Annotated in this window: 47 protein-coding genes and 2 tRNA genes (2 of these 49 running past the window's edge); 25 read left to right on the forward strand and 24 right to left on the reverse strand. The window is 36.2% G+C overall.

The window, feature by feature from the left end; all coding sequences use genetic code 11:
• From HMPREF9456_RS13220 to HMPREF9456_RS13280, 13 genes are all read right to left on the reverse strand, one after another.
• Window positions 1-91: the 5' end (the start) of a tyrosine-type recombinase/integrase gene (locus tag HMPREF9456_RS13220; protein WP_006844042.1), read on the reverse strand. Its footprint begins 1,118 nt before the window's first position; the window shows 91 of its 1,209 coding nt (coding positions 1-91); the start codon lies at window positions 89-91; the stop codon falls past the left edge of the window.
• A gap of 850 nt (window positions 92-941) precedes the next feature.
• Window positions 942-1,760: a glycine betaine ABC transporter substrate-binding protein gene (locus HMPREF9456_RS13225; RefSeq protein WP_006844043.1), complete on the reverse strand. Its 819-nt coding sequence runs from the start codon at window positions 1,758-1,760 to the stop codon at window positions 942-944.
• Window positions 1,757-2,638: an ABC transporter permease gene (locus tag HMPREF9456_RS13230; RefSeq protein ID WP_006844044.1), complete on the reverse strand. Its 882-nt coding sequence runs from the start codon at window positions 2,636-2,638 to the stop codon at window positions 1,757-1,759. The genes HMPREF9456_RS13225 and HMPREF9456_RS13230 overlap by 4 nt, the downstream gene beginning before the upstream one ends.
• 2 nt (window positions 2,639-2,640) lie before the next feature.
• Window positions 2,641-3,858, reverse strand: a complete 1,218-nt coding sequence (locus tag HMPREF9456_RS13235) for a quaternary amine ABC transporter ATP-binding protein (RefSeq protein ID WP_006844045.1) — start codon at window positions 3,856-3,858, stop codon at window positions 2,641-2,643.
• 5 nt (window positions 3,859-3,863) lie between these two features.
• On the reverse strand, window positions 3,864-5,033 hold the full coding sequence (locus HMPREF9456_RS13240) for a hypothetical protein (RefSeq protein WP_006844046.1): 1,170 nt from the start codon (window positions 5,031-5,033) through the stop codon (window positions 3,864-3,866).
• 557 nt (window positions 5,034-5,590) lie between these two features.
• Window positions 5,591-5,770 (reverse strand): hypothetical protein, encoded by a 180-nt coding sequence (locus tag HMPREF9456_RS13245; protein WP_006844047.1) that lies wholly within the window; start codon window positions 5,768-5,770, stop codon window positions 5,591-5,593.
• A 41-nt stretch (window positions 5,771-5,811) separates the two neighbouring features.
• A complete protein-coding gene (locus HMPREF9456_RS13250) occupies window positions 5,812-6,567 on the reverse strand; it encodes a hypothetical protein (RefSeq protein ID WP_006844048.1) in 756 nt (251 codons plus the stop codon).
• 164 nt (window positions 6,568-6,731) lie between these two features.
• Window positions 6,732-9,950 (reverse strand): carbamoyl-phosphate synthase (glutamine-hydrolyzing) large subunit, encoded by a 3,219-nt coding sequence (carB, locus tag HMPREF9456_RS13255; protein ID WP_169331683.1) that lies wholly within the window; start codon window positions 9,948-9,950, stop codon window positions 6,732-6,734.
• Window positions 9,951-9,980: 30 nt separating this feature from the next.
• The gene (gene carA, locus HMPREF9456_RS17570; RefSeq protein ID WP_006844050.1) at window positions 9,981-11,051 is read right to left on the reverse strand and encodes a glutamine-hydrolyzing carbamoyl-phosphate synthase small subunit; all 1,071 of its coding nucleotides are present in this window, start codon (window positions 11,049-11,051) and stop codon (window positions 9,981-9,983) included.
• 295 nt (window positions 11,052-11,346) lie between these two features.
• Window positions 11,347-12,327, reverse strand: coding sequence for a hypothetical protein (locus HMPREF9456_RS13265; RefSeq protein ID WP_006844051.1), 981 nt, complete (start codon window positions 12,325-12,327; stop codon window positions 11,347-11,349).
• 33 nt (window positions 12,328-12,360) lie between these two features.
• Window positions 12,361-13,554 carry a pyridoxal phosphate-dependent aminotransferase gene (locus HMPREF9456_RS13270; RefSeq protein WP_006844052.1) on the reverse strand — a complete coding sequence of 398 codons (1,194 nt, stop codon included), beginning with the start codon at window positions 13,552-13,554 and terminating at the stop codon, window positions 12,361-12,363.
• 53 nt (window positions 13,555-13,607) lie between these two features.
• The gene (locus tag HMPREF9456_RS13275; RefSeq protein WP_006844053.1) at window positions 13,608-14,825 is read right to left on the reverse strand and encodes a bifunctional 3,4-dihydroxy-2-butanone-4-phosphate synthase/GTP cyclohydrolase II; all 1,218 of its coding nucleotides are present in this window, start codon (window positions 14,823-14,825) and stop codon (window positions 13,608-13,610) included.
• A 27-nt stretch (window positions 14,826-14,852) separates the two neighbouring features.
• Window positions 14,853-16,847, reverse strand: coding sequence for an LptF/LptG family permease (locus HMPREF9456_RS13280; protein ID WP_006844054.1), 1,995 nt, complete (start codon window positions 16,845-16,847; stop codon window positions 14,853-14,855).
• A 271-nt stretch (window positions 16,848-17,118) separates the two neighbouring features.
• Here HMPREF9456_RS13280 and HMPREF9456_RS13285 point away from each other — a divergent pair.
• Window positions 17,119-17,192 (forward strand) — tRNA-Met (locus tag HMPREF9456_RS13285).
• Window positions 17,193-17,282: 90 nt separating this feature from the next.
• Here the strand turns inward: HMPREF9456_RS13285 and HMPREF9456_RS13290 are convergent.
• The 5 genes from HMPREF9456_RS13290 to HMPREF9456_RS13310 all read right to left on the reverse strand — a co-directional run bounded on the left by HMPREF9456_RS13290 (window position 17,283) and on the right by HMPREF9456_RS13310 (window position 20,109).
• Window positions 17,283-17,711, reverse strand: coding sequence for a DUF3788 family protein (locus HMPREF9456_RS13290; protein ID WP_006844055.1), 429 nt, complete (start codon window positions 17,709-17,711; stop codon window positions 17,283-17,285).
• A 12-nt stretch (window positions 17,712-17,723) separates the two neighbouring features.
• Entirely contained in the window at window positions 17,724-18,200 is a 477-nt protein-coding gene (locus HMPREF9456_RS13295; RefSeq protein ID WP_006844056.1) for a YdeI/OmpD-associated family protein, read from the reverse strand.
• A gap of 83 nt (window positions 18,201-18,283) precedes the next feature.
• Complete coding sequence (locus HMPREF9456_RS13300) at window positions 18,284-18,757, reverse strand: AraC family transcriptional regulator (protein ID WP_006844057.1); 474 nt, start codon at window positions 18,755-18,757, stop codon at window positions 18,284-18,286.
• Complete coding sequence (locus HMPREF9456_RS13305) at window positions 18,754-19,695, reverse strand: helix-turn-helix transcriptional regulator (protein WP_006844058.1); 942 nt, start codon at window positions 19,693-19,695, stop codon at window positions 18,754-18,756. Before HMPREF9456_RS13305 ends, HMPREF9456_RS13300 begins: the two co-directional genes overlap by 4 nt.
• A gap of 9 nt (window positions 19,696-19,704) precedes the next feature.
• Window positions 19,705-20,109: a VOC family protein gene (locus tag HMPREF9456_RS13310; RefSeq protein ID WP_006844059.1), complete on the reverse strand. Its 405-nt coding sequence runs from the start codon at window positions 20,107-20,109 to the stop codon at window positions 19,705-19,707.
• A 322-nt stretch (window positions 20,110-20,431) separates the two neighbouring features.
• On the opposite strand from HMPREF9456_RS13310, the gene HMPREF9456_RS13315 reads away from it, so the two are divergent.
• From HMPREF9456_RS13315 to HMPREF9456_RS17680, 8 genes are all read left to right on the forward strand, one after another.
• The gene (locus tag HMPREF9456_RS13315) at window positions 20,432-20,887 is read left to right on the forward strand and encodes a hypothetical protein (protein ID WP_006844060.1); all 456 of its coding nucleotides are present in this window, start codon (window positions 20,432-20,434) and stop codon (window positions 20,885-20,887) included.
• Between the two features lie 587 nt (window positions 20,888-21,474).
• Window positions 21,475-22,872: an RtcB family protein gene (locus tag HMPREF9456_RS13320; protein ID WP_006844061.1), complete on the forward strand. Its 1,398-nt coding sequence runs from the start codon at window positions 21,475-21,477 to the stop codon at window positions 22,870-22,872.
• Between the two features lie 7 nt (window positions 22,873-22,879).
• Window positions 22,880-23,500, forward strand: a complete 621-nt coding sequence (gene prfH, locus HMPREF9456_RS13325) for a peptide chain release factor H (protein WP_006844062.1) — start codon at window positions 22,880-22,882, stop codon at window positions 23,498-23,500.
• Window positions 23,501-23,512: 12 nt separating this feature from the next.
• Window positions 23,513-24,202: an RNA ligase family protein gene (locus HMPREF9456_RS13330; RefSeq protein WP_006844063.1), complete on the forward strand. Its 690-nt coding sequence runs from the start codon at window positions 23,513-23,515 to the stop codon at window positions 24,200-24,202.
• Window positions 24,203-24,370: 168 nt separating this feature from the next.
• Window positions 24,371-24,913, forward strand: coding sequence for a GNAT family N-acetyltransferase (locus tag HMPREF9456_RS13335; protein ID WP_006844064.1), 543 nt, complete (start codon window positions 24,371-24,373; stop codon window positions 24,911-24,913).
• A 28-nt stretch (window positions 24,914-24,941) separates the two neighbouring features.
• The gene (locus HMPREF9456_RS13340; RefSeq protein WP_006844065.1) at window positions 24,942-25,655 is read left to right on the forward strand and encodes a DNA alkylation repair protein; all 714 of its coding nucleotides are present in this window, start codon (window positions 24,942-24,944) and stop codon (window positions 25,653-25,655) included.
• 19 nt (window positions 25,656-25,674) lie between these two features.
• On the forward strand, window positions 25,675-26,535 hold the full coding sequence (locus HMPREF9456_RS13345; RefSeq protein WP_006844066.1) for a GNAT family N-acetyltransferase: 861 nt from the start codon (window positions 25,675-25,677) through the stop codon (window positions 26,533-26,535).
• A gap of 87 nt (window positions 26,536-26,622) precedes the next feature.
• Window positions 26,623-26,814: a DUF6597 domain-containing transcriptional factor gene (locus HMPREF9456_RS17680; protein WP_006844067.1), complete on the forward strand. Its 192-nt coding sequence runs from the start codon at window positions 26,623-26,625 to the stop codon at window positions 26,812-26,814.
• Here HMPREF9456_RS17680 and HMPREF9456_RS13350 read toward each other — a convergent pair.
• Window positions 26,773-27,666, reverse strand: coding sequence for a tyrosine-protein phosphatase (locus HMPREF9456_RS13350; RefSeq protein ID WP_006844068.1), 894 nt, complete (start codon window positions 27,664-27,666; stop codon window positions 26,773-26,775). The two genes, HMPREF9456_RS17680 and HMPREF9456_RS13350, sit on opposite strands and share 42 nt — an antisense overlap.
• Before the next feature lie 297 nt (window positions 27,667-27,963).
• Between HMPREF9456_RS13350 and HMPREF9456_RS13355 the strand changes: the two genes are divergently transcribed.
• The 4 genes from HMPREF9456_RS13355 (at window position 27,964) to HMPREF9456_RS13370 (ending at window position 32,675) form a co-directional block, all read left to right on the forward strand.
• Window positions 27,964-28,761 carry a Spy/CpxP family protein refolding chaperone gene (locus HMPREF9456_RS13355; RefSeq protein WP_006844069.1) on the forward strand — a complete coding sequence of 266 codons (798 nt, stop codon included), beginning with the start codon at window positions 27,964-27,966 and terminating at the stop codon, window positions 28,759-28,761.
• Window positions 28,762-29,107: 346 nt separating this feature from the next.
• Window positions 29,108-32,071 carry a PEP/pyruvate-binding domain-containing protein gene (locus tag HMPREF9456_RS13360; protein ID WP_006844070.1) on the forward strand — a complete coding sequence of 988 codons (2,964 nt, stop codon included), beginning with the start codon at window positions 29,108-29,110 and terminating at the stop codon, window positions 32,069-32,071.
• Between the two features lie 11 nt (window positions 32,072-32,082).
• Complete coding sequence (locus HMPREF9456_RS13365; RefSeq protein ID WP_006844071.1) at window positions 32,083-32,493, forward strand: septal ring lytic transglycosylase RlpA family protein; 411 nt, start codon at window positions 32,083-32,085, stop codon at window positions 32,491-32,493.
• Window positions 32,494-32,604: 111 nt separating this feature from the next.
• Window positions 32,605-32,675: transfer RNA gene (locus HMPREF9456_RS13370), tRNA-Cys, on the forward strand.
• A gap of 143 nt (window positions 32,676-32,818) precedes the next feature.
• Here the strand turns inward: HMPREF9456_RS13370 and HMPREF9456_RS13375 are convergent.
• The 5 genes from HMPREF9456_RS13375 to HMPREF9456_RS13395 all read right to left on the reverse strand — a co-directional run bounded on the left by HMPREF9456_RS13375 (window position 32,819) and on the right by HMPREF9456_RS13395 (window position 38,492).
• Window positions 32,819-33,742, reverse strand: coding sequence for a toll/interleukin-1 receptor domain-containing protein (locus HMPREF9456_RS13375; protein WP_245531027.1), 924 nt, complete (start codon window positions 33,740-33,742; stop codon window positions 32,819-32,821).
• Window positions 33,743-34,252: 510 nt separating this feature from the next.
• Window positions 34,253-34,600, reverse strand: a complete 348-nt coding sequence (locus HMPREF9456_RS13380; protein ID WP_006844075.1) for a LytR/AlgR family response regulator transcription factor — start codon at window positions 34,598-34,600, stop codon at window positions 34,253-34,255.
• Between the two features lie 578 nt (window positions 34,601-35,178).
• A complete protein-coding gene (locus HMPREF9456_RS13385; protein WP_006844076.1) occupies window positions 35,179-36,252 on the reverse strand; it encodes a hypothetical protein in 1,074 nt (357 codons plus the stop codon).
• Between the two features lie 64 nt (window positions 36,253-36,316).
• Entirely contained in the window at window positions 36,317-37,609 is a 1,293-nt protein-coding gene (locus HMPREF9456_RS13390) for a M6 family metalloprotease domain-containing protein (protein WP_006844077.1), read from the reverse strand.
• Between the two features lie 88 nt (window positions 37,610-37,697).
• Complete coding sequence (locus tag HMPREF9456_RS13395; RefSeq protein ID WP_006844078.1) at window positions 37,698-38,492, reverse strand: hypothetical protein; 795 nt, start codon at window positions 38,490-38,492, stop codon at window positions 37,698-37,700.
• A gap of 742 nt (window positions 38,493-39,234) precedes the next feature.
• On the opposite strand from HMPREF9456_RS13395, the gene HMPREF9456_RS13400 reads away from it, so the two are divergent.
• The 12 genes from HMPREF9456_RS13400 to HMPREF9456_RS13450 form a co-directional block, all read left to right on the forward strand.
• Window positions 39,235-40,392 carry a T9SS type A sorting domain-containing protein gene (locus HMPREF9456_RS13400; RefSeq protein WP_006844079.1) on the forward strand — a complete coding sequence of 386 codons (1,158 nt, stop codon included), beginning with the start codon at window positions 39,235-39,237 and terminating at the stop codon, window positions 40,390-40,392.
• A 21-nt stretch (window positions 40,393-40,413) separates the two neighbouring features.
• A complete protein-coding gene (locus tag HMPREF9456_RS13405; protein ID WP_006844080.1) occupies window positions 40,414-43,743 on the forward strand; it encodes a hypothetical protein in 3,330 nt (1,109 codons plus the stop codon).
• 104 nt (window positions 43,744-43,847) lie between these two features.
• Complete coding sequence (locus tag HMPREF9456_RS13410; protein WP_245531028.1) at window positions 43,848-44,447, forward strand: hypothetical protein; 600 nt, start codon at window positions 43,848-43,850, stop codon at window positions 44,445-44,447.
• Entirely contained in the window at window positions 44,444-48,073 is a 3,630-nt protein-coding gene (locus HMPREF9456_RS13415; RefSeq protein WP_006844082.1) for a DUF6443 domain-containing protein, read from the forward strand. The genes HMPREF9456_RS13410 and HMPREF9456_RS13415 overlap by 4 nt, the downstream gene beginning before the upstream one ends.
• Window positions 48,074-48,080: 7 nt before the next feature.
• A complete protein-coding gene (locus tag HMPREF9456_RS13420; RefSeq protein ID WP_006844083.1) occupies window positions 48,081-48,476 on the forward strand; it encodes a hypothetical protein in 396 nt (131 codons plus the stop codon).
• Window positions 48,477-48,919: 443 nt separating this feature from the next.
• The gene (locus HMPREF9456_RS17575; RefSeq protein ID WP_006844084.1) at window positions 48,920-49,240 is read left to right on the forward strand and encodes a sigma factor; all 321 of its coding nucleotides are present in this window, start codon (window positions 48,920-48,922) and stop codon (window positions 49,238-49,240) included.
• A gap of 20 nt (window positions 49,241-49,260) precedes the next feature.
• Window positions 49,261-49,422 (forward strand): sigma factor-like helix-turn-helix DNA-binding protein, encoded by a 162-nt coding sequence (locus tag HMPREF9456_RS17580; RefSeq protein ID WP_245531032.1) that lies wholly within the window; start codon window positions 49,261-49,263, stop codon window positions 49,420-49,422.
• Between the two features lie 66 nt (window positions 49,423-49,488).
• Complete coding sequence (locus HMPREF9456_RS13430) at window positions 49,489-50,466, forward strand: FecR family protein (RefSeq protein WP_006844085.1); 978 nt, start codon at window positions 49,489-49,491, stop codon at window positions 50,464-50,466.
• A 152-nt stretch (window positions 50,467-50,618) separates the two neighbouring features.
• A complete protein-coding gene (locus tag HMPREF9456_RS13435) occupies window positions 50,619-53,930 on the forward strand; it encodes a SusC/RagA family TonB-linked outer membrane protein (protein ID WP_006844086.1) in 3,312 nt (1,103 codons plus the stop codon).
• 11 nt (window positions 53,931-53,941) lie between these two features.
• The gene (locus HMPREF9456_RS13440) at window positions 53,942-55,516 is read left to right on the forward strand and encodes a SusD/RagB family nutrient-binding outer membrane lipoprotein (RefSeq protein WP_018074942.1); all 1,575 of its coding nucleotides are present in this window, start codon (window positions 53,942-53,944) and stop codon (window positions 55,514-55,516) included.
• A gap of 24 nt (window positions 55,517-55,540) precedes the next feature.
• The gene (locus HMPREF9456_RS13445; RefSeq protein ID WP_006844088.1) at window positions 55,541-56,680 is read left to right on the forward strand and encodes a glycoside hydrolase family 18; all 1,140 of its coding nucleotides are present in this window, start codon (window positions 55,541-55,543) and stop codon (window positions 56,678-56,680) included.
• A gap of 24 nt (window positions 56,681-56,704) precedes the next feature.
• On the forward strand, window positions 56,705-57,671 hold the 5' portion of the coding sequence (locus tag HMPREF9456_RS13450) for a DUF1735 and LamG domain-containing protein (RefSeq protein WP_026177084.1). It continues 170 nt past the right edge of the window; 967 of the gene's 1,137 nt are visible here — the first part of the coding sequence; it begins with the start codon at window positions 56,705-56,707; its stop codon lies off the right edge, out of view.

Raw genomic sequence — 57,671 nt, forward strand, 5'->3', positions numbered from 1 at the left:
TGGTTACTCGATTATGGATAAGTTGATAATAGACTGTTCCTTCCTTATTTTCGACAATGGAAGGTCTCATTTTTACTTTTACTGATGTCATGATTTACTAATTGAAAACTAATTATTTATATTACTTTGCTTTGTTTTCTGTCAACGGATATGGATAGGCAAAAGACTAATCGCCTATTGACTTTAGCTCAAATAATAGAATCTTAGTATATTTTTTAATATTATCTGATATACCTATTTGAGACTTGTCATATTTCACCAAAAGACACTATTCATATATGGAATGAGGAAAATTTTTCATTTTCCTCATTCAAAAATACATAGGTCGAAAACCTTTGGTTTCTTTTTATAACGCTTATCACAGTTTAGCTTTTAGTTGAATTCGAACGATAGTTTAAATTCACGATTTGCATACTGTTTGCTATTATACTCCTTGGAAACAGTTCATCTTGCTGCTTCCATAATAATTCTATACACTATTAAAGTCTTTTTGATATTCCTATAACTGAAATCCCTTTCAATTTGAAAACATCAGGGACAATACAACTTCGAGGAAGCGGTAATCATTTAATCTTATTTATGTATCTCTAAATTTATAACCCAACATATTCTCTATTTTTTAGATCAAACCGTAAATCAACAGGCATTTTACAACCCAGGAAAACAGATTTTTTTCGAATCGCAAATTTAATACATTCCCTTGTCTGAAAGGTTTATTTTTGGCATTTTATGATTTCTTTTTGAATACTATTGGTAAGTTTGCATTTATTTTTTAGCATCTTGTATATCTTATCATTCCGTTTGCATAATTGTTGTTAAGGATGATTAATTTTCATTTATCATTAATTGTTTTTTGAAGATATAAATATGCTCATTTTGCAATGTTGTGCAGTTTCCTTATTTGTATATGTAAAGCTCCCTCCTCCACCCCTCTTTTCTTATTACAGAAAAGTCGGGTGCTTCTCAAAAAAGACTTTAGCTCCAACTTGAGGATCTTTATGCATACTTACATCAATTATCAGTTCGTGTAATAGCTTGTCATCTAATTTAAAACTCTCGAAAAAAGCAGCTATATCGGGCTTATCTTCTTTAAACCCACGCCGAGATATAACCTGAATATTATCTGTAGGATATATACCTTTTGGATCACTCAATTTTTTAAGTTCAAATTCAGTCCACATAAAGTGGGGTTTCCAACCTGTTATTACAATCCATTCTTTATTTTTGTCTGCCTTTTTCAAGGCTGTTATCATAGACGTTTCGGAAGAGGAAATCTGCGAATAATCAAGATTATAGGCTTTTATTGCTTTTTCTGTATTAGCATGAATCCCTGCTCCTGCGGCAATTCCGTAGATTTTTTTATCAAACTTGTCTTTATTTTCATTCAACTCTTCTATAGACTCAATATTAACGTAGGCAGGAACAACAAGCCCGGTTATACCGTCGTCAAAAATAGTTCCTAATACATCTAATTTGTGCCCGTATTTAGCCCAATAATCCTTTTGTGTATGTGGAAGCCATGCATCCATATATATATCAGCATCGCCACGAGATAGAGCGGTATAAATTGGCCCTGGTTCTATACGCTTTAAGGTTACAGTATACCCTTTATTCTCCAACATAACCTTTGCCAAATATGTAATAGCGATACCCTCCGCCCAGTTGGGATATAATATTAGGACATCTTGTTTATGACGAGGCTCGCATGATGTAGCCCCAAGCAATAAAACAGAAAGTAGAATACATATTATTTTATTCATTTTTGTTCCTCCTTTTCTTTTCCTAAAAGCTGTGTCATTCTATCTAATATAATTGCTAATATCACAATACAAAGACCTGCTTCGAAACCCAAAGCAACATCGGCCTGCTGAATACCTGCATATACACTTTCGCCCAATCCTCCGGCTCCTACCATTGAGGCAATAACTACCATTGATAGAGACAACATAATTACCTGATTAATACCAGCCAAAATCGTCGTCATAGCCAATGGCATCTGCACCTTAAACAAAGTCTGACGTCTTGTACAACCAAAGGCAACAGAAGCTTCCACAACCTCTTTAGGTACACTTTTTATTCCTAAAGCTGTCATCCGAACAGCCGGAGGCAATGAAAAAATAACCGTAGCCAAAACACCCGGCACATTACCTACCGAAAAGAATAGAATTGCCGGAATCAAATAAACGAAAGCCGGCATTGTTTGCATAAAATCTAGTAATGGACGAATTATTGCATAAGCTCTTTTATTATATGCACACCATATACCTAGAGGTATGCCTATCGTTAAAACGATAAGTGTAGCTACCAATACCAGGATAAACGTATCCATTGTTTGTTCCCAAAAGCCCATCCAGTAAATAAGCAAAAGTCCTAAAACACAAAAGAGTGGGAATCCTATCAATGTTGTTATATTACCTTGCCAAGCTTTATCATTTCCTAACGATTTCTTTTTAATAATAAAAGCGATCAGTGCCACAACAGCAATAATCATGTAGAACGGAACATATCCGAGCAATTCTTGTAATACATCAACGCTATTATCTATCATAATAGTTATCTGACGAAAGAACGGTGCTGCTGTATCTGACAACCAATCTACAAAACGTTCTATATACTTACCTATATCTAGTTTATTCATATTTAACTTGCATTTTCTATTATTTCTTTCACTGCTTCTTCATCGTATCCTGTAACCATAGCCACGACATCAGAGTATCTTATACAGCCTATTAGCCTCTCATTACAATCAACTACAGCCAAAGGGTATTTTTGATTTATAAACAATGGGAGCATATCCGATACGGAGTGATCTTCCATCACTTTTGGAATATCCATCAATATAGATTCCAATCCTTTTTCTCCGGAAGCAATTTTACGTTCAACATCTTTCTTTCTCACATAACCCTTAAACTTGTTATCCTCGCCTATAACAGCTACAAAACGCAAGGTATGGCGCTCCATCAACCTCAATGCCGATGCCAAACCATCCTTTCCTAACTGCACTTTTGCCCTAAAAGGCTCCATTATTGTAGATGCTGTTATAATTTTAGATAAATCAACATTTCCGATAAAAGCTTTCACATAATCATCGGCTGGATTCATTAAGATATCCTCCGGACTACCTTGCTGAACGATCACTCCATCTTTCATAATAGCAATAGTATTACCTAACTTTAAAGCCTCATCAAGGTCGTGTGTAATAAAGATGATGGTCTTTTTTAGTTTTTGTTGAATGTCCAACAGGTCATCTTGCATCTGTGATCTAATCAGCGGGTCTAATGCGCTAAAAGCTTCATCCATTAAGAGAATCTGGGAATCGGTTGCTATGGCTCGGGCAATTCCAACACGCTGCTGCATTCCGCCACTCAGTTGATAAGGGTATTCATTCTCATAGCCGGATAGACCAACAATTTTTATTATTTCTTTTGCTTTTTCATAACGCTCTTTAAGATTCATATCCTGAATTTCGAGTCCAAAAGCAACATTGTCTATTATTGTTTTATGAGGCAGAAGTCCAAAATTCTGAAAAACCATTCCTACTTTTTTTCTACGAAGATTCAACAACTTAGATTTATTCATTTTTGTTATATCTTCTCCATCGATAAAAATACTTCCCGATGTTGGTACATTCAACATATTAAAACACCTCAGCAAGGACGATTTTCCACTGCCCGACAAACCCATTACAACAAATATTTCGCTTTCTTTTATCGAAAGACTTACATTATTCACTGCAATTGTGCATTTTGTTCTTTGGTGAATTTCTTTTTTTGATTTTCCGCTTTTCAGCATTCTTAGAGCTTGTTTCTTGGCTGTTCCAAATATTAGAAACAAGTTCTTCATTTCTATTTTATTCATAATTATTATTGATTAAAATAATATCCTATATTTATGTTAAAGCGACTATTCCATCTGGCATTTGCTTTCCCTTTGCCCAGGCCTTCTCCGAAGTTAGAGGATAGCCACGGTTGATTTTTACCCAGAGCGAAATCAACATACGTATATATGGGCCCCATAGAGATAAGTGCTCCGGGAATAAGGTGTTGTGTATTAAAATATTCTTTTTTATGTTTATCGACTATAGAGTAGTCTATGTATGGTTGTATATATTTTATAAATTTTCTGTTAATAGGTATCATATATGCTAATCCCACAACATAAATATTTCCTTTAGCCGCCACATTATAAGCTGCACCATAAGCTGCCATCTGGAGGATGTCTAGTTTTTCTTTATTATCACCCTGAGCATTATAATTATATGAGATAAACTCTCCTTTAAAATTCCATTTACTATAATCAGCGACTACATGTAGTGCAGTACTAATTCCCCATTTTCGACTATTAAGTTCTTTATTATATATACTTCCTAATTGCCCGGAAACGCCGAACTCGATATTTTCATTCAATTTATATCGGGCTCTTAAATTGAATTGATCCAATTCTCTGATATTTGCATCCACCAAGGTATTTCCAACATAACCTGTAGTAGGAACGACAGCATAAGAATACCTACCATTACCAACTTCATTATCCAAAGTATTATCCGAGATAGAACCCCTTGGAGCTGCTTGTCTGAAATAAGCAAAATCAAAATGCCATTGACCTAATTGATGCGATAAGCCTATCCCTGTATTATACGTATCTTCCAGTCCCAGATAATAGGGAATCTGAAACCACCACGAATGAGATGCAAAATCTCCTATTCCGAAAGGTTTTTGAAATACACCTCCTTTAATATATAGATTCTGATCTATTTGGTATCCGATATAACCATGATGTAAGAAGTGGGCTTTAGAATCGGGATAGAAACGGTATTGAAAGCTTAAATCAAATCCTGATTTATGGGCATCGGCTGACAAATACCACGTATCAAGTTTTATGTAGGTATTTAAAGTTTTATTACTTTTTTCATAATTTTCTACTGATGTGTTAAAACGAATTGCTCCACCCAATTTGAAAAAATCTTCTTTTTCTTGTGCTCTCAGAGAAGATACAAAAATGGTTATAGCGCAAATAAATAATATCCTTTTCATTATCTGACGGATTGATCATAAGAATACCCTCTTTGAAATAATCAAAGAAAATAATCATTTTTGAAATGCTATCTTGCAAAACAAAGGAACATAATGCTATTAGTTAGAAGTCAATTTTGAACGACTCGATACTACATTATGCGATGATTAATAAATAGAATCCAGAGCATAGATACGACTGTATACCAAAAGAATTTCGGTCTTGATTTTATTAAATAGTCAACCCTAGATTATTAGAAGATTTTCTCCTAACTGGCCACAAAGTTAATAAAAAACTATAATTCAGGAAAGGATTTGTGTGAATAATCGAAAAATAAGTTTCATTTTGATAGAATAAATAGACAAATTTATAGAAATATTTTTCAGGAAAACAAAGAGAAATAAAGACACTTTTAAGTAGTTTTTATTTTATTGAAAACTATAAATAAACAGAATTGGAAAAATATAAAATCTTACCAGTTTCGATATGTAAATATCTATATTTTAAGTTATTTATCCGAGTATAAACCTATACTGTTTCCTTCACTATCAATGAATGTAGCAAAGTACCCTACACCTTAGGCTTCAATTTTTATTTTTAAGATAATTCTTTTCCCTCCGCTTTTCACTACATTTTCTAATGTTGTTTCGATACTTTCAAAAGAGAAACTTATCAAAACCCCATCTTTTGACGGATTGAAATTCGGAGCGTAAGATATAGCTCCGAGACGTCGGAGATGTTTCACTCCGTTGAACATGACGAGAATATTGAAATTACATTTAACTCACATCTTTCTCTTTAAATAGCTTTGTATTTGAATTCTTTAGCTAATACTCCATCATAGTATTGTTTAATAGGATAGTTGTCAGCATCGTACTCGTATGTAATATCTTTGGTGTCAGTTCCAAACCTAGAGTCTAGTGTAGTAGCCTCAATAGCATTGTTATGACCTAAAAAGTCGCTACACCATTTCATATTATTCATATGTAGTGTCCAAAACCAGAGGGGTAAACCTTCTATGCTGGAAAAGATAGACCTGTTCGTATCAAAAGAGTAATCAATCACTATATCTTCTTTACCCGAAATTGAGTGAACTGAATATTTTACAAGATTATTGTGATTGTCGTACGAAAATACTTCCCATAAATTCCCATCTTCAAATGTTGTTTTACTCAATCTGCCTGAGTTATCCGTGTAAATCTTATTATATTCTGTTATTTTACGGAGCTGTTTACCGCTGCTTTTAACTTCTTCGGTTATGTAGTCGTTGTTATCATACATAAATTTTGAATTGTTAATAGCTTCTCCTCTATCTCTGTTTATAAGGCATTCGGCTAGTTTTTCATTTTTGTCATATTTCAGAGTGAGTTCCCGAAAAATAATAGGACCTTTTTCTTCGATATGTATTAACTGATTCTTTGAATTATATTTCAGATTAACTACTTCTTTCGATTGTATAGAATTTATCTCTATAATCAACTTTTTTGTTTGGGCATCGATGCTAAAATTCAGACAAAGTAAGCTAAAGAGAACAAGGGCAAGAGTTTTTTTCATATATGTCAGATTCTAAAAAATAATATATTATGAACGGTAGTTTTAAAAGTTTAGTATTGGTTGTAAAACATTTATTTGTGTGATGATTCCTTTGAATGAAAAGACCAAAAAGAAATAGCCTGATTTTATCTCAGGCTATTCTAATATTTGTCAATTCAGATCAATTAATCGTATTCATTCCAAGCTTTAATTTCAAGCTCATCTACATTCATCTTACAGAATGCCTGTATGAAAGCTGATGCAAGACGTGAATTGGTGAGCAATGGTACATTGAAATCTATAGCTGCACGACGGATTTTGTAACCATTGTCAAGCTCACTGGTTGTAAAATTCTTAGGAATATTTACAACTAGGTCGATCTGCTTATTGTGTATCATTTCCAATGCATTTGGCTGTTGATTGTCATTTGGCCAAAATACCTGAGTTGCAGGAATTCCGTTTTCTACAAGGAAGCGTTGTGAACCTCCGGTTGCATATAATTCATATCCTTTTTGGTGTAGAAGTTTTGCTGCTTGAAGCAACTCTACTTTCGATTTAGCCGGGCCGGTTGAGAACAATACGGTTTTTTTCGGAATCTTATAACCTACAGATAGCATTGATTTAAGCATGGCATCGTAGAAGTTATCTCCGATACAACCTACTTCTCCGGTCGAAGCCATATCCACTCCTAATACAGGGTCGGCCTTTTGCAGACGGGAGAAAGAGAACTGAGAAGCTTTGATTCCCACATAGTCAAGATCGAAATCATTCTTATTGGGTTTCTCTACTTTTTTGCCAAGCATCACCTGAGTAGCCAGTTCGATAAAGTTTATTTTCAAAACCTTAGATACAAAAGGGAAGGAGCGGGATGCTCGCAGGTTACATTCGATTACTTTAATCTCATTATCCTTCGCTAAGAACTGCATGTTGAAAGGTCCTGATATCTGTAACTCTTCAGCTACCTTGCGCGCTACTTTCTTTATGCGTCTTACTGTTTCTATATATAGTCGTTGAGCAGGGAATTGTATTGTCGCATCTCCCGAGTGAACTCCGGCAAACTCTACGTGTTCTGAGATTGCATACATTATGATTTCACCTTTGTTGGCTACAGCATCTATCTCTATTTCCTTTGCATTTTCAACAAATTCACTCACTACTACCGGATGTTTCTTCGAAACTTCGGCAGCCAGTCCTAAGAAGTTCTCCAGTTCCTGATCGTTAGAGCATACATTCATCGCAGCACCTGACAGTACGTATGATGGACGGATCAGCACAGGATATCCAACTTCGTCAACAAAGCCTTTGATGTCTTGCAGGGATGTTAGTTCTTTCCAGCGAGGTTGATCTACACCTATGCGGTCGAGCATACTCGAGAACTTGTGGCGGTCTTCTGCATTATCGATGCTTTTAGCTGTAGTTCCCAATATGTTTACCTTAGCTGCGTCAAGGCGCATTGCAAGGTTGTTTGGAATCTGCCCACCCACCGAAAGTATTACTCCATGAGGATTTTCGAGTTCGATGATATCCATTACACGTTCAAATGTAAGCTCATCGAAGTACAGGCGATCACACATGTCATAGTCTGTAGAAACTGTTTCGGGGTTATAGTTGATCATTACCGATCGATAACCTTCTTTGCGGATGCTTTGCAAAGCATTCACCGAGCACCAGTCAAACTCAACCGACGAACCGATGCGGTATGCACCTGAGCCCAGAACGATCACAGATTTGTGGTCTCCTAAGTATTTTACATCGTTTTCTCTACCATTGTATGTGATATACAGGTAGTTGGTTTGAGCAGGATACTCTGCTGCCAGTGTGTCTATTTGTTTTACACAAGGTACTATTCCGTTCTCTTTACGTATACGGCGCACATCGTGCTGAACCCTTTCTACTAGAGTTGGTTCTTTACATACAATCTTAGCTATTTGGAAATCAGAGAATCCCATTTTCTTCGATGTATGTAGTAACTCTAAAGGAAGAGACTGCACATCGTCATATTTTTCAAGCTCTTTAGAACACTGATATATGTATTTCAGTTTTTGTAAGAACCAGTTGTCGATTTTAGTCAGGTCATGGATCTGATCTACTGTATATCCTCTCTTGAAGGCTTCTTCGATGCAGAATATACGTTTGTCTGTCGGGTTTTTGAGAGACTCATCCAAATCATCCACTTCCAACGGCTTGTTAGCCGCAAATCCGTGCATGCCGATATTAATCATACGAAGACCTTTCTGTATGGCTTCTTCGAATGTACGTCCTATTGCCATTATCTCACCTACAGACTTCATACTAGAGCCAATCTCCCTAGATACTCCATGGAATTTACCTAAGTCCCAGCGAGGTATTTTTACTACAATGTAGTCGAGTGCAGGCTCGAAGAATGCACAAGTCGATTTTGTTACAGAGTTTTTCAATTCGAACAATCCATATCCCAAACCTAATTTTGCCGCAACAAAAGCCAGAGGATACCCTGTAGCCTTAGATGCAAGAGCAGAAGAACGGCTCAGACGTGCATTTACTTCGATTACTCTGTAATCTTCCGATTCTGTATCGAAGGCAAACTGTACGTTACACTCTCCAACGATGCCTATATGTTTTACGATGCGGATTGATAATTCACGAAGCTTGTGAAACTCATCATTCGTCAATGTTTGTGATGGTGCTACAACAATACTTTCGCCTGTATGGATTCCGAGCGGGTCGAAGTTTTCCATATTACAAACAGTCATACAGTTGCCGTACTTGTCACGAACCACTTCGTATTCGATCTCTTTCCACCCCTTGAGTGATTTCTCAACAAGAATTTGAGAAGAGTAGGAGAATGCCTTTTCAGCAAGAGCCCGTAGCTCTTGTTCATTGTCACAAAAACCCGAACCTAACCCACCTAAGGCATAAGCTGCACGGATGATGATTGGATAACCTAAATCTTTAGCTGCCTTTACTGCATCTTCAATTGTGCCAACGGCGTGGCTCTTGATAGTTTTTACATCTATTTGATCTAGTTTCTTTACAAACAATTCACGGTCTTCAGTATCCATGATAGCCTGTACCGGCGTTCCGAGAACTCGTAAATTGTATTTTTCAAGAATTCCTTCCTGAAAAAGCTGTACTCCACAGTTCAGTGCTGTTTGTCCTCCAAAAGCTAACAGGATTCCATCCGGTTTTTCTTTTTTGATAACTTTCTCAACAAAGTATGGAGTAATAGGTAAGAAATATATTTTATCAGCACTCCCTTCCGAAGTTTGTACTGTTGCTATATTAGGGTTGATAAGTACAGTTTCAATTCCTTCCTCTTTCAATGCTTTCAGGGCTTGCGAACCGGAGTAGTCGAATTCTCCGGCCTCTCCAATTTTTAATGCACCCGAACCAAGGACTAATACTTTTTTTACGTCTATATTTATATCCATTTAAGCTGCTTTTTATATAGTGGATTATAATTTTTCAATAAATAAATCGAAAATAAAGGCTGTATCTGTTGGGCCGCTACATGCTTCAGGGTGAAACTGAGCCGAAAAGAATGGTTTAGTTTTATGCTTGATACCTTCGTTTGTTCCATCATTCAGATTGATAAATAAAGGTTCCCATTCTGCACTTAATGATGCATTCGCTACCGCATAGCCATGGTTTTGTGAAGTGATGAAGCATTGAGTCGAGTCAACCATCTTAACCGGCTGATTGTGACTGCGATGTCCATACTTCAATTTATATATCGTTGCTCCGCCTGCTTTAGAAAGTAGCTGGTTGCCCATACATATTCCGCAGATCGGTTTGCTTCCTTCCATTGCCTTACGAATATTCTTTACGGTTTCTTCACAAAAATCAGGGTTGCCGGGACCATTTGAGATAAACAATCCATCCCATTCCAACTGATTGAAGTCATAATCCCAAGGTACGCGTATAACTGTTACGTTTCTCTTTAGTAAGCTGCGTATGATATTATGTTTAACGCCACAGTCTACTAACACTACCTTTTTCTCTCCGTTGCCGTATGTCAGCACTTCTTTGCAACTTGCTATCGCAACTTGGTTTTCGATATTCGGATCATAAAACTCAATTTCGTTTGCTCCCTTGAAAACGATTTTTCCTTTCATCGAACCTTTTTCGCGGAGTATCTTTGTCAGCTCACGGGTATCAATTCCATAAATGCCCGGTACGTCATGCTCTTTTAACCAGTCTCCCAGACTTTTTTTAGCATTCCAGTGAGAGTATTCGTGCGAGTAGTCCGAGACGATGAGTCCGCTTACTTGTACTTTTTCTGATTCGTAAAAATCGGAAATTCCGTCGGTTGATGTATCATCGGGAACTCCATAGTTACCAACTAGAGGAAATGTGACAACTAGTATCTGACCTAAATAAGAAGGGTCGGTAAGGCTTTCTGTATAACCTACCATTGCAGTGCTAAATACAACTTCTCCGGCTTTTGCGGTTTCAGAGCCGAATGACTTTCCTTCGAAAACTGTTCCGTCATCAAGAATTAGTTGAACTGGTTTGTCTAAATGCATCGTTTGTTTATATAAATATGTGGTTAAATAAGCTATTTACAAAGATAAAAAAAAAGGAACGGGATATCTGTCATATCTGTTCCTTTTATTATAATAGTAAATATTGTATCTTTTTTCTTTCTCATTATTTCAAATATTCTAAATATCTCAATCGAATATCTGAGGTACAAAGTTAAGTATAAAAAATGAGATAAAGTGCCTTTTTGAAATTATAATTTTTCTTTTTTCTAGTTTAAAGAATTCAATACGGCACAAGATAGAGTTATTTTATATTCTACAGACAATAAATAACTATTTATCTTACATTTTTTACATTCTCTGCCAAGTCCAAGGCAAATTTATCTACATCTTTATAAATTTGCTTTTGGTTGCCTACTTTTACTTCTGTTAGTGTAACAGTAGGTATTTCCGCCTTAAATATCCTATTCATATAATCTAATTCTTTAGGATATATATAGAAAAGTTGACCTTTGGGATAATTATGCTCTTTTTGCCAAGCTTCAAACTCTTTAAAGAAACAATCATGCGCAGGTAATTCTATTCTTTTATAAAATTCCTCATCTACGATTTTTGCAAAACGATAAAGCCCATGTAATTCTTTTGCAAAACATTTTTCCAATTTGCTAAAATCTCCAATCTTTTGATAAGCAGAACAGAGTCCCTGCAAACAAGTATTTGATTGTACCACATTCTTATTTATTAAAGATAAGAAGTATTTGACAGTCAATTCTTCCCAGATTGTAATTTTTTTAGATAAAAATTTCTGAGCTTTTTGTACAGATTCTTCACACAAATAATCGTCCTTATAATAAAGCACTTTTAATAAATTAGCCGAAACCTCAGTATAATATAAGCCTTTTGACAAAGGTAGTTCTTGCGGAAAAAAGTACTTTACAAGATCAAAATCGTTACACGCAAATGCAGACAGAATATCCATTAACGCAATGGCGTGGTCTGTTCCACTGGCGGTCATGCCTGTTATTAAGAGCCTTCGTCTCGATGTCTGATAGAGGACATTATTCAATGTCTCAAAATCGCGATTTTGAAATGCTATAAAAAATCCAAATTCCTTGTCATCATCAAGTAGATCGATATAAGTACGTGTCTTTATAGCTTCATTATCCCAATTTTCAGCACTTAAATATTTTAGATATATGTTATTATTCCATGTTTGGAATTCGTCCCAATCAATAGGAGGGTTGCAATACCCCAATTTTTGGAAACAATCCTCCCTTTTTTGTTTATATAGTTTAATGTATTTTTCTTGATTGTTCATAAAAGAATTGAATACTGCCTAACCCTGAGCCCATTATTTCAATTTAGCCAGAGTCTCTTTAACTCGTTTCATCGCTTCAATAATATTCTCATCAGATGTTGCGTACGAGAATCGGATATAATTTGCAGCCTCGAAAGCTAGTCCGCCAACACATGCTACATGACCTTCTTCTAAAAGGAACATGGCAAGATCAGCCGATGTTTTAATCAATCTTCCGTTGTATGATTTGCCAAGGTAGTAGCTGCATTCAGGAAACAGATAGAAAGCACCTTCGGGTTTGTTAACTTTAAACCCTTCTATTTCGGATGCTAGTTTTACGATCAGGTCACGGCGACGTACAAAAGCCTGTCGCATATCTTCCACACACTGCTGTCCGCCTAGATATGCTGCCTCTGCTGCTTTCTGAGCAATAGAAGATGCTCCCGAAGTGTATTGGCCTTGTAGTTTATTGCAAGCTGCTGCAATCCACTGTGGGGCTGCCATCCAGCCTAAGCGCCATCCAGTCATAGCATACGCTTTAGATACTCCGTTTATGATTACGACTCTTTCCCTGATGTTTTCAAACTGGGCAATGCTTTCGTGTTTGCCTGTATAGTTTATGTGTTCATATATCTCATCGGAGATTATAATTATATTAGGGTATTTTGCTAATACATCAGCCAGACCTTTCAATTCTGCTTTGCTGTAGATACTTCCAGTAGGATTAGATGGGGAGCATAGTATTATAGCTCTTGTTTTGGGAGTAATTGCAGCTTCTAACTCAGCCGGAGTTATTTTAAAGTTTTGTTCTATACCTGTATGTATAACAACACTCTTACCTTCGGCAAGTTTTACCATTTCTATGTAGCTTACCCAGCATGGAGCAGGTATAATGACTTCATCATCCGGATTAACAACACTTAGTACAGCATTGCAAACAGCTTGTTTAGCTCCGTTCGAACAAATAATCTGTTCAGGCTTATAACTTAATCCGTTTTCTGTCTCCAGTTTCTTGCTTATTGCTTGTCGCAACGAAAGGTATCCGGGAACAGGAGAATAAAATGAAAAATTATCATCAATAGCCTTTTTTGCAGCCGCCTTTATATGATCCGGTGTATAAAAATCAGGCTCTCCAACACTCAGGTTGATCACATTGATTCCTTGAGCCTTCAATTCGTTGCTCTTTTGCGACATTGCTAAAGTTTCTGATACAGAAAGGTTCGCTATGCGTGCTGATACTTGTGTCATTTTCTATAGATTTTGATTATATGATATTCTTATTTCTATAATTACATAACAGACTAATCTACATTATGTAAATCATGTCCCATGCGCTCTTTTTTGGTATGCATATAGAACTCATTATACTGGTTAGGAGTAACTTCGATCGGTACATTTTCTACAACAGTAAGACCAAAAGATTCGAGCCCTTTTCTTTTCACAGGATTATTTGTAAGTAAGCGCATTTTGCATACATTCAGGTCGCGAAGAATTGCAGCTCCAACGCCATAGTCGCGTTCATCGGCACGATATCCCAAGTGTAGGTTGGCATCTACTGTATCGTAGCCTTCTTCCTGCAATTTGTATGCCTCCATTTTTGCCATCAGACCAATGCCACGACCTTCTTGATTGAGGTAGATGACAACACCTTTTCCTTCTTTTTGTATCATCTCCATCGATTTGTGAAGCTGCTCGCCACATTCGCAGCGTTTCGATCCAAAGATATCACCTGTCATACAAGATGAATGTACGCGAACGAGTATTGGTTCATCTTTATCCCATGTGCCTTTTATGATGGCTACATGCTCTAGTCCTGTTGCTTTTTGTTTAAAAGGAATTAGTTCAAAATCTCCATATGCAGTTGGCATTTTTACTTTAACACCTCTTTCAATAAGAGATTCTCTTCCGAGCCGATATCTTATTAGGTCTGCAACAGATATAAGTTTGAGATTGTATTCATCTGCCATTTTTCTCAGTTCGGGCAGACGAGCCATTTCGCCATCTTCTTTTTTTATTTCAATCAATACTCCTGCTGGATATAGTCCGGCTAAACGTGCCAGGTCTACAGCAGCTTCGGTATGCCCAATACGGCTTAATACACCTTTGTCTTTAGCACGTAGTGGAAATATATGTCCCGGGCGACCAAAGTCTTCCGGTTTGGTTTCTTTTTTTGTTAGAGCCAATATTGTTTGTGCTCTGTCGTATGCAGATATCCCTGTTGTAACACCATTCTTCAATAGGTCGATTGATACAGTGAACGGAGTAGCATGCATAGAAGTGTTGTTGGTTACCATCATAGGTAAATCGAGTTCGTCACAGCGTTCTGATGTCAGCGGAGCGCAAATCAGACCTCTGGCATGTGTCTCCATAAAGTTTATCTTTTCCGGAGTAATTGCTTCTGCTGCAATTATTAAATCGCCTTCGTTTTCACGATCTTCATCGTCTACTACAATAACGAAATTACCTTTTTTAATTTCGTCGATTGCTTCTTCTACTGTGTCCAGTTTAATCTTATCCATTATTATATTATTTCCAGTCTGTTTTTGTCATTTAATTTTTATCATCTCACGTTCTATATTCTTCTTTAAGTAAGGATAGAATCCCCAAATAAATATGAAAGAACCAACAATGATACCAAACATATTTTTTCTTGTTTTTTTGTCAACCGATCTGTAGAAGTCGAAGTAACAAATGAATGATTTTGTGAAAAATACAGCATACGCTATTACTATCAAAGATGACAAGATAAAGCTTAGCTTTATTATCACTGATAATATAGCGAATAGTACAATAACCAAATAAATAAGCATGGCTATTTTTGCATTTTTCATAAATGCATTAAATATACTTTGAGATTCTACATAGTTTATCTTTTTTACTTTCACATCAAAGAAGCTGGCACCCTTATATTTCAATACGCTTAATACGAGTTGTAAGGTGTCTTCGTCGTAACTATACTCACTATGATTCTTAGCTATGTCCTTCAGATTCTCAATACTCATTTCTTGCATATATGAAATCTGATCTGGTGTTACATTGAGTGAAGCCAGATCGGGAACAGTATTGATATCAACCGATTGCTCTGTTTCATATATTGTCTTTTTCTTTAAACCTAATATCTTCCTGAGGAAGTTTCCATAGGCTTCAGGGTTGAATAGAGCTGAGTCGTTCATCGCCTTATACGTGAGGAATACCCCTAATGGGAAAAGTGCAAATGAGCTTAGCCACATACCTTGCCAAACCTCCCAAACTCCATCGCGTGCCATTTTGTACCCGATGTTATCGATAATATAGTAAACGATAAATAAAAGTACAGAGACAACCACCGGCATACCTAATCCTCCTTTTCGTATAATAGCTCCCAATGGTGCTCCGATAAAGAAGAAGATGAGACAGGCAAAAGATAGTACGAATTTACGATGCCATTCAACTTTATGCATACGTATATTCTTTTGCATGTTTATTTTCTGCGTGGTCTCCATGATGTTAAACCTGCTGCTTTCGGCTTCGTTTGCAGCAAAACCCACATATCTTGATATTTCATCATTGCTATATGTATTTAGCAATGAGTCAAAATCTATTGTATTTATAGTTTTCTTCTTCAAAGGTTCAACTGCTTGTTCCTTATTCGGCAATGCCGTTTCTTCTGTTTCCACCTTTTTGTATGCATCAGAATTGCGATACGTTAAATAGGTGTTTTTTCCTATCACCTTTCTGTCGTGTACGTTCACACTGTCAAGTCTGGAACTTAGAGAGTCTATGGAACTCCCTAATTGAAAAATATTTTTTGATATTTGTGTTCCTTCCAGATTAGATTCGTCCATTCTATCAAATCCACTATTGAATGGAATGACTATTTTCTTTTCTTTAAAATTTTCCCTGCTGTATGGAACAAACTGATTGTTTTGACGTGTTTCGTTAAGTCCGGATTGTGAAAAGTTCGCAAATCGCTGTCCCGAATATAAGTTTAACAAAAGAAAGTCTTTGTTGGACGATATACTCATAAGAGCCGAGTCACAGACGAATACAGACATATTGTCAAATCCCTCGGATGTATCATAGATCATAACATCTTTCAGCATTCGGGTTTCTTTGTCTTTTTTCTTTACGTAAAGGCTATAATTTGTTATTCCACTATAAAATGATCCTTCAGGAATATCTAACTCCGGAGATTTTTGCCGTATGGATATCATTAATGAACGGAGTTTCACTTGGATACGTGGCATAGCTTCGTTTTGGAAGAAGAAGGCTCCCACTGCTACACACGAAATGAATATAATCAGAGGCTTCATCGTCTTTAGGAGTGAAACCCCAGCTGCCTTTATAGCCAATAGTTCCAGTCGTTCGCCCAGATTTCCAAAAGCCATAAGAGAAGCAAGTAACAATGAGAGTGGCAGGGCAAGTGGGATAAGGTTGAGGATTGCATACATGAAAAGTTCAGCAAGCACTACGTTGTCAAGTCCTTTACCGACAAGGTCTTCTACAAATTTCCATAGAAATTGCATCAAGACAATAAACAAACATATCCCGAAAGTCATCATGAAGACGGGGAAAAATGTCTGAAGAATGAATGTGTATAACCTCTTTATCCTTAGCATTAACAATTGACTAAATCAGGTACAAAAGTAGTAAAAAGAAGAATGTAAAGAGTAATATTGGAGTGAAAGATATTATTCTTAAATTTTATTAGGTAATTAGGCTTTGTATATGAGCTATTTCCGATATAATTACTAAATATTTTTACAAATTTCAGCTGTGAGTATTGTTTTATAAGAAATAAACTTCTATTTTTGCACCCGCTAACAAGATGATGGCGGGATAGCTCAGATGGTTAGAGCGCATGATTCATAATCATGAGGTCCCGAGTTCAATTCTCGGTCCCGCTACAATGAAAAAGACTTACAATGAACTGTAAGTCTTTTTTAGTTTATTATATCTGAGAATACATTGACTGAGGAAAGAGGTTTATAGATTTTTTATTTCAGACTTTTCTTAAACCGAACTACCGTCAATAAATCGTCAAGTTGATCCTCTTTATTTACATCAAAAATCATCGAAATTAGTTTCCCAATAGTTTTTGCTTTGGCAAATTCATCCTTGATTGTTTCCGAAATATCAAGTTCTGCAATTGCTTCAAGGTGCTTTTCCGTAAAAAAGAAGCTCGTTTTGAAAAAGCCTTCCCATACTGAAAGCCAAAAGATAGTTTTTTTCTTATACACTGCCTTACCTAGCCATGCTTTACCATCATTATAGTATCTCCACTCAATAACCAGACCGTACTCTTTGTTTGTAACAGCTTCAAGAAAAGATAGTAATACGTTGTGGATATTTTTACCCAGTGCTTCTTCTAGAATCTTGTCTGATGGGAATATATCTGCATCTCTTAATAGCATTTGTGCTTCCATCGTTTATATTAGTTAATAATATTTTTCTCCTTTTTGTATCATGGTGATAGTTTTGGCGATGCGCTCTGCTTTAGTTTGTTCTGTTTTTGCAGAATTGATCCAATTTATAAATGCTTTTTTCTGCCCGTCTGTATACATTTCAAATTTTTCAAGAACTCCATCTTCATATTCCAAACACAGAAGTAGTTCCTGAGGGATTATTAAAGATGTTTTGTCTTCGTAAATAGTGATATGTACTATATCTCCTACTTGCTTTTTTATCTTTTTCCTTATTTCTGCTTTAACAGCCAAACCTAGATGTCCGTTCCCCAAAGGCATTAGATGTGTATTGGAAAACGCATAATCGTCTATCTTTCCCTTTACTTTTAGCATTCCGAAAGATGTTTTGGGCATAGGAATCTCAGGGATTTCAACAAAAGTCCATCCTCCTTTATCTCCTATTTTAAATAATAGGTAGTCTTTATCTACTAATGGTTTCTCTGCTTCCATCTTTTAAAGATAATATAAAAATAGCCGTGCTAAACATATACTACACAGCTATTTTACATATTGTTATCTTATTGTGAAGGAGTTTACTTCAAAGGAATACGTAATTCCACAACCCATGGAGCATTAGGGTCTTGAACGTCGCCGGCACAACTCAGATATAACTCATAGTGATCTCTTGAGTCACATTCATATCCTTTTTCGTTAATATCAACATATACCTTCTTCCAGGCTTCATCATATTCACCCATCGTTACTTCTACCTGCATTACGTAATACTTACCTCCGCTTATTGTATAGCGTTTCATCCCATTTTCGGGTTCGATGCCCGAAAGATCTTCCAAACAGGCTTCCGAACGTAATTTTTCGACAGGGGTATTCATCGGGTCGTCATGATAAACTCCGGCCATTTTAGGAGATGCCTCCCAAAGATTATTGGCTCCTGCCCATGCGGCCAATTTCTCAAATACGTTTCCAATACCTGAATAATCTCCTGTATGCGAAATTGCAATTGTCTTTATCTGTTCGAGATTCTTTATCTCTGTACTATTTATTTTCATAAGTCTAATTTTTCAATAATTTGTTTAATAATCTCTTTTATTTCAACGGGTTTAACAACCGTTGTCGTATCGGCATTAGCCAATACCCATCTAGCCAGTCCTTCAAGTGAATATGCCATGTAAGTTTGTTCTATCCGTCCATCTGCGAGCTCTTTTTCTTCGGTCAGTCCCATAAAATAGCATCTGTCGGCAAAATGTTTAGAAACCTCTTTACTTGTATGTAAAACAACTTCGGTCAAACATTGCGGATCATCACATCCGAGAAGCGATTCCAAAGGTGGATGAACTTTTGTATGTTTATCTTCTGTTGTTTTTATGTTGCCGATGCGATCAAGCCTGAATATTCGGTAGTTTTTTCGTAAGTGACACCAAGCGGATAGATACCAGCGAGGGTACGAATAGGTTATGCCCACAGCTTCCAAAGCTCTTCTGGTCTTACTATCGTCTGCATTCGTGTAATCTACTTCTATAACCAACTTATCGTTTATACTATTTAATATTGTTTGCATTATATTCGGTAGACTTTCTCCCGCATTCCGACTTTTATATACTGCTATACTGTCGTCCATATCGTGGAGATATTTCTTATCCACAGATCGTAAAGCAGCACGTATTTTATCCATTCCCTGACGAAAGTAATTGCTGTTTTGGGTATCGGTAAGTTGCTCGATAATTTTTTCGGCTGTCAGGAAAGCAATTGCTTCCTCTTTTGTAAACATGAGTGAAGGTAGCCTGTAGCCTTCTATTAAAGAATAACCGACTCCCGAATTTCCGCATATCGGCACTCCTGCTTCAGACAAAGTGTGCATGTCCCGATAGATGGTACGCAGGCTCACGTCGAAGCGTTTTGCCATTTCGGATGCTTTGACAACCGGCCGAGACTGTAATTGTATGAGCAGTGCCGATATGCGATCAAGTCGGTTTAATTCTTTATTCATGTTCTCATTTTATTCTATAATCAATGCCCAAAGTACGCCAAATTTATCGATAATTTCGGCATAAAGCTTGGCATAAGGTGGTTGGCCAAGTTCACATTTTATTTGTCCACCCACACCCAATTTAGAGTAAATATCTTTCAGTTGTTGCTCGGTGTCGCAAAATATAGTGAGTGTATACCCCAGAGAGCCAAAGTTAGCCTTGGTATCTGGTAAAAGATCGGCCATGCTGATAGAACAGCCATTAAAGTCAAGATCGGAATGGATTATCTTGTCTTTGTATTCGACAGGACTTTCCATTGCCTGATATTCTCCATAGCGAAAAATTTCTCCGACTTTTCCATTAAATACTCCGGTATAGAAGTTGAGAGCTTCTTCTGCATTGCCATTAAATGACAGGTAAGGTTTAATTTTCATAATTCTTATATTTTTAAATTTAACACAATGCAAATGTATCACCCCATTATGACAACAGTATGTCAACAAGTTTTTTTATTCCCAAAATATATAAATAGAGAAAAGAATAGGGTGCAGTGAAAACATAAATTAGCATTTAGAATCTTTTAAATTCAGTACAAATAAGTTGAGTGAATAATTAATGTTTCTATGAAAGATCCTGTTAAATTTATATTTATTTATCAGATTATAGTTAATTTTGTGTGTTTTTGAATAAAAATAGTATTTTATTAATATCCCATGGTTTATGGATCTAAAGTTAACTACTAAAAAATAAATTCTAATGAAAAATATAAAAGTAGGTTTATGTCAATGTCTTGTGTTAATTCTTACAGCTTTTGTCTTCTTTTCATGCAGTGAAGATGACGCCCCAGAGCAAAAGGCGGATTACAATTTACTTGGAATAACCTCCGTTACGATTAACGGTAGCCACATTCCTGTCAAAGCTGATGGCGTATTACTTGATTTAACTGATTCTAAAGATATAGTAGGAACAGGATTCCTGAGTGAACCGAATAAAAAATATTTTGAAGTAGAATATGCTATATTGACTAAAGATTTATCAGCCTCTTCTGTGGAGATACAGAGCAAATATCCGGACGTATCTATAAGTATATCTCATGTAGTTACTAGTCCATCTGTAATTACATGGATAGTTAAGATTACAAGAGAAGGTTACTCAGAATCAGTTATATATAATCTGTCTTTTTTTGATCCAAGTTTAAATCAGGTGTTTTAAGAATGCTAATGCTTAATTAGTCTTTAATAACAATTATGCTTTGGTGCTATAATTAAAATTTAATGCCAATTTATTCTAAAAATTTATTAATTCAAAAATCTGTTATATATTTGCATGCGAAAATAGAATACTAACCCTTAAAAAAATAGAGAAAGGGTACAATTATGTTGGTCAAAAAATAATATACACGCAAAGAAACTAATGAGACTTATCGGGATGATGAGTCTGACAGCAATCTAAATCTGAATAGAAAAACGGCTGCACAAAGACGCTGGTTAGTTTCACAATCAAATAAAAATTTATAACTAATGCTGATACATCAGCCACGAAAGGGATTTTTTATGTCCTTATAGCTGCACTGTATCGCAACAAATTATCATGGGCAATCTTGCTGCTAAGCAAGACTGAACCTATATGCTGTAACATTCCTTCTCGCAGATGGAAAATCAGGTGAATCTGTACGGCTCACGACAGAAAGTTGAGACAGCCGCAAAAGGAATCATATAGGCTCTGGTTTGAGATTTGTAGCCTAGGTTACGAATCACTCGATCATGATAATGGAGAAATATAACAAAGAAATAACATTAATGAGCATACGACTTAAAGAATTAAGTAAAATAGGATATACCAACATTGTTGCACGAAGCCTTGCTTTAGGTATTATTAGTAAACATTGCAAACACAGTACAAAAGATGAGGTTTTGGCAATATTAAGCGATTTGTTACAATATCCTGATAAATACAAAACAAATGAAATCTGGAGTAGGCTGGCTGAGCATTTTTCTCCTATTATGGAAGAGAAACAATTCTCTGTTTACAACTTGCTCGATGAGCCATTAACATTTAAAACTTACGGAGGGAAGTTTATCGATAGCCTAGCCAAACAGCAAATGGAATTGGCTATGCGATTGCCTGTAACTCTTGCAGGGGCTTTGATGCCTGATGCTCATGCCGGATATGGCTTGCCTATTGGCGGAGTGTTGGCTGTAGAGAACGCTGTAATACCCTATGCTGTAGGGGTTGATATCGGTTGTCGAATGAGCCTGACTGTATTCGATGCCAAAGCTGATTATTTGACACGTTACTCGCATCAGATAAAAGAAGCGTTGAAAGAGTACACTCATTTTGGAATGGAAGGTGGATTAACTTTTCAGCAAGAACATGAGGTGCTGGACCGAAAAGAGTTTCAAATGACCGATCTGCTGAAAAAGCTTCAAGGAAAAGCAGTGCGTCAGTTAGGAACTTCGGGTGGGGGAAATCACTTTGTGGAATTTGGCGAAATAGAATTGATGGAAAATAATGTATTAAAGCTTCCGGCAGGACAATATTTAGCATTACTTTCTCATTCCGGCTCTCGAGGCATGGGTGCTAAAATAGCCAAACATTATAGCCAAGTGGCACGTGATGTTTGTCTATTGCCTCGCGAAGCTCAACATTTTGCATGGCTGGGCTTGGATACCGATGCAGGACAAGAATATTGGATGAGTATGAATCTTGCCGGAGACTTTGCTCAAGCTTGCCACGAGCGGATACATATAAATCTGAGTAAAGCACTCGGATTGAAAGCGATCGGTAATGTAAATAATCACCACAATTTTGCTTGGCGCGAAGAAATCTCTCCCAATCGATATGCTATTGTACACCGCAAGGGTGCTACTCCTGCAGCAAAGGGTGTAGCAGGATTCATTCCGGGAAGTATGGCTACTGCAGGTTATCTGGTTTGTGGAAAAGGTGAAGTACAATCGCTTAATTCTGCTTCGCATGGAGCCGGAAGAGCCATGTCGCGCCAAAAGGCAAAAGAGCAGTTCACACAATCGGCCTTGAAGAAATTGCTTCAACAGCAACAGGTAACGCTCATTGGAGGTAGTGTAGAAGAAATACCATTGGCATACAAAGACATCGACCGTGTGATGCCGGCACAAGAATCGTTAGTAGAAATTCAAGGCAAATTTATGCCACGAATAGTAAGAATGAACAGAGAGTAGATTTATTATGAATAATAAAATATACTTACAAATAACATCGGGGCGAGGTCCGGCAGAATGTTGCCGGGCGGTAGCTCTGGTATTAGAAAAGATATTGAAGCAGGCCAGAGAACTGAAACTAGAAGCCGAAGTGTTGGAACGAGAGCAAGGTGAAATCAATCGCACGTTGTTTTCTGCGATTATCTCTTTGGAAGGAAACAAAATTGACGAAATTGTAAATGAATGGGAAGGTGTTATTCAATGGACGGCACAGAGCCCGTATCGTATTTATCACAAACGCAAAAATTGGTTTGTGGGTGTTAAATCATTCACCCCCTCTGAGTTGAGCGATGTGGATATGAAATACATTACTTATCAAACTTTGCGTTCTTCGGGGGCAGGAGGTCAACATGTGAATAAAACAGAGACGGCAGTGAGAGCCATTCATAATCCTTCAGGACTTAGTGTTATAGCATCAGACCAACGTTCGCAACATCAGAATAAGAAACTGGCAACCGAACGTTTACTGGTCAAACTATCGGCATGGACCGAAGAACAAATGATGCAGGAAGCTCAAAAGAATTGGGATAATCACAATTCGTTGGAAAGAGGAAATCCTGTGAAAGTAATTAAAGAACCATTAAACTAAACAAATGAAATTATGCAATCACAAAAATATGGTCGTACATATCATTTCCCTTTTTCGCCGGGAACAACTAGCGACGACCGATTTAATCATACGTACTGGCAAGATATTCAGAGAATAGAATGCATGGTGCATACAGAAAAGCTGGATGGCGAAAACAACTGCTTGAACCAATTTGGAGTATTTGCCAGATCTCATGTTGCGCCAACTACATCTTCTTGGACAAGCCAATTGCGAGAACGATGGAATCTTCTGAAAAATGACTTAGGAGATATCGAACTTTTTGGAGAAAACCTTTATGCAGTTCACTCCATTGAGTATAAACGCATCGAAGAATATTATTTTATTTTTGCCGTGCGCCAAATGGATAAATGGCTTTCGTGGGAAGAAGTGAAGTTTTATGCATCAATGTTCGATTTTCCGACAGTCCCCGAGTTGGCTGTTCAGACAACAGAAGGTTTAACACAAGAGTCATTACAGTTGGCTATCGAAAATTGGGCACAAGAACCAAGTGTATTTGGCTCATTGAATCCGTTTACGAGTGAAGATTGTACACGAGAGGGTGTTGTCACTCGCAATATTGGAGAATATCCCGTTACGGAATTTATGCATAATGTTTTCAAATACGTCCGCAAAGGTCATGTGAAAACCGATGAGCACTGGACTCGCAATTGGAAGCGGGCTAAGTTGGTATGGGAGCAATAGCTTTATAATAAAGATGTATTTATTTCTTTTACCATGAAATATATTAAAGATTGAAATTATAATAACTTTGTGTTTAACAAATCTGTTGAGGATAAATATCTGTTTAGAAAAGATTTTTTGTCGTCGAGGGAATAATGTAATAACCAATACTAATTGATAAAAAAGAAGATGACAGACTATATTTTGACAACTGACCGATTAGGATTAAGGCATTGGAAAGATTCAGATATTGAACCGTTTGCAGCAATGAATATGGATAATGATGTTATGAGGTTTTTCCCTAAGCCTTTATCTTATTCAGAAACTCAGGGTTTTATAGATAGGATTAAGTTACACTTTGAGAAACATAATTTTGGACTGTTTGTCGTTGAAGAAAAATCAACGAAAGAATTTATTGGATTTACCGGATTCTCCGTCCCTGCTTTTGATTCTTATTTTACGCCATGTGTAGAAATAGGTTGGAGGTTTAGAAAAGAATTTTGGAAAAAAGGATTCGCTACTGAAGCGGCAATAGCATGCCTTGATTATGGCTTTGATATTTTAAATTTCGATAAGATTGTATCATTTACCTCTGTTCTAAATGTTGATTCTGAAAAAGTAATGAAGCGAATTGGTATGCATCTTCAAGGGTATTTTGATCATCCTAAAATAGAAAAAGAGAACCCTTTGTGCAAGCATGTTCTTTATGAAATTGAAAGACCAAATAGCTAGTTTCGTTTAATTCCTTATCATTAAAAAAATGGATAATATAGTAGAACAGGTTCGTCAGGCATTGGCAATGAGTATTGATGAAAGTACACTTAATACAAGTTCCCGATTTTTCAAAGAGGGAGAAGCAGCTAAAGTACATGGTGTGCGAATGGGGGACGTCAGTAAAATAGCTAAGGAGAGTCTTAAACAGATGAAGGGGCTTTCTAAACAGGAAATATTCGACTTATGCGAAGAACTGTGGAAATCCGGCTACTTGGAAGAATCGGTTGTTGCTTGCATTTGGGCCGAATCATTACATAAACAATATGAACCTACTGATTTTAAAACTTTCGAATATTGGGTGCATAACTACGTTACTAACTGGGCTGATTGCGATACGCTCTGTAACCATACTATCGGTACATTCGTGATGATGTATCCCGAATACATATCTGAATTGAAAAAATGGGCAAAATCTTCTAGCCGTTGGGTAAAGCGGGCAGCAGCCGTTACATTGATTATTCCTGCGCGCAAAGGTTTGTTCTTGGATGATGTTTTTGAGATTGCTGATATTCTGTTGTTAGATAAAGATGATCTGGTACAAAAAGGGTATGGGTGGATGCTAAAAGCAGCGAGTGAAACCTATCAGAAAAAAGTGTTTGATTATGTGATGAAACATAAATCAGTAATGCCTCGTACAGCCTTGCGTTATGCTATAGAAAAAATGCCGGCAAACATGAAATCAGAGGCCATGAAAAAGTAAGGATAATATTGAGTGATATATGGAAGAAATAAATGTAAAGTCCTTGAAAGATACACACTTCGATGTAATATGTGAAGCATTTAATCAAGCTTTTGCCAACTATGAAGTACAAATGAATAAGGTGCAACTCCAAATCATGCTAAAAAGACGTGGGTTTGATCCTGAGTTATCGTTCGCTGCATTTGATGGAGATAAAATAGTTGCTTTCACTTTAAATGGAATTGGAGACTTCAAAAGAATACGCACAGCATACGATACAGGGACAGGAACTCTGAAAGAATATCGTGGGCAAGGTTTAGCTACTCAGGTCTTTGGATATTCTATACCATATTTAAGAGAAGCCGGAATTAAACAATACCTACTGGAAGTGTTGCAGCACAACACAAAAGCAGTTTCCGTATACAGAAATCTTGGATTTGAAGTAACTCGAGAATTCTATTATTCGATGCAAACAAACGAGCATATAAGCAACCTTATAAAAGAATCAGATACTTTATATTCTGTTAAACGGATAAGTATCGATCAATTGGATTTTTTTACTAAATTTTGGGATTTTACTCCTTCGTGGCAGAATAGTTTTGAATCTATACAGCGGGCTGTTGATGATTTTATTTGTTTGGGAGTATTTGTCGATGGACGAATAGTCGGATACTGTGTTTTCGAACCTATATCGGGAGATCTTACTCAAATAGCTGTTGACAAAAAATATAGGAGTAAAGGGATTGCATCACTATTACTAAAAGAGATTTTAAATTTGAATAAAAATTCGATTCTGAAAATTGTGAATACGGATGTAGCATGTGATTCGATTGCAAATTTTATAAAAGCAAAGAATCTTGAAGTGAAAGGAAAACAATTCGAAATGATCAGAAAAATTTAAAATTGACGATTTTTTTATAAATTCAGTTAGCTAATAAATGTCTCTTTTTTACAATTCATCACAGTTGAGGTTAACTATCTTTCTAAGATGGACTCTTTTGAAATTGTACAGCCAAGTATTGAACTGTCACCTTACATTAAGAACTATTGGTTCTTAAAAGCAAATGCGGCGAATCATGTGCAAGGTGTAATACCGACAGGGAATATCAATCTATTCTTTCATCGGGGCAATCCTTTATCAATTGAAGGTAAAAGTACTTTTTTGCCTCTTATCTGCTAAGTAGAAATTAGAAAGCAAATAGTCGTCCAATATAGCTTCTTCATCTACACCCAAAGACGATAATACAAGAGCAGCCGCCATACCTGTGCGGTCTTTCCCAGCAGAGCAATGAAACATAAGAGGAATATTTTCTTCATTTTGAAGCAATCTGAACAACTCTCGGTATCTGCTTATACATAACGGATCTGTAACCAAAAGAGTATTCATTCCTTTCATCTGGGTGTCCGCTTCATCTACTGAAAGTTTATACAAATCATCTTTAGAAGTTGCTACAGCCATAAGATTTCCTGGACTTATACACAAGGGATAGTTCTGTTTTACCGAAATCGGATTTTTATCCGGAGCTTGCATCATTTCTTTTTCAGACCTGAAATCTACGATAGAAAGTAAAGGAATAGAAGCCAGATAAGCTAAATCCGTACCATTCAGATTATGAAGATCATCTGAGCGAAATATTTTACCCCATTTCACACGACGACCGTCTTGTGTTTTGTAACCGCCTAAATCTCTAAAATTGTATCCTCCTGCCATTGGCAAGTGCTGTTCAGATAATACAACTTTTTCGTTGGCAGTAGCTAACACAAAGTAGTATCTTCTTGGGTCTGATATAGTCAAGGGAAAAACACCTCTCCCCTGCCCTTTTGCTATTGGTTGCGTATAATCAATTTCCTCAACCGAAGTTCCGGCAAACAATGACCATTCTTCAGAAAAATCAATTTTCAATGATGCTGATTTTGATATTTTATCTCTAATTATTGATGTATATTTTGTTATGCCCGACTCCAAATATTGAATATTATCTAACTCTCCTTTTTCCTCATTCGATGCAATAGCAAATCTATCCCAGGCCATAAAACATAAGTTTATCGATTTATCTTATCTATTTTATGCAAGTTAATCAAAATACCGCTGGGCATAATTATTGTTTTCACTTTATTAACTGATTATTAAATTATGTTATATATCAAACTAATCACAAGCTGAAATTACATAGGACAAAACACTTGAGAATAGGTATGTAGAACTAATAAAAAAGAAGAAATCAATCATAACGAAACATATAATAAAAAGTTAAAATAATATTTTAGATTAAACCTCAAGAAGTTATATACATCTAAGTATCATGAAACAATTAAAAGTCGAAAGGTTATGAAAAGATTATTTTTATCATTAGCTATATTAGCTTTTACTTCCCTAACAATAGTTAGTGCACAAGAAGGAAGGCGTAGTAAACGGGGATTTTCTTTACCGCAGGAATTAAACTTAACTTCCGAACAGCAACAAAAAGTGGATTCTGCTAATAATGAATTCAGAGCGAAAATATCGGATTTAAGAAGTAATTCAAATGTTTCGAAAGAAGATAAAAGAACTAAAATTAAAGAACTAAGAAGAGAACACCGTGATGCGATAAACAACATTCTGACTCCTGAACAACAAACAAAGCTAAAGGAACTACAGAGCAAAAGGGAGAAGGAAATGAGTATGAGGGGCAAAAGACACGACAGGCAAAGAGAATTGGCAATACAATACAAAAAGGACTTGAAGGACCTCGACCTTACGAATGAACAAAAGCAACAAATAAGAGCAATAAATGAAAACTACAGAGCCAAATCGAAAGAACTGGCGCTACAGCATCGTGAAGATTTGAATAAAATCTATACCCTTGAGCAACAAAGCAAACTAAGAGATATCAGAAAAGATTTCTCAAAGGACAAAACTTTTACTTATGGAAGTAGAAAAGGCATGAAATTAGATAATGCCAGTGTAGAAAAATTAAATGCTTTAAAAGAAAACTACATTAAAGAAAAGAAAGCTATAGAAATGAGCCGCATTGCTCCGGCTGCCCAAAAACAAAAGTTATCTGATTTACGCGAAAATTTCAGAAAAGAAAGAAGGCAGATACTTGGTGATGCACAAAAGGCTAATAAACAAAATGCTCCGGCATAACATATAATACAAAAACTATTGCAGTATTCATAAAACGTCAACTTTCGGTTGGCGTTTTTATCTTATATATATACCATCTATTATTCAAGAGCGAGAGAGTTCTAAAAGAAATAAAGAGATGTTTCAATAAAAAACTCAAAAGGTATCAGACAATTAATCAAACAATATCAAAAGTGTCACTTTTGTCACCTTTTCGCCAGTACGCACTAGATATGAGATACTTAAAAAAACAACAATTGTCACCTTTTGTGGAGATATACCTCCGAATTGTAAACTTTTGAAGCAAACCGCTAAAAAGTAAGCGCTGCTTGATTATATTTGTTCTCTTAATTGATAAAACCATGACATGGAGAAATTACCCGATATAAAAGCTTTCCGATTCAAGGATACATCTTTTGCCAATCTGATGACTAAACGTATTTTTAATGTCTTGTTGATAGCAACGAAATACGATTCATTTATGCTGGAGGATGATGGACGCATTGATGAACAGATATTTAATGAATATACATCACTTAATCTAAACTATCCGCCTCGTTTTACTCAGGTATATTCAGAAGATGAGGCTATACGGAAGATAAGTGAAAATCATTATGAACTGATCATTCAGATGCCAAACATGGATGATACGGATATATTCTCCACAGCAAAGCATATAAAAGAGCTATATCCAGAAACACCATTCATTGTACTTACGCCTTTCTCTAAAGAGGTATCAAAAAGGCTGTCGTCGGAAGATTTATCGGGTGTTGATTACGTGTTTAGCTGGCTTGGAAACCCCGATCTCTTATTGGCTATAATTAAGCTAATAGAAGATAGTATGAATGTAGAACATGACACAGAGAGTGTAGGTGTACAAGTTATACTCCTCATCGAGGACTCTGTACGGTTTTACTCTTCGGCATTACCCACTCTGTTCAAAATTGTGATGGAGGCATCAAAGGAATTTTCGAAAGAGGCTTTGAACGAACACCAGCAAATGCTGCGTATGCGTGGACGTCCAAAAATCATGTTGGCACGTACCTTCGAAGAAGCTGTTGACATCTATAAGAAATACTATAACAACATCTTAGGCGTTATTACCGATATGAGTTATGCTCATGGAGGGACAAAAGATAAGTTAGCCGGCTACAATTTTGTAAAATGGATGCGGAAGCAACGGCGATTTGCCCCGGTGGTCTTCACCTCATCAGAAGTCAAGAACAAAGCTTATGCTGATGAATTAGGCTGTAGTTTTATTGATAAGAATTCAAAAAGTTTTCCTCGGGATTTGAAAAAGCAGGTGGTCAACAATTTCGGATTTGGAGATTTTATTATAATAGACCCTGAGACCGGAAATGAGATTATGCGTATACGCAATCTGAAAGATATGCAGAAGAATATATTCAACATTCCGGATGCATCGATAGAGTACCACCTTTCACACGATCATTTTTCTCGTTTCTTCTACTCCAGAGCCATGTTCCCTTTGGCAGAATGGCTAAAGCGCATTGCGGTTACAGATTTTAGCAGTATGGAAGAGGCTCGTCAGATTATATACGATATGATTATAAAATATCGTAAAGTAAAGAATTCGGGAATAGTCGCCACATTCGACAAAGATCGCTTCGATGAATTTTCTAATTTTGCCCGAATGGGTGACGGTTCTATAGGTGGAAAAGGGCGTAGCATCGCTTTTATTGATAATATAATAAAAGAACACTTAGAGCTAAATGAGGATAACAAGATTTCGGTCAAGATTCCTCGTACGGTAGTATTATGCACCGACATCTTTGATGAGTTCATGGAGACTAATGACCTGTATCCAATAGCATTATCAGAGAAGTCGGATGATGAAATATTAAGGTGCTTCTTTCGAGCGGGATTACCTGATCGCCTTATCGAAGATTTCATGGTCTTTCTGGATGCAATAGATGCTCCAATTGCCGTACGCTCTTCCAGTCTGCTTGAAGACTCGCACTATCAGCCTTTTGCCGGCGTATATTCAACTTACATGATCCCTTTGATGAAAGACAAGTATGATACGCTCGGATTGCTTAGCAAGGCTATAAAAGCGGTATATGCTTCTGTTTTTTACAAAGACAGTAAAACTTATATGACTGCAACACAGAACCTGATAGATCAGGAAAAAATGGCTATAGTCATACAAGAGGCAGTGGGGACTAATTACGAAGATCATTTCTATCCTACCATATCGGGTGTTGCCCGATCATTGAATTTTTACCCTATAGGGAACGAACGCCCGGAAGAAGGTATAGCCAACATTGTATTAGGTTTGGGTAAATACATTGTAGAAGGAGGTTCTAATCTGCGCTTCTCGCCGGCGCACCCACACAATATTGTACAGCTGAGTTCTGTAGATTTGGCTTTAAGAGATACACAACGCTTTTTTTACGCTTTGGACACAAAGAATATTCAAAAGGAATTTACAACGAATGATGGTTTTAACCTTTTGAAACTAAATATAAAAGATGCAGAAAAGGATGGTTCTATAAAATATATATCATCTACTTACGATCCTGTTGATCAGGTTATATATGATGGATATTACGATAGTGGACGAAAGATTATATCGTTTGCAAACGTTTTACAGCATAATGTTTTTCCTTTGGCTGAAATCCTACAGCAAGTTTTGAAAATAGGACAATCGGAAATGGGACGCGCTGTAGAAATAGAATTTGCAGTAGACCTGAAAGACAAAGGAGAAGGGATATTTTATCTGTTGCAAATAAGACCCATAGTACAAAATAAAGAATTGCAGATTGAAGATTTGTCTCGGATAAAACCGGAAGATGAGATATTACACTCGAATAACGCTCTGGGACATGGAGTTATAAGTGATGTACATGATATTATCTACGTGAAAACAAAGAATTTCAATGCAGCTAATAACACAAAAATAGCAACAGAGATTGATAAACTGAATGCTGAATTTCTGGAGAAAGAAAAAAACTACATACTGGTAGGTCCCGGAAGATGGGGAAGCAGTGATTCTTGGCTAGGTATTCCGGTTAAATGGCCTCAAATATCGAATGCTCAGGTGTTGGTCGAACTTACCTTGGATAACTATAAAATAGAGCCTAGTCAGGGTACTCATTTCTTTCAGAACCTGACATCTTTTGGCGTTGGATATTTCTCTATCAATCCGTTCACATCTAATGATGGTTTGTTTGATGAAGATTATCTGAATAAACAACCTGCGGTCTTCGAAACTGATTATATACGACATGTTCAGTTTTCAAATCCGATGGTTATAAAGATAAATGGAAAAAAGAACATTGGAACCGTACTGAAACCCGAACAAATATAAATTGATTGTTTATGAGAATAATAATTGGGATAATCTTACTTCTATCTTTTGTTGCGATTGGGCTAAAAGCCCAAAATGTAGGGCTTGCTACTTATTATGGCAAGAAGTTTAATAACAGAAAAACTGCCAGTGGCGAAATATACAAAAAAGACAGTATGGTTTGCGCCCATCGAACTTATCCTTTTGGTTCTCTATTGAAAGTAAAGAGTTTAAAGAATGATAAAGAAATAATTGTCAAGGTTATCGACCGAGGTCCTTTTAGGAAGAAATGTATAATAGATTTATCATATGCTGCAGCGAAAGAGCTCGATATGGTACATCATGGATTGATGAAAGTAGAAGTGTCGGAATATATAAAACCGATTCAGGATACCATTAGGCCGGATAGCATCGCTTTGATAAAAAATCCGCTTGTACAGTAATACTGAGTGTTAGATATTTAGTATACTTGGAGGTAGAATTTGCTATTAATCACACAAAAAATCTTGTATCTTGAATAAAATATTATATCTTTGCAGTCGCTAACCCAAAATGGTTCCTTGGCCGAGTGGTTAGGCACCGGTCTGCAAAACCGTCTACGGCGGTTCGAATCCGCCAGGAACCTCTTTAAATCCTTGTAATCGACTGACTATCAGTGCTGGTTTCAAGGATTTTTCTTTTTTAGGATTAGAAATAGGATTAAAACCAACGATTCTCCAATGTTTTAAGGGGTTTTCTAAGAATGACATGATATGGGTTTGCAATCTTTTAAAATGGTAAATCATCCTCTAGATTAAAATCATTTACCATAAAAGTCTTATGATCAACTAGTGCTAAATTATATTTCTTAAATATTCGATTAGCTATCTCAAAGACAGACTCATTATCCAAATTATCATTAGAATAAAATTTTGATTGTAATTCGGAGATATATGCTACTTCAATATTAGGTATTCTTTCTAAAAGAGTTATCCATTTTAAACCTTCTTCCGTATTTTTTGAATTTAGTACTAAATTACGAATCATCTCGGCATATATAGATTTTGACTTCTCGTTTGTAGTTACAATCTTAAATATTTCTTCTGCTATTTTATGAGAATCTTTGTTTTTAGATTGTATACCCTGATATTTACCAAATAATCCATATGGATCAGCACCTTTTCTTATTGGAGCAACAAGAACTCTACGTCCAATAGCAACTCCTACTTCTTGGTCGCACCAAGCGCTTTTTATGAAGTCTGGAGTTACAATCGCACATAATCCGTTCATGGTAAACAAAGCTTTCTCTATCTCAGTCATCCATTCTTTTGAGGGTTCTATATCTTCATGAGCGACAAATCCAGATATAGCATATTCCTCTAAACATATTTTCAGATTAGTTGCAGATGATTTATTTGCAGTTAAATGACTAATAAACATTTTGAAAAAGCCAAGCTTCCAACATTGAGGCTCTTCCGTTAGTGTTAAATCATCAGATTTATATAATCCAAGTTCTTCTGCTATTTTTACAATTTTTGAAGAAGGAACACTTTCTAAAGCTTTCTGAACATAGACTCTTTTACTTCCATATCCATCGGATGGTTTCTTTATTCCATATTCATTTAGATATACATTGATTTCATCATAAGTCATTCGGCTTTGTAATTCGACTGCAATTGAATATACTAAATTCACTTTTTCTAAAGGAGTCATATTATAATTCTGCATTTAAAAGATTTAGGTATAAAAATACTAATTTATAATTAAGTTTAAGTAAGTCGTGAAATAAATTGTTTACAGGCTTTATTTCTTCAATTCCTATATCTACATTCGATTTCATATATAAAAATTAATAGCAGGCAAGGAATATGCCTTATCGGTCGATCCATAAATATAGTTACTGAATAAGTTTTATATTTCTCGTATTTCAAGATACATTACAATCTCTATAATAATTACAGTGTTTACTTATAGCTCCCGATAAGTTTACAGTCACTAGAGATTAAACCATTATCACTAATCTATTATCAGACCATACACAATACACTAATTCTGACAACGATAATATTGGCAGAATTTATTTAATTTTCAGAATCTCAAACTCAATATATTCATTCATATTAAACTATATTTCCAATAACTATTATCGACAATTAAAACAAAATATGGTCGCACTGTATATGTTTATAGCTCTCTTTTTCTCCCTTGTTTGTAATGAAATACCTATATAATAATAAAGCTTTCCAAAATGTGTCTATAACTTCTGCCAATAGGAATTATTTCTTTACCTACCTTCATCGCATTGCCGACCAAGCCTGTTACTTGCTTAAGGTTAACCATATACGAACGGTGAACTCTGGGGATAAAAGGACATTTCATTTTTTGTTCTATCTGCCCTAATGTTAGGGAGGATAAGTGTTCTTTAGTCTGATTGCAAAAGACAATAGTTGTGTAACTGCCTTCAGCTTTCAGATAAAGAATCTGGTCGAAAGGTATATACTTCACAGTTTTACCAGTGCGTACAAACAGAGCAGGAATAATATATAAAACTTCATTGTCAATATTTCTCATAATCAGTATTAGTTATATTAAGAAATAGAGCGATATTGACCATTTCAAAAGGGCCTCGACAGAGACCCTTACAAATGATTATCCCGTATAATCAGCCAATTATAGCATACATTATGAAGCAACATTCTCAAAGCTTAATCAGGCTGTTTTATTCCCAGTCGTATCCTGAAGTAATGAAAGAATTATTTTCATCAAACTAAATGGCTATGTAGCCAAACAAGAAAATCAGCAACCAGGAAGTATACAACGTTCGATACTTACGCAAATATGGATAGAATCAAAACAAAATATAAGTATTAGAACAATTTTTTTAGGTCATTTGTTAATTAGAAGTATAAAGAAATATGAGTTTCTCTTAAAAAAAACAACCATAGAACAAGAAAGTTAGGAAATGTATATAAATATTGTCCTCAGTGATAATTGCATAGAATAGATAAACATCGGTTATAGTTAAAGTAAGAGTCAATTATTTGACATTAGAGGGCTACTTTTATTACAACCGATGTATACATGTTCACATTACATTTTTATTAGCCTCAAAACAGACCTCCTCCCTTAAGACTCTAATTACAAGAATACTATCGTAATGTGTTGATAATTTTTGTAGTAAATTTATCAGGAAAGGTCAAAGCTTCGAGATAAAGCTGAGATAGTGTTTCCTCATTAAAAGGGATACCTCCTAGACTATCATTTTCAACGTCTCTGAAAATTTGTAGATTTGGATTAGAGTTCATTTTTCCACCAAGAGCTTTATACCCCCTAAAGAAGTATGTCGAAATTTTCCTACGCCATCTTACTCGCATTTGATCATTTGGAGCTATGTTCTGAGGAAAATTCCAAAAATCACCCCTGCCCAAATGGGTAGCAGTAGCCGGCATTCCATTTGCACTCATAAAGATACTACATGGTATACATGAAGCAACCTTTGTTGTTCCCGGCCCTAGAGAATACTCGATATGGGCTTGTTCATTTTCAAGATTTGGATATGATAGCATTGCTTGTATCATGCCATGAACACAACCAAAAAGATGATCTCTCTGCATCCCCCCCTGAGGTGTTGGTTCGTTCGGAACATAAACAATATTAGCAGGTTGTGCTCTTTGTGCTCTAGCAACACTGTTCGAAGCATTCATAACTTCTATTGCGATTCCGTCATATTCTTGATAAACGTCATCGGTGACATTCATTCTGTATGAGGGTCTGTAAATAGAGAGTATGGAAGGTCCTATTATATTAAAGCCACCGGTACGTATAAATCCACCAATGTATGCTCCACGAGGCTGAGTTATACTTGCATCAGCCTCCATAGCATCCCAAAATCCTTCTGTTTGATCATATGCACCAATAATAGTCGTATCATGGATTTGATCCTGATTGAGTGGTTTTGCTAAAATATAAGGCTGATAACGAGCTGGAACCGTTGGGATAAATTTTACATTAACTCCAGCATCTCTTAATATTAACCGACGTAATTCTTCATGTTCTCGCATAACCTCCTGTTGCTGCTGCTGATTTCCACTCAATTCATACTCGAAGTCTGTACATAGACCCTCATCTACATTTCTAATTTGTGCTTGATCTTCAATGAAGCCTATTGTTATTATTGTACATAAGGCATCCGCTGTCGTTTTAGTTAATGGACGAATTGACATAAGCTTAACTTTTAATGATTAATAATTCTCTACTCTTACTTGGCTTTTCTGATTTCTATATGTGTTACTTTTTCCAAATCAGGTTCAACTCTATACAATTTTCTTCTTCTTTGATATTTTGCAATTCAAACTCTGCGTTTCCTCCATTCCATATAAGAGGAGACAAAAACGTCGTTTTATTATCTTTTCCGGGAAAAGGAATATACCGATAATCTATCATAGAATACACCCCTGAACGTATCAGCTGATAATAAGGATGGGAAGACTTCGTATTAACCATATTCATATCCCACGCCTCTTCATCGGACATATCTACATGATAAATTAATAGTCCTGTACCAGGTAAATATCGATCCCATCCTCCAGCCTGACGATTCTCAAAATAAAAATATTCTTTCGTATCAGGAATTGCGATCTTAAATGCAAATAATATGGGTGCTGCGGACGAGTAACTGCTTACAGGATTTAAATTTATAGAGATAACCGTATCAATCCGTTCAAGAACAGGAATATCCATCCATTTCACATATTCTCTTTCAAAAGCCGAATACCCGGCAGGGCAACGACCTTTGTCAAGATAATTACCTCTATCCATAATACTCATACTACCTAAAGTCAGACCACTTCCAGACAATGTGTTATAAAAATCGGGTAAGCCAAGTACATGGCTAAATTCATGACAAAAAGTGCCAATAGTGGCCATTAGAGGGTCTGGATCATGATCCTTTCCGATGTACTCGGATGAACACGCATAGCGTCCTATAGTCTTATTGGATATGATCAAACTTGAATCTGCAATATTTCCGGCATGTGCCCATATATATTCTTTCTTGTTTGGATTTTCATTCTCACAATAAGATGCAAAAAATATATATACCATATCTACCAGTGCATCATTATTACTGTCGTATTTAGAAAAGTCAACCTCTATAGAAGCCTTTTTACAAGCATCAATCACCATTTCTGCCGCATGAATTTCTTCCTGGTTATCACCGTTTTGCCCATAGTATGCCATTGGCTTTGGTAACCGAATAGGTCCTATTACATTAAAATGGGGAAAAAACAAGCTATCAGAATTTGCGATAAAATAATCTCTTACACTCCCTTTAGCTCCCTGATAATTATAGCCTTCAGTATTTAACAGAGAGCAGAAATTCTCCTTAGGTGCGGGTACAGTAAAATGAGTATCAGAAAATTCGACAAGTATAACTAATCCGTTAAATTCGCCTATTGAATTTATTTTCTGAGCTTTCAGCGATGTTACAGGAGATATACTATCTTTATAAAAGACAGGTATTCCATGAGCCAATTCTATGGATATCAATAAAGCGATGAAAAGACTGTAAATTTGAACCATGATGGAATTGTATTTATAAATCCTCTTTTATCTTTTTCTTTCTATTAAAAAGATTAAAGAGGATTCGTTCATTTTTCATTCTTTGAGGTTAACAGGTTGGTCTATTATCCTCAAATTTAATTAGGATATCTTCAGTTTTTGTTGGCTTACCTAATGTTTGCAGATAAGCTTCCTTATCGTCTTCAGGCGTATTTGCCCGTTGTTGGCTGAGAGTTCCTTTTTTCACAGAGCGTTCTACAAACGTATTGTAAACATCAGCAGCAGCATCGATTGCGGCAGCTAGTTCTTTCATTGTCATTTTACTGGCATCAAATTGACCTTGATACAGATAAAGGAAAGTTCCTAGATCGATGCGATTAACATCAATTACCGATTTAGTAGCTACTACGGCAACTACACGTTCCATTCTTGTTGTAATGGATTTAGCTGTTACACCTTGATACCAAGCCTTCATATCCACCCGAACCGGAGATAGTCCATCAGTAGCTACATAATACATTTCGATCGTATCTGACGATGCTTCACCCTCCCCTAAAAAAATATTAAGAGCACTGCTGGCTAGATTACCAATCCCATTGATTATATTCTGCTTATCACCACTCAGAAATGCGGTGAGGCTGGAAGTAACTACATTGCCTATATTTCCAGCTTCACTCGACGAAAACGCACGAACTTCTTTTTTACTCCCTACCATATATGTAATAGGTACCGTCTTGTTACTTTTTTCTTCACCGGCAGTCAATAGGCTTTTCTCAATATCCCTGATAAAAATATCGGCTTTCGCACTTCCCAACTGTTCCAAAGCTTTTACAGCTTCTTTTTGCTCTTCGAATTTTGCATCCGTGGCATCAAAACTTTTGATTGCATCTTTGATTATTGACATAATTCTTCAGATTTTAAATTAGTAATAAATAGGGATTTATAAATATACCGAAGCATATTATTATTTTAATTTCTATTCATCAGTTCTTTATACTATAATCTCCTATCCTATTAAGGATTAAATTTGTCAGTATCTGTATTTATTGTCTTGCAATGAATATCTAGAATGTTTTATATCACAAACGTATAGTAGGTTTTATGCAAATGGAAAATAATATTGATGAACAACAGATTCTCCTAATAAGCAGATAGATAATAGGCATGAATAGAAATTAGAGTATTAAAAAAGAATAAAACACAAAAGCTCCATATTTATATCTATATGTTTGAACCCACACTAAACACTATACAGATATTCTTGTATTTAGATTAATAAATAAAGTTTAAGATTATTTGGAAGACTTAAGACTTTCAAGTTCATATTTTTTATTTTCATTATGAATCCAATGATTTTTGTATTCTTAAAATAATTTAATATATTTGAATATATAAGAAGTATCCATAAAGAAAAGCAAGGTAATAAAAAGGACTAACTTAACTTTTTAACCGATTGCTTATGAAGACAAATTATTATAAAAACTCCATATTTATCTGTATAAATCTAATAGAAGACATTCAGCACTTCTTTCCAAAACTCTTTAATCTATAACTAAAAAAAAGACTTTTTAATCTTTGTGGACTGCACAAGAAGGTGCCTGGTCCTATAATTTTGAATTTACGATAATATTAATATAAAATATAACATGAAAGCAATTGCATTAACATTGGCAAGTGTTTTCGGCTGTGCATTTTCTTTGTCTGCACAACTGAACATTTCTCATAATCAATACCGCGCTGGTGATGTACTGGTCAAGCAGCAGGTAGAGTATGTAAACCCCGGTGAAAGCGGAAACAACAAGCTCTGGGATTTCAGTAAACTCAAATCTGTCAACGATGAATATACTCTTACCTATTCTCTTCCTCCGTTGGAAGGAGACAGTGTATATATACTGGGTAATACCCGTTATTTGAAGAAGGACGTATCAGACAATGAACTGATCGTCGGTACTGAACACAATACGATGTACTATTATCATTTAACAAATGATTCTCTTTTGCAGAAAGGGCATGAAAACCCTTCGGTGGTATTAAACTATATTAATCCCATGCTGCTGATGCATTTCCCGTTAAACTACGGGCAAAGATCTTCATCAGACTACAAATCAAAAGGAGTTTATTCCTCTACAGTAGATATAAAGACACAAGGAGTAATGACTACTACAGCTGATGCCTACGGTAAGATGATCCTTCCAACGGGAGATACGCTTAGCCCTGTACTCAGGGTAAAGACCTTACAAACAATCTTTGATGTATCTCAGGAAGGTAGTTCTGTTACATCTGAAACAGACAATGCCGGTAAGCAGCTGGAAACCTGCCGCTGGTACAGCAAAGGGTATCGTTATCCAGTCTTTGAAACAATACGGAACATTAACCTGAGAGACAGTACGGAGATATTCAAGACAGCATTCTTTTTTCCTCCTCAGGATCATTTATATCTGGATACCGATCCCGAGAACCAGGCACTGCTGGATGAACTGTGGAAGGAACCACAAGACAACAATCAGAACACAGATAAAGGACAAGCCAAGTCCGTCACATTGGAAGATGTGATGACTTGCAGACTATATCCGAACCCGGTGGAATCATTCTTGAACATAGAATATGAATTAAAGGAAGACGCCAAAGTCTCATTTGAGTTGTACTCGTTGGAAGGTATGCCGGTCAAGAAGATCGCCTTGAAGAACAGAACAAAAGGAACATACTATGAAACGATCGACTGTTCATCGCTTTATCCGAAGAACTATGCGTTAAGGATTACCGCCAATGACCTGTTTGTAAATGAAATTATTATTAAAAAGTAAATTAAATATAAATAAAAGTATATGAAAAGGATATTCTTTCTTCTAGTCTCTATCTTCGCCTTATTGACAGGGATTCATAACCTGGCTTTCGGACAGGAACTCTCTCTAAAATCTTACATGCCGGATATTATTCCCCCTTCGCCAACAGCTTATAAGTTTACAGCATTTGGTAATATTCCTTTTAACAGTAGTACCGGAACTTTCCAATATAGTCTTCCTATTTATGCAATAGAGATGACTGATTTTAATATGCTTATATCTCTAACATATAATAGCGGGGGAGTTAAAGTAGACGAAACATCATCGATAACAGGGCATGACTGGAGTTTGGATGCCGGAGGTATTATATCTAGAGTTATGCGTGGTAAGCCAGATGAATTATCCAGTCGGTGGTATCCTTCATCAATCAATACGCAAACCGATGCCATAAAGATAAAAAACATAACGAATCAGACCGCTCCAACGAACTATGATACGGAAAGAGACTGGTTTTCATTCAGGGTGAACGGACTTTCAGGAAATTTTTATTTCGATGAAAATTTAAATATTTATATAGACAGCAAAGATTATGTGAAAATTGAATATAATCCGGACAGTAATTCTTTAAATAACGTAGGGTACGGGGTTCCGTCTACCTTTACAATTACTGATAACAAAGGATATAAATATATATTCGGAGGAAGCCATGAGTATCAGGAAGGTATGCAGACATCCACTAATAATTCTCCGCGAAACCTGTTTTATTATTCAGCATGGTTTCTCAAAGAAATTATTACACCCAATCAAAATAAGGTCAGTTTTAAATACCGGGAAAATAATATGAGTTATATTGCCGGTAATACCTATAGCCTCCTGTATAGAGAACAATGCAGGCAAAGTGACTATATAGGCAATTATTCGGAAACATCATCTTACAGCACTATAAAATCAAGGGTAATATCTGAGATCTCTTTTGCTAACGGGACAATTCTTTTCGCCTATAATACCGGACGGCAGGACAACGGCGGTGTTTCTTTGAAAGAGATCCATATAAAGAATCAATCCAGTACTATAAGAAAATTGTTACTCAATTATGATGTTAGCCCATCTCGGTTATTTCTCAATAATGTAAAAATCCAGGATGAAAATGGAACATCTGCAGAAACCTATTCATTCGATTATTATTCAAAAGAACAACTTCCTCCTCGACTGAGTTTTAACAAAGATAAATATGGTTATTATAATGGCAAGAATAATAACCGTCCATTCAGTAAATCTCTTAAAGAAGATCCGGTAATCTATTCAATTTTACAGAAAGGATATATGGCAGATACCTATGCTACGGCAGACCAGGAAGTATATCCTGAATACACTCATTACGGCATGCTTAAAACCATCACTTTCCCGACGGGAGGATACACAAATATCACGTACGAGGGAAATTCCACAGAAAAACTTGTAGACGATTATACATACAGTACAAATTTTATTGAGTTATTCAGGAATTGTAAAAGGGTAGATTATACAACACTTAAATTTGTATCGAATGGTGAAGACCTTAACTTTTCTGCCGGAGCGGGATTAGATTATAATGCAACCCAAAATGGTTGCCAATCGCCCGTTCCTGATCCCACACATGATATTTATACCGTAAAGGTTAGAGATCTCACTTCCGGTCAAACAATTCTGGCTTTGACTGGAGATTATGGGAATAAAACCTCCACCATCACGCCGTGTTCAGACACCCCCTCCGCAGACTATATGTATGCCATATGTCCTATAAAAACGACCAAAGGTCATGAATATGAAATCAGTTTAGATATGGGTTCCAAGCCAATGAATGCTGCGCGCGGGACTATAGATATTAAATATAATCGTGTAGGAGCAAAAAACAAAAAGAAAGTATATTCGGGTGGAGTCCGGGTTAAATCCATCTATGATTATGCAAATGGTCAAATTATAAACAAACGGAGTTTTTACTATAACGAATTATCAAAGTACCCATCCGATCTTACATCACTCAATGAGATAATATCACCTAAGTATTACCGGATGACTAAATATATATTAAAGTGTGAAGTTCCCGGAGCAGAGCATCCGATAACTGCTTTTTACGACAGAAACATATTGGAAATATCGGCATCTACACTTAATAGCTTATACAACAACAGGAAACAGCAGTCTTATTATACTGTTGTTACGGAGTTAAAGCAAACCGGAGCTTCTAATAGCGGAGCGATAGAAAGATTTTATCATGATGCAACGGATGTTCCCTGTGTGGTGGTTCAAAGGCAGGAAAACTTAGGTACAGCTTATTCCAATACCGGGGATAAATATTATGGATTGTTGAAAAACGAAAAAGTATACAAAAATGAATCCGGCAAATATATATTATCGGGTGAAAAAAGCCTTGAATACAGTTTTAACTCGAATGGAATCCTTCCCAGCTGGGTTTTAAACCAGGATTACGAACATCCCATAAATATGGTTCTCTTAGATAACGATGTGTCGAATGTATCTATTATGTACTATCATAATTATCTAACAACAGTAAAAGATATTAAAATCCAAGAAAAAAGCTATCTGTCGGGAAATAATATTATTTCAAATAAAATCAATACTTATAGCAGTTCTCCATATTATAATCTCAAAACGTCAACCTTCACGACAAGTACCAGAGAGAGTGTTATAACCCAATATAAGTATGCTCCGGATTTAGTCGGGATACAAACTAATATGGATAAGATGATAAGCCAGAATAAGGTAGGTATACCGATTATAACAGAGATTAGAAAAAAGAACCTGGCTAATTCTGAAAAACCGTTACAATATGCCAAAACAGAATATACCCAGTTTGGCTCAAGTTCTTTATTGAAGCCCGGTTCGATATTTATGTCAAAAGATGCTTCGTCTGCAGAAGAGCGCATTAAATATCATAACTATGATAAATATGGCAACCCTATCTATTTATCTAAAGATGATTCAAATCATACTTTTTATCTATGGTCTTATAGTGGCCAATATCCTATAGCAGAGATAAAAAATGCCACTTTCACAGAAGTTGAAACTGCTGCAAAAACAATCTTTTCAGTTGCTAGTATTGATGCATTATCTGCATTATCAATACCTAGTGAGACGAAGTTAAAGGATGGTAGTCTTCAAAGAGCTTTACCTAAGGCCTTAGTTACGACTTACACCTATAAACCTCTAGTAGGTATGTTAACTTCTACCTATCCATCGGGTATTACTACTTATTATGATTATGATAGCTTTGGACGGCTCAAAGAAACTTATATCTATAAAGATAATATTGTCAGTGCTGCCAACAAACAAATTATACAATCATACGATTATCATTATCAAAACCAATAAAAATAAAACGAACTATTATGAAAATGATTATAATTTTTATGTGTTTTTCACTATCAATAATAAATGCTTTTTCTCAAGACCAACCTATAAATAGAAAATTATTAGTGAAAGATAGAATTGATATTACTAATACTTCAACAAATACTTTGCGCTCAGTTTTTGCTCGGTTAGAGGAAGGGAATACGACGGGAGATGGAACATTTTTGGGAGTACGTTCCTATGTTACTCAACCTATCAATACTAAATCATTTGCCATAGAACATAGATTTTATAACATATTAAATAACAGTATTAATTTTTACAGAGGAAACAGCTATACAGGAGGCTCTGTAGGCATAGCCGTGAATGATGGGACTGAAATAGCTCGTTTTCATTCATCAGGGCTCAATCTCGCCGGAACAATCAATGCCCGGCAAGTGAATATAAAAGTTAACGCAGGCGCCGACTTTGTATTCTCTCCTGATTATCAGTTAAAGCCTTTATCGGAGGTGGAGGCCTTTGTAAAAGAGAACAAACATTTACCTGAAATCCCATCAGAAAAACAAATGGTTGAAAATGGATTGAATGTGAACGAGATGCAGATAAAGCTTTTATTGAAGATCGAGGAACTGACATTGTATGTTATCGAGCAGAATAAGCAAAATAAAGATCTGCAAAAGCAAATAGATGAATTAAAAGAACAATTAAAAGCCTCTCAACCATGAAACAGCTATTTACCATCATATCCTTTTATCTTATCAGTTTAGGGTTAACGAGTCAGGTGAAAATTACTTTAGAGACTGCACAAACTACAGGTGGTACTCAAACCGCTTGCCAGACAATCAGTCTTTTACCCGGCTTCAGTTTCAAAGCCACCAGCACATCGGGAGGTCTTACTTTAAGGGTGAATCCTTCGACCTGCGATCCTTATGCGGGTCAAGCCTCTTCGGTGAGTGCATCCCAGAACTATATCCAGACCAAGACCTATATCGCGGATGACGGCAGCCGGTACATGGAAACCATCCAGTATTTCGACGGATTGGGTCGTCCGGTGCAGACTGTACAGCGAGGTGTTACTCCTCAGGCAGCCGACCTTGTGACTTATCAGGAGTATGACCCTTTCGGACGAGAAGACCGTTCGTGGCTTCCGGCGGTAGCTGCGGGTAACAACGGTGCTTATATGCCATTGGCTAACTATAAAGCTAGTGCGATGGCTACCTACAGGAGTACTACCTATAACACCGCTTTTGATTCGGTAGCTTACAGCCGTCCTATTTATGAAGCCTCTCCTCTGAGCCGTGTCCTTGAGCAATATGCACCGGGAGCAGACTGGCATAAAAACGGGAAAGGTGTAAAAACTCATTACAAAACCAATATTGCAGGAAATGCAACCCTGAACTGTATTCTATACATAGCAGGCGGTACAAACCAAAGTCCCACTTTGACAAAAAACGGAAACTATGCCACCGGACAGCTGTATGTAACAGAAGTTAAGGATGAAGACGGGCATGCCTCCTACGAGTTTAAAGACAAACTGGGACAAATTGTACTGACCCGACAGATGGAAGGAAGCACTGCACACGATACCTATTATGTATACAACGATTTCGGCAACCTTTGTTTTGTCCTGCCCCCACGTATCAACGATGAAGGCATAGCACAAGCCAAACTCGACCAGCTGGGCTACCAGTATAAATATGACGACCGCAACCGCTGTATCTGGAAACGCCTTCCCGGTTGTGAACCGATATACTATGTTTACGACAAGGCCGACCGCCTGATCTTTACACAAGAGGGTGAGCAACGGGCAAAGCAACCAACTCCCGAATGGACTTTTAATAAATACGATACCTTCGGCCGGTTGGTTATCTCGGGGATATATCCATCCTCTGCATCACACGCAAGTCTAATAACTAAATGTAAAGATATTGTTGTAACAGAAAAAATAGACCCGAATAAATATTATGGATATACATGGAATATTCTACCTGAAGTAGTCTACACAGGCTCTATGATAATTAATTATTATGATGCATATGATGCATTTCCCAACAATACTCAAATTAACTACAGAGAATTACTGAAATATACTGAAAAGAGCGGATACGGACAGAGGTATATTGACAACGGTTTGCTATTAAATACACCCAAAGGGCAACTGACAGCAACACGTGCAAGAAGCCTCATGCCTGATGGAAGTATGGAAGTTGGTACTGTCTCGATGTTATACTATGATAACCGTGGTCGTTTAATTCAAACTAAATCGGCAAATCATTTGGGTGGAGTAGACGAAGAATATATCGCCTATAATTTTACCGGTCAGCCTACGAAGAAAATGCATGTCCATACCAAGGATGCCAATGGAGGAGGAAAACAAACGGAGGTCTATACCTATACCTACGACCATGCAGGACGGTTGCTGACCACAACCCACCAATTGACCGACGGTACAACGGCAAGGCCACAGGTCACTCTAGCCGATAATACCTATGACGAGTTGGGTAGGCTCAAAAGCAATCAAAAGGGAGGTCTCGCTTCATCCAAAACAACTTACGGTTACAACATCCGTTCGTGGACAAAATCGATCACCAGCCCGTTGTTTAGCCAGACATTGTATTACAACGATAAGGTAACGGCACATAGCTATTCAGACTATGAATCCGCCTACAATGGCAATATATCGGGTATGGAATGGCAACTGCAAGGCGAAAGCAAAAGAAGCTACAGGTTTAAGTATGATAACCTGTCACGCCTTCTGCATGCTGCATACAATGGGGTAACCTCCGGCGGAATGTATAATACCTCCTATATCTATGATAAGCACGGGAATATAACAGGCTTGAACCGGATAGGAAAGACAAGTGCTGTGAATTATGCGTTGGTTGATAACATGACTCTGACTTATGCGGGTAATCAGATGATTCATGTGGCAGATGGTGTAAAGAACTTTGCTTATGCCCCGTCGGCAGACTTTAAGGATGTGCCCAATGCTCCGGGTGTTGTGGAATACACTTATAACAAGAATGGGGCAATGAATAAAGATTTGAATAAAGGGATAACTGAAATTCAGTATAATTCATTAAATTTACCACGAGCTATAGAGATAGCCAACCCGAGCGTAAAAGGTCGCATCAAGTACACGTACTCGGCCGCAGGGGTAAAACTCAGGACAGTTCATGAGACGGATATGAATGTGCAGAATGCCACAGTAATGGCAGTGGCTCCATTCTCGCCAGAAACAACCACTACGGAAACAACCGATTATGTGGGTAATGTTATCTATAAAAATAATGTCTTGAATAGGATACTGGTTGACGGAGGATATATAGAAGGAGGAGTTTATCATTACTATATGACTGACCACTTGGGTAACAACCGTGTAGTGGTAAATGCCAGTGGAACGGTAACACAAAGGAACCATTATTATCCGTTCGGTACAGCTTTTGCAGAGAATACTGTAGATGAACAGAAGAAGCAGCCGTACAAATACAATGGCAAGGAACTGGATCAAATGCACGGATTGAATCTCTATGATTATTCGGCAAGGTATTATGAAAGTGCAGTGGGGAGGTTTACAACGGTCGATCCGTTGGCGGAGAAATATTATAGTTGGAGTCCGTATGCATATGTGATGAATAATCCGTTAAAATATACTGATCCAACAGGAATGTATGTTTCCGAGGAAAGTGTTGGAGCATGGGTTAATGCAGCTTTTAGAACTTATATACTTTTAGAAATATATCAGAGAAATAATACTAATGGACAATATGATCAAGCAATTTCATATTTGCAGTTAACATCATCCAATTTAGAAAAAATATGGAACAGTGGAAATAGGTATGAAATTACACAATTAGAATTAGGGTCAATTGGAGGATTTTCATACGATAAAGAAAGAAATATATTCAAAATAGAGTATCTTGGAGGATTTGATGATGACAATCTATATCATGAAATTACTCATGGAGGTCAGTATGAAAATGGTACATTAGGATTTATGTATGTTCAAGATAGTAATGGGAAAATACGTGCTGTACCTTTTACTGGGGTAAATTCAGAAATAGAAGCATATCGGGTTAGTCATGTTTATGCAAAAATAACATCAAATAAAAATATAGAAGATATTAATACAAATTATGTTAGAAGTATACAAGTAAATGGTAATGATCTATATCCAGTGAACATGAATGCTTCATTAGGGCATTATCTTGATGGTGAATCTCAATATTGGACAATTCGATTAGGGTTATCTCCAATCGGATCCGATAAGACTCAGTCTATTGTAGTAGGTGAACACCCTAATGATTTTGTAAAGTTAAATCAACTTCCGTTTATGAAATGGAATAAATGAGAAAATTATGAAAAACATATTAATATTAATATTCTTATTCATTTTATTATTTTCTTCATGTAAAACTATCAAAAATAATTCGCTAATAGAGACAAATACTTATGTCTATGATAAAAATATTTCTTCTGATATTAATGAAAGATTAATAATAATACTTAATTTAAGTGTTGATAATACTTTTTCTATTTCAGAATCAGGTACGATTTCTCCATTAAAATATGATGGCAACTGGAAATATATAAACGAGAATACAATATTATTAGAATGTAATAAAATGAAAATCCTCTCTACAGAGGATGATTTTCCTGTCCCTTACTTTTTTGTAGAAATACTTAATAAAAAAAAGATTAAGTTATATAAGAATGGCAATAAAAAAGCTTTTATTTTAAAAAAACAAGAATAATCAAATAACAGAGTTGAAATACGAATTCTCCCGTCCCTTCGGATTTGCAATCCGAAGATTACGTAATACAAACAAATCCTGTCAATATCATCATTGGCAGGATTATTTATCTATATATGCTTTTTAGAAAAGAAAATATTAACAGAGAAAAACATACAAAAAGCTGTCACTTTTACATACGCTTCACTCCTATAATCATTGGTTATCTCCTTTTTATAATGTTCATTAATCTCTATAATAACTTAGAATCACAATAATCAATTCTACAGACATTATTTTTATAGAAAAAGATGCAGCTTCCTAAATTTGATTATATTTGCAACATCAGCCTCATTGTGTCAAAACAACAAACATTACAAAATAGAAAATAAATAACCGTAAATCCATTTATCAAATTAAATAAAGCTTCCAAAAAGAAGTATATTAATTTATTTCAAAAAAAGATGAATACACGTTTCGAAGAATTTTTTATTGATAAATACCCGAAAGTCAAATCTTTTGCGCTCCGAATATTACTGTATGAAGAGGATGCCGAAGATGCGGCACAAGATATTTTCATGAAATTGCTAGAGCTTCCCGAAATATGGTCTGAAAATGAACCTGAAGATAAACTACTATTTGTAATAGTACGAAATCATTTATTCAATATTATAAAACGTAAAGTTGTTGAGCGCAAATATCAACAAAGTTTAGATTTAAAAAATTTCGGAATTGATGATATTGACTTAGAAAACAATCTACACGCCAAAGAGCAGAAATCATAGCGATGAATATTATTGAGCAAATGCCTGAACAAAGGCAAAAAATATTTAAGATGAGCAGATTTGAGGGGAAAAGTGTAACGGAGATCTCTGAAATATTAAATATATCTAAACGAACTGTCGAACGTCATATTTACCTTGCATTAGCGGAATTAAAAAAAATATTGCTTTTTTTCATTTTTTGATTGAGTAGTTGTTCTCTCTAAGTTGTCTTATATATAGTAAGTGACTTAAACGACCATTGAACAACCATGAATAAATATAGAAATAAAGTCTTTGAACTATTTACCAACAAAGAAAACACGAAGATCTCCGTTTCAGACTTTCATCGATGGTTAATTAGCGAGGAAAATAAAACAGAAAAAGAGAATGCGTTGTATCATCTTTGGAATGAACCAAATAACATTACTGAAGAAAATAGTCGTATTGCATACGCATCACATTTAGTCAGAAAAGAAAAAACACAAAAGCGAACAAAACAATTTACCATCTGGCGCTATGCTGTTGCAGCAGCCATCATATTATGCTGCATTACAGTCTACTCACTTTTGGGGAATAAGCACGAAAATTCAGACTTAAACATTGTAGAGCATTACTCAAAGATCGGAGAGATAAATAAAATAAGACTCCCTGATGGTACGGTTGTAGAAACAAATTCAAATTCTATCCTCATATATCCTAAAGAATTTGGCAACGGGAATCGTACAGTTTATTTGTCAGGAGAAGCAAACTTTAAGGTAGTGAAAAATGCAAACAAACCCTTTATTGTAAAATCGAACGGTTTTGCAGTAACAGCACTGGGCACAGAGTTTAATGTTTCGTCATACCCAAATGATAATCAATTCAAAGCGACCTTAATTAGTGGCAGTATAAAGGTTGGCCAAGAGAACATTAATAGTGAACAAGTTTTGAAAATCAATGAACAATTTTCGTACAACAGAGAAACAAAAGAGCAATCTAAAACAACTATAGATGTAGATGACGAAACAGCCTGGCAACGTGGAGAATTGGCCTTCAGAGGCGCAACTATTCAAGAAATCATAAAGGTTTTAGAACGAAACTATAATATAGCATTCCATTATAAATCGAATAAGGCAATAGAAGACAAATATAATTTCAGATTTAAGAAAGACACATCACTGAAAAATGTATTGGAAGTTATCAAAAATGTAGCTGATAATTTCGAATACAAGTTAACCGACGAAGTATGTTACATCAATATTAAATAATTAAAAATAACATTCAATAGGATACAAGATTAAAAGACAAATTGCAAAAGAAGGAATATCGACAATATAATTAAATCGTTTTGGCCAAAACACACATGCGAGATTCCGCTCCCTAAATACCCAATATTATTTTATACTTTAAATTAAGAACTATGATTAATTATCGTGCAAAATCAAGGATAAAATTAGTTCTCCTAGCTTGCCTACTTTTCTTCGGAATTGTATCTATACAAGCTCAAAGAGAAAATTTTAAAATTTTTATCAAGAAAAATAACACTACAATAAAAGAAGCCTTTCAGGAAATTGAAAACCAGACAGGCAAGTCTATAGCTTACAACCAATCTAAGCTTGATGAAAATCAAAAAATAACGTTAGATGGCAAGAATAACTCTCTAGAATACATACTGAATACAATCCTTCAAGGAACAGGATTCAGTTATGAAATGAAAGATGACCAAATCATGATTGTATCACAAAAAGGAACACAACAACAATCAAAGATTAATGTGAAAGGTATCATAACTGATGAAAAGAATGAAACGATTGTTGGAGCATCGGTGTCTGTCAAAGGATCAACAGTAGGTACTCAGACCGATGTTGATGGGAAATTTGAATTACCAATATCTATTGGACAAACCCTCAGAATATCGTATATAGGATTTCATTCACAAGAGATTCTTATTAAAAACGGAGCCACCTTATCAATAACCCTAAAAGAAGATTCAAAACAACTTGATGACGTTGTAATAACAGCTCTGGGTATTAAACGTGAAGAAAAAGCTTTAAGTTATAACGTCCAGAAAATTACGAATGAAGACCTTACAACAGTAAAAAATGTCAACTTCATGAATTCTTTAGTAGGGAAAGTTGCCGGTGCACAAATCAGCACAAGTTCTGCTGGTCCCGGTTCTGCAGCAAAAGTCATCCTTCGCGGAGCTAAATCTGTTTCACTAAGTAATAATGCGTTGTACGTGATAGATGGTGTACCAATGAATAATAGCACAATGTCTAGAACCAACCAAGACGAAAGTGCAGTAACATCATCTGCAACAACTGATGCGGCAGCGGATATCAATCCTGATGATATTGAAAGTATCTCTGTACTCACCGGACCATCAGCTGCTGCGTTGTATGGCTACGAGGGTGCAAATGGAGTTATTCTCATTACTACAAAAAAAGGAAAAGTCGGCCGAACATCAATTAATTACAGCCACAGCTCAACATTCTCGAGCCCATTTAAAATGCCGGAATTCCAAAACAAGTATGGCAATGTAAAAGGGTCTCCTCTTAGTTGGGGCGATGCGACTGATTACACATACGACCCGAAGAAATTCTTTAACACTGGTACTAATATCATCAATTCTCTATCATTATCGACTGGAAATGAGAAAAATCAGACATATATTTCTCTTTCAGCAAATAATGCAACAGGGATTCTCCCTAACAATAATTATGAACGTTATAATTTCAGTTTGCGAAATACAGCTAAATTCTTCCACGATAAATTGACACTGGACGCCGGTTTTAATTATATTATTCAGGAAAATAAAAATATGACATCGCAAGGTAAATATTTCAATCCATTACCGGCTTTGTATCTTTTTCCTCGAGGCGAAGATTTTAGTGAAGTCCAACTATACGAACGTTACGATCAGGCAAAAGAAGTGAACACTCAATATTGGCCATATGGAGCTCAAGGATTAGATATGCAGAATCCATATTGGATTATGCATCGTATGAATCGCGAAGCGAAAAGAAAGCGCTATATGATTTCAGCTAGTTTACAATACAATATTACTGATTGGTTGAATATCGTCGGGCGTATCAATGTAGACAATACAAACTCGCGAGCTACTCACAAGCGTTATGCAGGAACACTTGAAACATTTGCAGGGCCTAAAGGACGCTATCGCATAGAATTACAAAATGAATCTCAAACATATGGAGATATCATAGCCAATCTAAATAAGGCTGTCGGAAAATTCTCATTTCATGTCAATGCCGGAGCATCATTGAAAGACAGAAGAATGGATTTTGATTCAACAGAAGGAGACCTTGATAAAATAACAAATTGGTTTACCAGAGAGAATACAAACCCTGCCAGATATTTCAAAATAGATGATGATGGGCTTAAACATCAAGTAAATTCAATATTTGCAAATGCTGAGATTGGGTACAACAACTATTTATATTTAACTCTCACAGGACGAAACGACTGGGATTCGGCACTTGAGGCATCCCTATCTAAAGAAAGATCATTTTTCTATCCTTCTGTTGGGTTATCAGCTCTTTTCAGCGAAATTATAACTCTTCCCAGTTGGTTTACTTATCTCAAAGGACGGGCATCATACACATCTGTCGGAAAATCGTATGAGCCATATCTCACCAGAGAATTTTATTATTACGATTCCCAAACCAGGCAATACGCATTAGCCAAATTAGAGCCAAACTGGTATCTGAAACCAGAGATAACTGACTCTTATGAATTTGGTCTAAATATGCGTTTCTTGAATGGTGACTTAAATTTTGATGCTACATATTATATATCTGATACTAAAAATCAAACTCATATCGCAACATTGCCTCCCGGATCAGGTTATGATGGAAAGAGAATTCAATCAGGAAATGTACGCAACTCGGGTATTGAGCTAGCATTAGGCTATGAGCACAAATGGGGGCAGTTTTCATGGGCGTCTAACTATACTTTCTCTTTGAATAAAAACAAAGTGACAAGCTTAGTGAAAAGTGCAGATGGCATAACAATAGACGAAGTACTTAAAGCGAGACTGGGCGAAACAGGGTCTCCGGAACTAATTATTCGTGAAGGAGGCTCTATGGGAGACATTTATGCTGTTTCTGATTTCAAAAGAGACATCAATGGTTATATACATTTAGATAATGTAACTCAGTTGCCTTCTATCGAACTGATAAAAAATACCAAAGACTATAAAAAAATAGGCTCCATTCTACCCGATTATTATATGGGATGGAGAAACTCTTTTTCATACAAGGGAATTAGACTTAATGTTTTACTTAGTGGTCGTTTTGGCGGCAAGGTTATATCAAATACACAAGCAGTGTTAGACCGCTATGGAGTATCTAAAAGTAGTGCTCAACTTCGAGAAGCCGGGCCAATAGGTATCAGTGGGCATAATGTCGCTGTAAAAGATTATCTAAATATAATAGCACAAGGTACAGGAGCATCTGATTTCTACGTCTACAATGCAACTAATATTCGCTTACAAGAACTGAGTCTTGAGTATTCTATCCCGAGAAAATGGATCAATAACATTGCCAATGTAACTGTGGCTTTTGTCGGAAATAATTTAGCTATGATTTATTGTAAAGCTCCTTTTGATCCGGAGTTGACACCTTCTGTTTCAAGTACATTCTACAACGGGGTCGACTATTTCATGCAACCAAGTCTAAGAAATATAGGTTTTAGCCTCAAATTTCAATTTTAAAAGATAAAAAAATGAAAATGTATAATTTAAAATCAATCACAGCTGTGGTTTTCATTTCTGTTACACTTCTGCTCACATCTTGTGTTGGAGATAATTTACATCCTGTAAATCCAACAGAAGATGACCTGACTCCAACAGAAAGACTCGGAAATCTTTTTCCTACAATGCTATATCTTTTACATAATAGTCAGGAAAACAATAGTCAACATATTGAGCAGATGGTAGGAAATCAATATGGAGGTTATATGGTAACGACTAACAACTGGCAAGGTACAAATTTTGGAACATTCAATCCTCCGGCAGGATGGATAGAGGCTCCATTCAGTACTGTTTTTATTGGATTTTATTCCAATTTTCAAAAAATCATTGATGTAACCGAGCGAAAAGGGCATATATATGCTTGGGCTTCTATTATCAGAGTAGCTGCAATGCTGAGAATAACTGATACCTACGGACCAATACCTTATTCTAAAATGGGATATGGAAAGCTGGAAGTAGAATACGACAGTGTACAAGACATATATCACTATATGATCGAAGATCTAGACAATAGCATCATTGCTCTAACTAAATATCTAAAAGAAACTTCGGGACAAGGAGCAATCGGACAATATGACAAGATCTTTAATGGTGATTTTAACAAATGGATTAAGTTTGCAAACTCTCTAAAACTAAGAATAGCTGTGCGTATCGCTGCTGTTGATACAGATTATGCAAAAAAGGTTATATCTTCTGCCATTAATGATAATGGTGGAACAATAGAGATAAATGCTGATAATGCTTTTCTTCCATCAAACGATAATCCTTATTACAAAGCATCACATTTGTGGGGCGATTTAGCTTGTAGCGCTGTCCTGTCTTCATATATGAATGGATTTAAAGATCCTCGCCGTATAGCTTATATGACAAAAGTAAAAGACGCAATTGAATATAGAGGTGTGCGTATGGGCATTAAAGATATAAACAAAGATATATACTCGAACGCTAACTATTTTTCAAAACCTGCTTTCACTAAAGATTCTCCTTTATTAGTCTTTTGCGCCGCCGAAACAGCATTTCTAAAAGCCGAAGCTGCACTTAAAGGATGGATTGCCGGAGGAGATGCAAAAGCTAAAGAATACTACGAACGAGGTATAATCTTATCGATGGAACAACATAATATCAGTCCGGGTGAATATTTAACAGGAAAAACTGTTCCGGAAGAATATCGAGATCCTGCGAATTCGGCAACAGCTAAAGTTGCAAGCCCAACAACGGTCAATTGGGACGATAGTGGAATTACAGAAAACACTAAACTTGAAAAAATTATTACTCAAAAATGGTTAGCTAACTATCCATTAGGTTTTGAAGCATGGTGCGATCATCGCCGCACAGGCTTCCCTCAGTTCTTCACAGCTCAAACAAACCTAAGTGCAGGTAGTCTTATGGGATCAATAACCAATACTTCAAGCCGTATGGCAAGAAGACTTCCGTATCCGCAGTTAGAATATTCGGGTAATAACAAAAATGTACAAAAAGCAGTATCAACTCTGCTAGGAGGAACTGACGATGGTAGCGTTGATATCTGGTGGGCAAAAAAACATTAAATAACCGATAAAAAAAACGTAATTATGAAAATAAAAATATTAAATATAGGGCTGAATTTAATTATTACATCTTTACTCATGATGGGATGTAGCGATTGGACCGAGATTGAATCTGAAAACAAAATAGATCTTGAAGCAACGATCAAAACAGAAGAATACTATACAGCTTTACGAGAATGGAAAAAGACACCGGGACTACCTCAAATATTTGTATGGTTCGATAATTGGACCGGAACTTATCCTACAGGGGAGAATAGTCTTAGAGGATTACCCGATTCTGTAACAATTGCATCTAACTGGGGAGGTCATCCAAAATTTGATCTTACTGCCGAACGTAAAGCAGATATGGAATATGTTCAGAAAGTTAAAGGAACTAAAGTTGTAGTAACTCTTTTCTCCGATTACATAGGAGCTGATGTTCCTCATGAAGCAATATATGATGTCGGAAACAGTTCGGACGAAACTATCGTAAGACCAGCTATTCGTCGCTACGCTGAAGCTATCTATGATGCAGTTGTAAAAGCCGGATATGATGGTTTTGATTGGGATTATGAGCCTATGGGTATGCCTGACCCTACACATGGAAGTCCTCTATGGAGAAACAAAACACAAAGAAGAATATTTGTCGAAGAATTGGGATATTGGTTTGGAAAGGGCTCCCAAAGAACAGATCGCGCCGGTAGAAAGTCGGCAAAAGAAGGCTTACTATTTTTAATTGACGGAGAAATTGGAGTTGGAAGCAGAATGGATAAAGACTGGGAATCTCAGTATGTCGATTATTTTGTTCTACAAGCCTATGGAGGCATGTCTGATTGGCGGATGGATGGCGTAATAGAAGATATGAGTATACATATTGATAAAAATCGAATAACAGCAGAAGAAGTAGTAAAAAGGACTATTATAACAGAAAACTTTGAAAGTTATGCTTCTACAGGTGGAGGATTCCTTAATATGTCAAATTATATTTACAAAAAAGGAACGATCGATCAACAAATAGGTAGATGTGGACTTTATCGCACCGGGTTTGATTATGCTCCTCGTGGAGGAAAATTTGTACATGATGGTGCTCAAGAATATTATTTTCTTAGACGCGGAATTACGAATTTATATAAGACGTTTTACGAAAGGCAAAAAAGTAAACCTAAAACGAATGAATCGAAGTAACTATCATTTGAATAATACATGAATATGAAAAAGATTAATATAGTAAATTTTATACTTGCATTTACAGTCACTGCTTTTATCGGTTGTGAAAATGCAGAATATGAAGTAAAGGATAATAATGTATACTTGAGCGATGCAACAACTTCTGAGGCTAAAGTTGTTGTTATGGAAGGTAATATAAATATTGACGTCAATATCCGCCTTGCAAAGAAATTAGATCATGATGTAGAACTTTATATTAAAATCAATCCAACCCTTCTCGAAGAGTACAATAAAGCAAATGCGACAGAATATAATTTAATTCCGAATATAGAGATCCCCGATAAAGGGAAAGTTATTATTCCCGCGGGAGAAATAGGAGCACTTTGTAGAATACCTTTGGCTGATTTCGATATGAAAGGAAAAAGATATGCTATTTCTGTTGAATTGAGTGATGTAGCGACTAAGGGTATTGAACGTTCCAACACTTTATCCAACTTTGTTTATTTGATATCCAAGCCTTTAATCACGTCCGTTGCTGTAATGAAGGGTTATAATGAAAAGATGGTACGAACTGCGCCAGCAACACTTTGGGGTATCACTACAAAAGAGTGGAGCCTTGAGTGTTTGACAAATATGTCCGGATATAGCAACAATAATCAAGCTATTTTCAACATGGGAAGTAAAGATCATGAAATATACATTCGATTCGGCGATGCAAATAGTCCATACAACTACCTCCAAATAAAAACACTCGGAGGACAAGTTGAAACAAAACGAGATCTAGAACCAAAAAAATGGTATCATTGGGCTTTTGTATATGACGGAAAAACTCTTACGGTCTATCGTGATGGGGAATTTAATGTAAAATTTGAACCCCCAATGCCAAAAGGAGGGTCTGTAAGATTCGACTATGTAGAGATGATTTCGAGTGGTAGTTATTTTAGAGATCAATGTAAGATGAGCCAGGTTAGATTATGGAAGAAAGCAATCTCAAGAGATCAAATAAAGA

The sequence above is a fragment of the Dysgonomonas mossii DSM 22836 genome (genome assembly GCF_000213575.1).
GTDB lineage: Bacteria > Bacteroidota > Bacteroidia > Bacteroidales > Dysgonomonadaceae > Dysgonomonas > Dysgonomonas mossii.

Coding starts and splice junctions, on each gene's coding strand:
- HMPREF9456_RS13225 (WP_006844043.1), bottom strand. CDS start 1,760: ATGAATAAAATAATATGTATTCTACTTTCTGTTTTATTGCTTGGGGCT.
- HMPREF9456_RS13230 (WP_006844044.1), bottom strand. CDS start 2,638: ATGAATAAACTAGATATAGGTAAGTATATAGAACGTTTTGTAGATTGG.
- HMPREF9456_RS13235 (WP_006844045.1), bottom strand. CDS start 3,858: ATGAATAAAATAGAAATGAAGAACTTGTTTCTAATATTTGGAACAGCC.
- HMPREF9456_RS13240 (WP_006844046.1), bottom strand. CDS start 5,033: ATGAAAAGGATATTATTTATTTGCGCTATAACCATTTTTGTATCTTCT.
- HMPREF9456_RS13245 (WP_006844047.1), bottom strand. CDS start 5,770: ATGTTCAACGGAGTGAAACATCTCCGACGTCTCGGAGCTATATCTTAC.
- HMPREF9456_RS13250 (WP_006844048.1), bottom strand. CDS start 6,567: ATGAAAAAAACTCTTGCCCTTGTTCTCTTTAGCTTACTTTGTCTGAAT.
- carA (WP_006844050.1), bottom strand. CDS start 11,051: ATGCATTTAGACAAACCAGTTCAACTAATTCTTGATGACGGAACAGTT.
- HMPREF9456_RS13265 (WP_006844051.1), bottom strand. CDS start 12,327: ATGAACAATCAAGAAAAATACATTAAACTATATAAACAAAAAAGGGAG.
- HMPREF9456_RS13270 (WP_006844052.1), bottom strand. CDS start 13,554: ATGACACAAGTATCAGCACGCATAGCGAACCTTTCTGTATCAGAAACT.
- HMPREF9456_RS13275 (WP_006844053.1), bottom strand. CDS start 14,825: ATGGATAAGATTAAACTGGACACAGTAGAAGAAGCAATCGACGAAATT.
- HMPREF9456_RS13280 (WP_006844054.1), bottom strand. CDS start 16,847: ATGATGACTTTCGGGATATGTTTGTTTATTGTCTTGATGCAATTTCTA.
- HMPREF9456_RS13290 (WP_006844055.1), bottom strand. CDS start 17,711: ATGGAAGCACAAATGCTATTAAGAGATGCAGATATATTCCCATCAGAC.
- HMPREF9456_RS13295 (WP_006844056.1), bottom strand. CDS start 18,200: ATGGAAGCAGAGAAACCATTAGTAGATAAAGACTACCTATTATTTAAA.
- HMPREF9456_RS13300 (WP_006844057.1), bottom strand. CDS start 18,757: ATGAAAATAAATAGTACAGAGATAAAGAATCTCGAACAGATAAAGACA.
- HMPREF9456_RS13305 (WP_006844058.1), bottom strand. CDS start 19,695: ATGAATAAAGAATTAAACCGACTTGATCGCATATCGGCACTGCTCATA.
- HMPREF9456_RS13310 (WP_006844059.1), bottom strand. CDS start 20,109: ATGAAAATTAAACCTTACCTGTCATTTAATGGCAATGCAGAAGAAGCT.
- HMPREF9456_RS13315 (WP_006844060.1), top strand. CDS start 20,432: ATGAAAAATATAAAAGTAGGTTTATGTCAATGTCTTGTGTTAATTCTT.
- HMPREF9456_RS13320 (WP_006844061.1), top strand. CDS start 21,475: ATGAGCATACGACTTAAAGAATTAAGTAAAATAGGATATACCAACATT.
- prfH (WP_006844062.1), top strand. CDS start 22,880: ATGAATAATAAAATATACTTACAAATAACATCGGGGCGAGGTCCGGCA.
- HMPREF9456_RS13330 (WP_006844063.1), top strand. CDS start 23,513: ATGCAATCACAAAAATATGGTCGTACATATCATTTCCCTTTTTCGCCG.
- HMPREF9456_RS13335 (WP_006844064.1), top strand. CDS start 24,371: ATGACAGACTATATTTTGACAACTGACCGATTAGGATTAAGGCATTGG.
- HMPREF9456_RS13340 (WP_006844065.1), top strand. CDS start 24,942: ATGGATAATATAGTAGAACAGGTTCGTCAGGCATTGGCAATGAGTATT.
- HMPREF9456_RS13345 (WP_006844066.1), top strand. CDS start 25,675: ATGGAAGAAATAAATGTAAAGTCCTTGAAAGATACACACTTCGATGTA.
- HMPREF9456_RS17680 (WP_006844067.1), top strand. CDS start 26,623: ATGGACTCTTTTGAAATTGTACAGCCAAGTATTGAACTGTCACCTTAC.
- HMPREF9456_RS13350 (WP_006844068.1), bottom strand. CDS start 27,666: ATGGCCTGGGATAGATTTGCTATTGCATCGAATGAGGAAAAAGGAGAG.
- HMPREF9456_RS13355 (WP_006844069.1), top strand. CDS start 27,964: ATGAAAAGATTATTTTTATCATTAGCTATATTAGCTTTTACTTCCCTA.
- HMPREF9456_RS13360 (WP_006844070.1), top strand. CDS start 29,108: ATGGAGAAATTACCCGATATAAAAGCTTTCCGATTCAAGGATACATCT.
- HMPREF9456_RS13365 (WP_006844071.1), top strand. CDS start 32,083: ATGAGAATAATAATTGGGATAATCTTACTTCTATCTTTTGTTGCGATT.
- HMPREF9456_RS13375 (WP_245531027.1), bottom strand. CDS start 33,742: ATGACTCCTTTAGAAAAAGTGAATTTAGTATATTCAATTGCAGTCGAA.
- HMPREF9456_RS13380 (WP_006844075.1), bottom strand. CDS start 34,600: ATGAGAAATATTGACAATGAAGTTTTATATATTATTCCTGCTCTGTTT.
- HMPREF9456_RS13385 (WP_006844076.1), bottom strand. CDS start 36,252: ATGTCAATTCGTCCATTAACTAAAACGACAGCGGATGCCTTATGTACA.
- HMPREF9456_RS13390 (WP_006844077.1), bottom strand. CDS start 37,609: ATGGTTCAAATTTACAGTCTTTTCATCGCTTTATTGATATCCATAGAA.
- HMPREF9456_RS13395 (WP_006844078.1), bottom strand. CDS start 38,492: ATGTCAATAATCAAAGATGCAATCAAAAGTTTTGATGCCACGGATGCA.
- HMPREF9456_RS13400 (WP_006844079.1), top strand. CDS start 39,235: ATGAAAGCAATTGCATTAACATTGGCAAGTGTTTTCGGCTGTGCATTT.
- HMPREF9456_RS13405 (WP_006844080.1), top strand. CDS start 40,414: ATGAAAAGGATATTCTTTCTTCTAGTCTCTATCTTCGCCTTATTGACA.
- HMPREF9456_RS13415 (WP_006844082.1), top strand. CDS start 44,444: ATGAAACAGCTATTTACCATCATATCCTTTTATCTTATCAGTTTAGGG.
- HMPREF9456_RS13420 (WP_006844083.1), top strand. CDS start 48,081: ATGAAAAACATATTAATATTAATATTCTTATTCATTTTATTATTTTCT.
- HMPREF9456_RS17575 (WP_006844084.1), top strand. CDS start 48,920: ATGAATACACGTTTCGAAGAATTTTTTATTGATAAATACCCGAAAGTC.
- HMPREF9456_RS17580 (WP_245531032.1), top strand. CDS start 49,261: ATGCCTGAACAAAGGCAAAAAATATTTAAGATGAGCAGATTTGAGGGG.
- HMPREF9456_RS13430 (WP_006844085.1), top strand. CDS start 49,489: ATGAATAAATATAGAAATAAAGTCTTTGAACTATTTACCAACAAAGAA.
- HMPREF9456_RS13435 (WP_006844086.1), top strand. CDS start 50,619: ATGATTAATTATCGTGCAAAATCAAGGATAAAATTAGTTCTCCTAGCT.
- HMPREF9456_RS13440 (WP_018074942.1), top strand. CDS start 53,942: ATGAAAATGTATAATTTAAAATCAATCACAGCTGTGGTTTTCATTTCT.
- HMPREF9456_RS13445 (WP_006844088.1), top strand. CDS start 55,541: ATGAAAATAAAAATATTAAATATAGGGCTGAATTTAATTATTACATCT.